55 protein-coding genes (2 of these 55 running past the window's edge) are annotated in these 57,671 nt (G+C 47.0%); 10 read left to right on the top strand and 45 right to left on the bottom strand.

Annotated elements, in window-relative coordinates; genetic code table 11:
- Together KD145_RS17730 and KD145_RS17735 are read right to left on the bottom strand one after the other, a co-directional pair.
- Window positions 1-45: the beginning of a methylmalonyl-CoA mutase family protein gene (locus tag KD145_RS17730; protein ID WP_212000380.1), read on the bottom strand. 3,357 nt of this gene lie to the left of the window's left edge; 45 of the gene's 3,402 nt are visible here — the first part of the coding sequence; the start codon lies at window positions 43-45; its stop codon lies beyond the left edge, outside the window.
- Between the two features lie 661 nt (window positions 46-706).
- Window positions 707-1,426: an NUDIX domain-containing protein gene (locus KD145_RS17735; protein ID WP_212000382.1), complete on the bottom strand. Its 720-nt coding sequence runs from the start codon at window positions 1,424-1,426 to the stop codon at window positions 707-709.
- Window positions 1,427-1,594: 168 nt separating this feature from the next.
- Here KD145_RS17735 and ligA point away from each other — a divergent pair, with 168 nt between their 5' ends.
- From ligA to KD145_RS17750, 3 genes are read left to right on the top strand one after another with little or no spacing between them, the layout of a single operon-like run.
- Window positions 1,595-3,700 (top strand): NAD-dependent DNA ligase LigA, encoded by a 2,106-nt coding sequence (ligA, locus tag KD145_RS17740; protein WP_212000384.1) that lies wholly within the window; start codon window positions 1,595-1,597, stop codon window positions 3,698-3,700.
- Window positions 3,701-3,704: 4 nt separating this feature from the next.
- Entirely contained in the window at window positions 3,705-4,145 is a 441-nt protein-coding gene (locus KD145_RS17745) for a nucleoside deaminase (RefSeq protein WP_113616369.1), read from the top strand.
- Between the two features lie 38 nt (window positions 4,146-4,183).
- Window positions 4,184-4,855 carry an acetyltransferase gene (locus KD145_RS17750; RefSeq protein ID WP_212000387.1) on the top strand — a complete coding sequence of 224 codons (672 nt, stop codon included), beginning with the start codon at window positions 4,184-4,186 and terminating at the stop codon, window positions 4,853-4,855.
- Window positions 4,856-4,923: 68 nt separating this feature from the next.
- Here KD145_RS17750 and KD145_RS17755 read toward each other — a convergent pair whose 3' ends face one another.
- From KD145_RS17755 to KD145_RS17765, 3 genes are all read right to left on the bottom strand, one after another.
- Window positions 4,924-5,856 (bottom strand): SPFH domain-containing protein, encoded by a 933-nt coding sequence (locus tag KD145_RS17755; protein WP_113616367.1) that lies wholly within the window; start codon window positions 5,854-5,856, stop codon window positions 4,924-4,926.
- A gap of 191 nt (window positions 5,857-6,047) precedes the next feature.
- Window positions 6,048-6,257, bottom strand: a complete 210-nt coding sequence (locus tag KD145_RS17760; RefSeq protein WP_168871163.1) for a hypothetical protein — start codon at window positions 6,255-6,257, stop codon at window positions 6,048-6,050.
- Between the two features lie 294 nt (window positions 6,258-6,551).
- A complete protein-coding gene (locus KD145_RS17765) occupies window positions 6,552-7,256 on the bottom strand; it encodes a LuxR C-terminal-related transcriptional regulator (RefSeq protein ID WP_212000389.1) in 705 nt (234 codons plus the stop codon).
- Window positions 7,257-7,493: 237 nt separating this feature from the next.
- Between KD145_RS17765 and KD145_RS17770 the strand changes: the two genes are divergently transcribed.
- Entirely contained in the window at window positions 7,494-8,102 is a 609-nt protein-coding gene (locus tag KD145_RS17770) for a superoxide dismutase (RefSeq protein ID WP_212000390.1), read from the top strand.
- Between the two features lie 75 nt (window positions 8,103-8,177).
- Here the strand turns inward: KD145_RS17770 and KD145_RS17775 are convergent, their stop codons facing one another.
- From KD145_RS17775 to KD145_RS17885, 23 genes are all read right to left on the bottom strand, one after another.
- A complete protein-coding gene (locus tag KD145_RS17775) occupies window positions 8,178-8,972 on the bottom strand; it encodes a DUF1080 domain-containing protein (RefSeq protein WP_212000391.1) in 795 nt (264 codons plus the stop codon).
- Window positions 8,973-8,992: 20 nt separating this feature from the next.
- Entirely contained in the window at window positions 8,993-10,375 is a 1,383-nt protein-coding gene (locus tag KD145_RS17780; RefSeq protein ID WP_212000393.1) for a Gfo/Idh/MocA family protein, read from the bottom strand.
- Window positions 10,376-10,532: 157 nt separating this feature from the next.
- Window positions 10,533-12,209, bottom strand: coding sequence for a S41 family peptidase (locus KD145_RS17785; RefSeq protein WP_212000395.1), 1,677 nt, complete (start codon window positions 12,207-12,209; stop codon window positions 10,533-10,535).
- Window positions 12,210-12,259: 50 nt separating this feature from the next.
- The gene (gene yidD / locus KD145_RS17790) at window positions 12,260-12,484 is read right to left on the bottom strand and encodes a membrane protein insertion efficiency factor YidD (RefSeq protein WP_256441220.1); all 225 of its coding nucleotides are present in this window, start codon (window positions 12,482-12,484) and stop codon (window positions 12,260-12,262) included.
- A 93-nt stretch (window positions 12,485-12,577) separates the two neighbouring features.
- Entirely contained in the window at window positions 12,578-12,976 is a 399-nt protein-coding gene (locus KD145_RS17795; RefSeq protein ID WP_308219048.1) for a ribonuclease P protein component, read from the bottom strand.
- A gap of 12 nt (window positions 12,977-12,988) precedes the next feature.
- The gene (gene rpmH / locus KD145_RS17800; protein WP_012788729.1) at window positions 12,989-13,144 is read right to left on the bottom strand and encodes a 50S ribosomal protein L34; all 156 of its coding nucleotides are present in this window, start codon (window positions 13,142-13,144) and stop codon (window positions 12,989-12,991) included.
- Between the two features lie 188 nt (window positions 13,145-13,332).
- A complete protein-coding gene (locus KD145_RS17805) occupies window positions 13,333-13,842 on the bottom strand; it encodes an OmpH family outer membrane protein (RefSeq protein ID WP_212000397.1) in 510 nt (169 codons plus the stop codon).
- A 56-nt stretch (window positions 13,843-13,898) separates the two neighbouring features.
- Window positions 13,899-14,414, bottom strand: a complete 516-nt coding sequence (locus tag KD145_RS17810) for an OmpH family outer membrane protein (protein WP_212000398.1) — start codon at window positions 14,412-14,414, stop codon at window positions 13,899-13,901.
- A gap of 68 nt (window positions 14,415-14,482) precedes the next feature.
- Window positions 14,483-17,242, bottom strand: coding sequence for an outer membrane protein assembly factor (locus tag KD145_RS17815; protein ID WP_212000401.1), 2,760 nt, complete (start codon window positions 17,240-17,242; stop codon window positions 14,483-14,485).
- Window positions 17,223-17,984: an isoprenyl transferase gene (locus KD145_RS17820; protein ID WP_113616356.1), complete on the bottom strand. Its 762-nt coding sequence runs from the start codon at window positions 17,982-17,984 to the stop codon at window positions 17,223-17,225. Before KD145_RS17820 ends, KD145_RS17815 begins: the two co-directional genes overlap by 20 nt.
- Before the next feature lie 224 nt (window positions 17,985-18,208).
- Complete coding sequence (locus tag KD145_RS17825; protein ID WP_212000402.1) at window positions 18,209-19,075, bottom strand: DUF6089 family protein; 867 nt, start codon at window positions 19,073-19,075, stop codon at window positions 18,209-18,211.
- 167 nt (window positions 19,076-19,242) lie between these two features.
- Window positions 19,243-20,133 carry an NAD kinase gene (locus KD145_RS17830; protein WP_212000404.1) on the bottom strand — a complete coding sequence of 297 codons (891 nt, stop codon included), beginning with the start codon at window positions 20,131-20,133 and terminating at the stop codon, window positions 19,243-19,245.
- Between the two features lie 57 nt (window positions 20,134-20,190).
- A complete protein-coding gene (locus tag KD145_RS17835) occupies window positions 20,191-21,624 on the bottom strand; it encodes a POTRA domain-containing protein (RefSeq protein WP_212000406.1) in 1,434 nt (477 codons plus the stop codon).
- Between the two features lie 103 nt (window positions 21,625-21,727).
- A complete protein-coding gene (locus KD145_RS17840) occupies window positions 21,728-22,387 on the bottom strand; it encodes a CBS domain-containing protein (RefSeq protein WP_212000408.1) in 660 nt (219 codons plus the stop codon).
- Window positions 22,388-22,503: 116 nt separating this feature from the next.
- Window positions 22,504-23,280, bottom strand: coding sequence for an alpha/beta fold hydrolase (locus KD145_RS17845; protein WP_212000409.1), 777 nt, complete (start codon window positions 23,278-23,280; stop codon window positions 22,504-22,506).
- A 60-nt stretch (window positions 23,281-23,340) separates the two neighbouring features.
- Window positions 23,341-23,883 carry a CvpA family protein gene (locus KD145_RS17850; protein WP_212000410.1) on the bottom strand — a complete coding sequence of 181 codons (543 nt, stop codon included), beginning with the start codon at window positions 23,881-23,883 and terminating at the stop codon, window positions 23,341-23,343.
- 114 nt (window positions 23,884-23,997) lie between these two features.
- Window positions 23,998-24,447, bottom strand: coding sequence for a GatB/YqeY domain-containing protein (locus KD145_RS17855; RefSeq protein ID WP_212000411.1), 450 nt, complete (start codon window positions 24,445-24,447; stop codon window positions 23,998-24,000).
- Window positions 24,448-24,467: 20 nt separating this feature from the next.
- Window positions 24,468-24,809, bottom strand: a complete 342-nt coding sequence (gene gldC, locus KD145_RS17860; RefSeq protein ID WP_212000412.1) for a gliding motility protein GldC — start codon at window positions 24,807-24,809, stop codon at window positions 24,468-24,470.
- A gap of 81 nt (window positions 24,810-24,890) precedes the next feature.
- Window positions 24,891-25,991, bottom strand: coding sequence for a glycosyltransferase family 1 protein (locus KD145_RS17865; protein WP_212000413.1), 1,101 nt, complete (start codon window positions 25,989-25,991; stop codon window positions 24,891-24,893).
- 69 nt (window positions 25,992-26,060) lie between these two features.
- The gene (locus tag KD145_RS17870) at window positions 26,061-26,495 is read right to left on the bottom strand and encodes a hypothetical protein (RefSeq protein WP_212000414.1); all 435 of its coding nucleotides are present in this window, start codon (window positions 26,493-26,495) and stop codon (window positions 26,061-26,063) included.
- Window positions 26,496-26,539: 44 nt separating this feature from the next.
- Entirely contained in the window at window positions 26,540-27,670 is a 1,131-nt protein-coding gene (locus tag KD145_RS17875; protein WP_249219423.1) for an ABC transporter permease, read from the bottom strand.
- Between the two features lie 15 nt (window positions 27,671-27,685).
- Window positions 27,686-28,828 carry a glycosyltransferase gene (locus KD145_RS17880; RefSeq protein ID WP_212000415.1) on the bottom strand — a complete coding sequence of 381 codons (1,143 nt, stop codon included), beginning with the start codon at window positions 28,826-28,828 and terminating at the stop codon, window positions 27,686-27,688.
- A 5-nt stretch (window positions 28,829-28,833) separates the two neighbouring features.
- The gene (locus KD145_RS17885) at window positions 28,834-29,631 is read right to left on the bottom strand and encodes an alpha/beta hydrolase (RefSeq protein ID WP_212000418.1); all 798 of its coding nucleotides are present in this window, start codon (window positions 29,629-29,631) and stop codon (window positions 28,834-28,836) included.
- A gap of 230 nt (window positions 29,632-29,861) precedes the next feature.
- Here KD145_RS17885 and KD145_RS17890 point away from each other — a divergent pair, with 230 nt between their 5' ends.
- Together KD145_RS17890 and KD145_RS17895 are read left to right on the top strand one after the other, a co-directional pair.
- A complete protein-coding gene (locus tag KD145_RS17890; RefSeq protein WP_212000420.1) occupies window positions 29,862-31,655 on the top strand; it encodes an acyl-CoA dehydrogenase family protein in 1,794 nt (597 codons plus the stop codon).
- A gap of 136 nt (window positions 31,656-31,791) precedes the next feature.
- Window positions 31,792-33,528 (top strand): N-acetylmuramoyl-L-alanine amidase, encoded by a 1,737-nt coding sequence (locus tag KD145_RS17895; protein WP_212000423.1) that lies wholly within the window; start codon window positions 31,792-31,794, stop codon window positions 33,526-33,528.
- 68 nt (window positions 33,529-33,596) lie between these two features.
- On the opposite strand, the gene KD145_RS17900 is transcribed toward KD145_RS17895, so the two are convergent.
- Window positions 33,597-35,807 (bottom strand): transferrin receptor-like dimerization domain-containing protein, encoded by a 2,211-nt coding sequence (locus tag KD145_RS17900; protein ID WP_212000424.1) that lies wholly within the window; start codon window positions 35,805-35,807, stop codon window positions 33,597-33,599.
- A 240-nt stretch (window positions 35,808-36,047) separates the two neighbouring features.
- Between KD145_RS17900 and KD145_RS17905 the strand changes: the two genes are divergently transcribed.
- Window positions 36,048-36,392, top strand: coding sequence for a carboxymuconolactone decarboxylase family protein (locus KD145_RS17905; RefSeq protein ID WP_212000425.1), 345 nt, complete (start codon window positions 36,048-36,050; stop codon window positions 36,390-36,392).
- A gap of 49 nt (window positions 36,393-36,441) precedes the next feature.
- Window positions 36,442-37,479: a 2-oxoacid:ferredoxin oxidoreductase subunit beta gene (locus KD145_RS17910; protein WP_212000426.1), complete on the top strand. Its 1,038-nt coding sequence runs from the start codon at window positions 36,442-36,444 to the stop codon at window positions 37,477-37,479.
- 172 nt (window positions 37,480-37,651) lie between these two features.
- Here the strand turns inward: KD145_RS17910 and KD145_RS17915 are convergent, their stop codons facing one another.
- Both KD145_RS17915 and KD145_RS17920 read right to left on the bottom strand, forming a co-directional pair.
- Entirely contained in the window at window positions 37,652-38,290 is a 639-nt protein-coding gene (locus KD145_RS17915) for a LysE family translocator (RefSeq protein WP_212000428.1), read from the bottom strand.
- Window positions 38,291-38,306: 16 nt separating this feature from the next.
- The gene (locus KD145_RS17920; protein WP_212000430.1) at window positions 38,307-39,857 is read right to left on the bottom strand and encodes a GH3 auxin-responsive promoter family protein; all 1,551 of its coding nucleotides are present in this window, start codon (window positions 39,855-39,857) and stop codon (window positions 38,307-38,309) included.
- Between the two features lie 166 nt (window positions 39,858-40,023).
- On the opposite strand from KD145_RS17920, the gene KD145_RS17925 reads away from it, so the two are divergent.
- Window positions 40,024-40,794, top strand: coding sequence for an inositol monophosphatase family protein (locus KD145_RS17925; RefSeq protein ID WP_212000432.1), 771 nt, complete (start codon window positions 40,024-40,026; stop codon window positions 40,792-40,794).
- 1 nt (window position 40,795) lies between these two features.
- Window positions 40,796-41,833 (top strand): thiamine-phosphate kinase, encoded by a 1,038-nt coding sequence (gene thiL / locus KD145_RS17930; protein ID WP_212000434.1) that lies wholly within the window; start codon window positions 40,796-40,798, stop codon window positions 41,831-41,833.
- A gap of 77 nt (window positions 41,834-41,910) precedes the next feature.
- Here thiL and KD145_RS17935 read toward each other — a convergent pair whose 3' ends face one another.
- The 14 genes from KD145_RS17935 to murA all read right to left on the bottom strand — a co-directional run.
- Window positions 41,911-43,593 (bottom strand): glycosyltransferase family 39 protein, encoded by a 1,683-nt coding sequence (locus tag KD145_RS17935; protein WP_212000436.1) that lies wholly within the window; start codon window positions 43,591-43,593, stop codon window positions 41,911-41,913.
- 42 nt (window positions 43,594-43,635) lie between these two features.
- Window positions 43,636-44,730 carry an N-acetylglucosamine-6-phosphate deacetylase gene (gene nagA, locus KD145_RS17940; RefSeq protein ID WP_212000440.1) on the bottom strand — a complete coding sequence of 365 codons (1,095 nt, stop codon included), beginning with the start codon at window positions 44,728-44,730 and terminating at the stop codon, window positions 43,636-43,638.
- Window positions 44,731-44,743: 13 nt separating this feature from the next.
- Window positions 44,744-45,133 carry a VOC family protein gene (locus KD145_RS17945; RefSeq protein ID WP_212000442.1) on the bottom strand — a complete coding sequence of 130 codons (390 nt, stop codon included), beginning with the start codon at window positions 45,131-45,133 and terminating at the stop codon, window positions 44,744-44,746.
- A 10-nt stretch (window positions 45,134-45,143) separates the two neighbouring features.
- Window positions 45,144-45,950: an amidohydrolase gene (locus KD145_RS17950; RefSeq protein ID WP_212000444.1), complete on the bottom strand. Its 807-nt coding sequence runs from the start codon at window positions 45,948-45,950 to the stop codon at window positions 45,144-45,146.
- A 65-nt stretch (window positions 45,951-46,015) separates the two neighbouring features.
- Window positions 46,016-46,474 carry a regulatory protein RecX gene (locus KD145_RS17955; RefSeq protein ID WP_212000445.1) on the bottom strand — a complete coding sequence of 153 codons (459 nt, stop codon included), beginning with the start codon at window positions 46,472-46,474 and terminating at the stop codon, window positions 46,016-46,018.
- 4 nt (window positions 46,475-46,478) lie between these two features.
- Window positions 46,479-48,827 (bottom strand): ATP-dependent helicase, encoded by a 2,349-nt coding sequence (locus tag KD145_RS17960; protein WP_212000446.1) that lies wholly within the window; start codon window positions 48,825-48,827, stop codon window positions 46,479-46,481.
- Between the two features lie 451 nt (window positions 48,828-49,278).
- On the bottom strand, window positions 49,279-49,779 hold the full coding sequence (locus KD145_RS17965; protein WP_078669945.1) for an RNA polymerase sigma factor: 501 nt from the start codon (window positions 49,777-49,779) through the stop codon (window positions 49,279-49,281).
- Window positions 49,780-50,080: 301 nt separating this feature from the next.
- Window positions 50,081-50,611, bottom strand: a complete 531-nt coding sequence (locus KD145_RS17970; protein WP_212000447.1) for an HdeD family acid-resistance protein — start codon at window positions 50,609-50,611, stop codon at window positions 50,081-50,083.
- 770 nt (window positions 50,612-51,381) lie between these two features.
- Window positions 51,382-52,890 (bottom strand): M28 family peptidase, encoded by a 1,509-nt coding sequence (locus KD145_RS17975; RefSeq protein WP_212000449.1) that lies wholly within the window; start codon window positions 52,888-52,890, stop codon window positions 51,382-51,384.
- A 124-nt stretch (window positions 52,891-53,014) separates the two neighbouring features.
- Window positions 53,015-53,473: a ribose 5-phosphate isomerase B gene (gene rpiB, locus KD145_RS17980; RefSeq protein ID WP_212000451.1), complete on the bottom strand. Its 459-nt coding sequence runs from the start codon at window positions 53,471-53,473 to the stop codon at window positions 53,015-53,017.
- A gap of 30 nt (window positions 53,474-53,503) precedes the next feature.
- Window positions 53,504-54,361, bottom strand: a complete 858-nt coding sequence (gene tatC / locus KD145_RS17985) for a twin-arginine translocase subunit TatC (protein WP_212000452.1) — start codon at window positions 54,359-54,361, stop codon at window positions 53,504-53,506.
- Window positions 54,362-54,945: 584 nt separating this feature from the next.
- On the bottom strand, window positions 54,946-56,211 hold the full coding sequence (locus tag KD145_RS17990) for a hemolysin family protein (protein ID WP_212000453.1): 1,266 nt from the start codon (window positions 56,209-56,211) through the stop codon (window positions 54,946-54,948).
- Between the two features lie 42 nt (window positions 56,212-56,253).
- Window positions 56,254-56,823, bottom strand: a complete 570-nt coding sequence (gmk, locus tag KD145_RS17995; protein ID WP_212000454.1) for a guanylate kinase — start codon at window positions 56,821-56,823, stop codon at window positions 56,254-56,256.
- Window positions 56,824-56,929: 106 nt separating this feature from the next.
- Window positions 56,930-57,671 carry the 3' portion of a UDP-N-acetylglucosamine 1-carboxyvinyltransferase gene (gene murA / locus KD145_RS18000; protein ID WP_212000463.1) on the bottom strand. The gene runs 572 nt beyond the window's last position, so 742 of the gene's 1,314 nt are visible here — the last part of the coding sequence; the start codon falls outside the window, past its right edge; it ends in the stop codon at window positions 56,930-56,932.

Below are 57,671 nucleotides of genomic sequence, written 5' to 3' on the forward strand. Positions count from 1 at the left end.
TGCTGCAGTTACAATGCGAACCTTATGTTGTGGTGTATATGACATATGATCTTTTTTTCTCTCACAATGGGACCAGGGGAGCAAAGGGGCAGCAAACCGCTGTCACTTTTCCAGAGACCTTTGCAAGCAATGCAAGTTACGGAAAAAGCGGCTCAACTACAGGCCTACCATGGGTTTAGAAGAGATTAAACAGGAAAACAGTCTTATTGCAAATTATTTAACCATTCCTGAAAAGGGTTAGTTTTTCCCTAAAACGACTTTCCCCTGTACCATCAACCGGCACAAGGGAAAGTGAACGAATAAGACACCATGCAAAAGTGCTTAGCAGCCTTCTTGTTTCATAACGTGGAATTATAAAATCAAACTATTGATAAAATATTTATTGATTTCTTTTTGGCATACTTGATAAAAGGAAAATTTCTAATACCGCTTCGTTGGCAATACGTACTACGCTGATTTAAATTCTGGTTTTCATCTACCCCTGAAAAACCGTTTTTTCAGGATGTGTATATTTTACACAATCTTACTTAATTTTTTGTTAAAAACAAACTTTTTTTTCATTTTCTGGAGAAATAAATCAAAAAATGGTTTGTACCGGGCACAAGGGATCTAACCCTTCCTGGCAAAGGGTTTGAATACGATTAATATTAACGGGAAAACGAGTGGGAAACGAAGTAGCAGCTAAAAAAATATCATACGTTCTTATCTAGAAGCCTATGCCCAGATAACGCTTTTTACGCTGGTCGTATTTCTCAAAATTAAACTTGTAGAGTTTGGCAGGTCGGTGCGGTACATCTTCTTCTTCTTCATTCAGGTCCAGCAAAAGGTCCATTGAAAGAAACTTCTTGCGGAAATTACGGCGGTCCAGCTCTACATCCAGGATGGCTTCGTACAGGTTTTGCAGCTCGCGCAAGGAGAATTTTTTCGGCAACAGGTTGAAGCCCACAGGCTGTACCATCACCTGTTGTTTGAGCCGTTCGTGGCAGGTATCCAGAATCTGTTTATGGTCGAACGCCATATTCTGTAAGTCTTTCACAGAATGCCAGTGCAGATCGTTATTATTTTTTTTCAGTTCTACATGTTCAATATTCACGAGCGAATAATAGGCTACTGTAATTACACGGCCCGCAGGGTGACGGTTGATAGCACCGAAGGTCTGCACCTGCTCCATATACACATTATCCAGACCTGTCCGTGCTTTGAGCACTCTGTAGGCTGCCTCGTCCAGCTCTTCATCCGGCCGTACAACATCTCCCAGTAATGACCATTTGCCTTTATATTCTTTCAGATCGGATTCAATCAACAACACTTTCAGCTCATCGTTATTAAATCCAAAAATGACACAGTCCACCGAAATGGCGACTTTGAAATAGCTCTTTATCTCAACAAGGTGAGTATTGATGTTTTTGGTGTACATAGACATCATAAAATACGTGGAATTTCTGTTATGATTCTAAATCTTGCTGAAAGGTATTCATTATCCGAATGAAAGCAAAAATTAGCCTGTTAAAAGCAGAAAAAAAGCGGATTTTTTTGCCTGTTTATAAGGAAGCAGAAAGATAAGTTTATTTTTACAGCTCAGTATTCGATAATTATGTACACAAAGGAAATAGAAATAACCCTGACACAGCTGGCCAAAGATCTGCTCAGCCACCTGCAGCAACAAACACTGTTGCAATCCATTGATGAAACCCTGGAAGCATTACGTCGGGTAATCACATACAACGACTGGCGCTACTATGTGCAAAGTGATCCGGTACTCAGCGACTACGAATATGATCAGCTCTTTGCCTGGCTCAAAAAACTGGAACAGGAACGTCCGGACCTCATCAGTCCCGACTCTCCCACCCAGCGCGTCGCCAAAGGGCTCACCAAGGAGTTTGTCACCGTACAGCACCTGGTGCCTATGCTCAGTCTCGAAAACTCCTACAATGCCGACGATCTGATCGACTGGGACCGCAAAGCCCGCGAAGGCGCCGGGCTGCCGGAGATAGAGTATTGTATTGAACCGAAGTTTGATGGTGCCAGCATCTCACTCATTTATGAGAACGACCGCCTTACCCGCGGTGCCACCCGTGGTGACGGTATTGCAGGAGAAGACATTACCACCAATATCCGGCAAATACGTTCTATTCCACTGTCTGCCAGCTTCTCCAAATATGGTATCCATCAGATAGAAATACGCGGCGAAGTACTGATCAACAAAAACACCTTCAAAGCATTCAACGATAAACGCATTGCCGAGAACCTGCCACCACTGGCCAATCCACGCAACGCCGCCTCCGGCTCGCTGCGCATGGTAGACCCTAATGAAGTGGCCAAACGCGGACTGGAAGCTTTTCTCTACCATATGAGTTATCATACCATGGAAGACGAACAGCAGGAACCCGATGCCATCAAAACACATAGCGGTACACTCGACCTCCTGTCCACACTCGGTTTCCGTAGCCCTGCCAAAGAGAAAAAAGTAGTAACAGGCATCCAGGCTGTCATCGATTACTGCCTGCAGTTTGAAGCAGAACGCGACAACCTGCCTTATGAGATTGATGGCATGGTGATCAAGGTAAATGATTATGCCCTGCAGGATAAACTGGGGATGACCACCCACCATCCACGCTGGGCCATCGCCTATAAATTCAAAGCACGCCAGGCTACCAGCAGACTGCGTGCTGTAGAATTCCAGGTAGGCCGTACCGGCTCTATCACCCCGGTAGCTAAAATAGATCCGGTACATATCGGTGGCGTAACCGTTTCTTCTATCTCCCTGTTCAACGAAGACGTGATCCGGGAAAAAGATCTCAAACTGGGCGACATGGTACTGGTAGAAAGAGCCGGCGATGTAATCCCTTATATCGTGAAGTCGGTTGCCGACCTGCGCACCGGCGAAGAACAGGATATCATATTCCCTACCAGCTGCCCCGTTTGCAGCGACAAACTGGTAAAACCGGAAGAAGAAAGTGTATGGCGCTGCACCAATATCAATTGTGAAGCTCAGGTGGTAGAACGTATGATCCACTTTGTCAGCAAAGATGCCATGGACATCAAAAGCTTCGGAGAAAGCAACGTGCGCAAGTTCTACACCCAGGGCCTGATGAAAGACATCCCTGGCATCTATCAGCTGGACTTCGATAAGATCGGCGCCATGGAAGGCTTTGGTAAAAAATCGCTCAGCAATCTGCAAACAGCCATAGAGCAGTCCAAAGCCCAGCCGCTGCATCGCCTGATATTCGGCCTGGGCATCCGCTATGTAGGTGAAACTACCGCCAAAACACTGGCCAATGCCGTCACCAATATCATGGACCTGAAAGACTGGACAGAAGAGCAGATACTTGCCCTGGAAGACATCGGTCCAAAAGTAGCCGGTGCCATCCGTCAGTTCTTCGCCAATGAAGATAATATCCATATGCTCGAAAAACTGGCTTCGCTGGGCATCAACATGACCAACACCAAAAGCCAGCTGCATACTTCCGGTACCCTCAGCGAACAAACCTTCCTCTTTACCGGTACCCTCCACAAGCTGAAACGCAGTGAAGCAGAAGAAATGGTAGAACAACAGGGCGGTAAAATCATGAGCGGCGTAAGCAGTAAACTCAACTACCTCGTAGTAGGAGATGATGCCGGCAGTAAACTGGAAAAAGCAAAAAAAATCAACACCATCCGGATCATCACAGAAGATGAGTTCCTGGAGATGATCAAATAGTACTATGATTGATGATACTTTTTATATGAAGCAGGCGCTGAAAGAAGCGCATAAAGCTTTTGAAGATGGCGAAGTGCCTATTGGCGCCGTGGTGGTACTCAACAACCAGATCATCGGCCGTGGACACAATCAGGTAGAGCGATTAAACGATTGTACCGCACATGCGGAAATGATCGCGCTCACCGCAGCCTTTAATACACTGGGCAGCAAATACCTGATGGAAGCCACCCTGTACGTGACTGTAGAGCCTTGCCTGATGTGTGCCGGCGCCTTGTACTGGAGCAAGATAGGAAAAATCGTATATGCGGCGGCGGATGATAAAAACAGCTATCGCCGCGCCACCGGCGACCGCTCTCCTTTTCATCCCAAAACCAAACTGGAGGCCGGTCCCTGCCGGGAAGAAAGCCTCCAGCTGATGAAAACTTTTTTTGAGCAAAAACGCTAACCATATTCTTAATCAAAAATTGTTGAAAGACCGGAATTATGCATCAGAAAAACATCGTTATCATTGGTTCTTCAGGCCATGGTAAGGTAGTGGCAGACATCCTTTCCCTGATGCCGCAATATAAGGTGGCAGGCTTCATTGATGCCTTCAGGGAAAAGGGGACCGTTTGTACCGGAGGACTGACTGTTTTGGGAGCAGAGCAGGACCTCCCGGCTATCATGCAAAACCTGAACGTGTGTGGAGGTATTGTGGCCATTGGCGACAATTGGGTCCGCAGCCAGGTAGTAGCTAAAATACAGGCTATCGCTCCCGGCTTCGAATTTATCAATGCGGTACACCCTTCCGCAGTGATATCTGCCAGCGCCACCATCGGTACAGGCAATATGATTTCTGCCAATGCTGTCATCAATGCCCATAGCAACATCGGCCACCATTGTATCATCAATTCGGCAGCCTGTATAGAACACGACAACCAGATGGATGATTACTCCAGCGTAGCACCACGGGTGGTGACAGGCGGAAACGTTGCCATCGGAACATTTACAGCAGTCAGTATAGGCGCCATCGTTAAACATGGTATCAGGATCGGAGAACACAGCCTGATCGGCGCCGGCGCTCTGGTACTCAAAAACGTGGATGCTTTCAGCACCTGGTATGGCGTGCCCGCCAGGAAAATGGCTGAACGCAAAGCCGGTGAAAAATATCTGTAGAAATATTCCATAAAAAGAAAAGACGCAAAGGACATCCCTTGCGTCTTTTCTCATTTTATGAAAGAAGATTACTTCATGCTTTTGTTCTCCATCAGTTTGTTGAGGGCCATCATCTGTTTCATGGTCTGGTCCATTCCTTCAGAAGAACCATCCAGGAAGATCACATTGCCTTTGGAGTTTTCTGCAAAGTTTTTGATGGCTTCGGTCCACATGGAGAAAAGGATCACAGAGGTATCGAGGTTAGCCTGTTGCATTTCTTTGGCGGCGGTGGTCATACCTTTGGCCACTTCCTCGCGGAACAGGGCTACACCCATACCACGCAGCTGTGCTGCCTGACGTTCAGCTTCCGCAGCGATTTTGATCGCATTACCATCTGCTTCCGCTGCTTTGGTTTTAGTGATCAGCAATGCCTGACCTTCGTTTTCTGCGGCGGCTTTCAGGTTGTTGGAAGATACTACCTGTGCCATGGATTTCATGATCACTTCATCGAAGGTGATATCATTCATCTGCAGGTCTAACAGGTGAAAACCCCACTCTTCCAGGGTTTTATCGATCTGCTCTTTTACGTGTTCTGTAATGTCTTTACGCAGACCGAGTACTTCTGCCTGTCTTTTGGTGGCTACAAATCCACGGATGGAGCCTTCGATGGTGCGTACCAGCGCCTGCATGAAACTTCTTTCATCCATGAATTTAAAAGCTACGTTTTTCAGTGTTTCTTCTTCCTGGTTCCATACGGAATAAAGCAACATAGCTTTGAAGTATACATTGGCCTGATCAATGGTGATGGCCTGGAACTCCAGCTCCACAGACCTGTTCTGAACAGAGATCTTTTTAAATACTTTTTCGACCAGGGGTATTTTCCAGTTCAGGCCAGGAAAGAGGATGCGGTTGTATTTACCGAAAATGGTGGTAATAGCAACATTGCCCTGCTGTACAGTAACGAAGGAAGACAGGGCTACAATAAGGCCCAGGAATGCCACGATCATCAGGAATACATTCATAATGCGTATTTTTTGTTAGGTAGGGTTTGAACGCCTAAATATAATCAAATAAACCGCAATATCAGAGATGGGCATATGCTTCCGCAAGCTGGATGCAGGTTAGATTTTGAGGGTGTTTGTGTGAAGACAAACAATGGATGAAAAACTGAGCTTAAAAAGACAATGAATGAATATTAAAAAAAGCTTAGTAATTAAATCCTTTGTTTTCTTCTGAAATATATGAATACATCATCCAGTTCAATTTGTTTCAATTGGTAAGCCAACCGTGTTCTCAGGTCCTCAGTCTCGTCTTTGATCTTTCGATACTGATCTTTCAGATTTTCATAACGTTCCACAATTTCCTCCGCAGTGGCAGTTTGATCCAGTTGTAAGATATAAAATGCTCTTTCCTCGGTTATCATAGTGATAGGGGGTATTTCAGCCAATAATCATGTCCGGATGTTTAAAAAACATGCTTCATTTTAATTCACTAAATTAGTGGAGATTCAAAAGCAAGCAAATACCCAACCTTGGGTATTTTTAGAAAAATTTAGCAAAGTTTAGCAATTTTCTCTCCGCATTTTTTCACTCCACAAACATTGATAATCAGCAAAATACAATTTAGCAATATACTTTTCATTCCGGGACATTCATTTTGAGGGTATATAAAAAACGGTGACAGAATGCGAAAAACTGATACTATTTTAACAAAGAAATCATTGATAACCGATCTTCCGGGCGATGGCTACCAGCTCTGTAGTATTGCGGACTTTTAGTTTCAACCGGATATTTTTACGGTGTGTTTCCACGGTATAGCGGCTCAGGTTCAGGGAATGGGCTATCTCTTTATTGTTCAGTCCTTGTACTGCGAGGCCCAACACGTCTTTTTCCCTTGCGGTGAGTTTATTCAACAGATTTTCGTTCTGCCGGCGCAGTATTTCACTGAGGGCCACAGAAATTTGTGCATTGGTATCGATAGCATGGGTAAGGTCCAGAAAGGCGCAGATGATCTCCTGTACACGCCCGTTGGCATCCCAGGTGAAGGGCACTTCCAGCCCCAGCAACCAGCGGTATTCTTCCTCTCCTTTTTTACGAATACGGGCTACTCCTCCAAAATGGCTTTTGTTGTCAATGAAAGATTGCTGGGCCACCACAGCCAGCGCGAAATCATCCGGATGCATAATATGCTGGAAAAATTCCATTCCCATGCCAGTCAACTCTGTGACAGTAAATCCAAATGTCTCCGCCAGACCGGTATTGCACCAGGTAATGGACTTGTTGTTATTATCATAACTGTAAAGCATTGCAGGTACACTGTTCAGAATGCTCTCTAACAACTGATTACGATCTCTTAATTGCTCATTTTCCTTTCGCAAAGCGGTGAGGGAAAGGTTTTGCCCAAAGTCCGAGCCTGTATGCATACTATACGTTTTAAACAAACAATAGGTAAACAACTGTCAGGCACATACGAAAAAACATGTCTGATGTTACGTCCTGTAAACCGAGTACATGTAAATATAAAATAATTTTCCATATGACCCAGCATTTGGCTGGTGCTAATTTAGTAATTGAAAAATGAAATTGATATTTAACGGATTGGCAGTAAATTTGGCGACTATCAAGAAATAATATTTTCAAACCCAATAAAAACAGAAGTTATGGCATTTACACTCCCGAGCTTACCCTACGCTACTGATGCGTTAGAGCCTCATTTTGATAAATTGACAATGGAAATTCACCACGGTAAGCACCATCAGGCATATGTTGACAATCTGAACAAAGCGATTGCCGGCACTGAGAATGAGAATAAATCCCTGGAAGAACTGGTGGCAAATGCTGGTAAAATAAGCCCTGCTGTAAGAAACAACGGCGGTGGTCACTGGAATCACAGCTTCTTCTGGACCAGCCTCGCTCCTAACGCAGGTGGCAAACCTTCCGGTAAACTGGCAGAAGCAATCGACAGCACCTTCGGTTCTTTCGATGCCTTCAAGGAAAAATTCAACACTGCCGGCGCTACCCGCTTCGGTTCCGGTTGGGCATGGCTGCTCCTGAAAGACGGTAAACTGGAAGTTTCTTCCACTCCTAACCAGGACAACCCACTGATGGACGTTGCTGAAGTAAAAGGTACCCCTATCCTGGGCGTTGACGTATGGGAACACGCATACTACCTGAAATATCAAAACCGTCGTCCGGAATACCTGAATGCTTTCTGGAACGTAATCGACTGGAACGCTATCAGCAAAAGATATGAAGCTGCCGCTCAATAAGGCTTGTAGCTGATATATAAAAAAACAAACCCCGCCAGAAAATGGCGGGGTTTGTTTTTTTACAAGGTCTGTATATTACAGCTCTTTGATTTTAATATTCTTGAGCCAGATCTCACTACCATGGTCCTGCAACGCAATGTGGCCTTTTTTAGACATTCCGTAGCCTTTGGCGTCTTTCCATTTTCCTTCTTCCTTGTGTTTCTTCCACTCATCTGTCCACAGATCATACCCGGCTGTTTTTTGTCCGTTCAGCCAGTGTTCCACATGGCCTTTGTTGACAACAATGCGGGTAGTATTCCATTGTCCGATAGGATTGGAAGCCGCTACCAGCGGAGGATTCATCGCATAGTTAGCACCAGTCTTCTGCCAGTCTTCCAGCTTATCCGGGAAGTTGTTATCATCAATGATCTGATATTCCGGACCACTCAGATAAGGAGCATCAAATGCTTCGGTCACCATATACAGAATGCCGCTATTGCCCTGTGCTGCCAGTTTCCAGTCTGCTGTCAGTTCAAAGTTCTCAAATTCCTTATCGGTGATCAGGTCGCCGCGTTTATCGCTTTTATCGGTGGCACTGCCCAGGCAATGTAAGATGCCGTTTTCTGCTATCCAGGTATCTGTAGGCTTGTTTTTAAAACCACGCCAGCCATCTTTGCTGGTACCATTGAACAGCAGCTGCCAGCCTGCTGCCTTGTCAGCTTCGCTGAGGGCAGTGATAGCGGAAGTATCTACTACTGCTGCAGATGCATGTGCAGCGGTAGTATCAGCATGTACGGCTGTTGTATCTTTGGTTTCCTTTGTAGCGCCTCCGCCACATGACATCACGGTAACGGCCATTGCAGACAGGGCTGGTACTAATAACTTTTTCATATGGTTCACTATTTTGTGGATTAAATAACTTTCAGGTTCTGTGGATCCCACTGAATGATCTTGTTGTTGAAATAACTTTCATTGCACAACAAGGCAGGTGCTGCTGCACGGAAGCCGAACAGCGGATCTTCTGCTACTTTACCACCGGTACGCATAGCATTGAAGAGATTGTAGAAGTGGTCAAAATGCGCACCTTTATAACCTTTCTCTGCTTCATACACCATTTTATCCTGCGGCAGGATGTCTGCACGGTGATAGGTAAACGATTTTTTAGCTTCAGCAGCCGCGTTGGCAGCAGCCAGCGGATCATTTTCATCCACGGCTACATTGTTACGGTACAAGGTTACACGGTCCCACTCTACTGTCATAGAACCTTCGCTGCCCACCATACGCAGGTAGTTGGTACCACCGGTGCCATCTACGAAGTTGACACGCAATGAGAGGTTAAATGCCGGATGGACTGCTGTTTCCGGATAATCAAACATACCCAGCATAACGTCTGGTACTTCCCTACCATCGTTCCAGTAACGCAGACCACCTGTAGCCATCACTTTATTAGGACCGATGGAACCGGTCACCAGGTGCAGACTGGAGAACAGATGTACAAACAGATCACCGGAAACACCGGTACCATAATCTTTGTAATTACGCCAGCGGAAGAAACGCAGCGGGTCAAATGCACGCTTGGGCGCGTTTTTGAGGTAGGCGTCCCAGTCTACTGTTTTAGGAGAGGCATCGGCCGGGATAGGATACTGCCAGGCGCCGGTAGGCGACATACGTGCCCAGAACCCTTCTGCATAGTTGAGTTTACCGATAGCACCATCTTTCAGCAGCTGGCGGGCCTTTTCGTTACCCAGTGAACTCATACCCTGGCTACCTACCTGGTACACCACTTTGCCATTTCTTTTCTGTGCTTCCACTACAGCAGGACCTTCGCTCACATCATGAACCATAGGCTTCTCGCAATACACCGATTTGCCTTTGTTCATGGCTGCCACAGAGATTTCTTTGTGCCAGAAGTCGGGCACCGCAATGATCACAGCATCGATGTCCTTACGATCCAGGATCTCATTATAGTTGCGGGTAGTGAATATATCATTGCCCCATTTCTTTTTTGCATCCGCCAAACGGCCGTCATACAAATCGCAGGCTGCTACCAGCTTCACACCTGGTACGGTGATCGCGGTGTTGGCATCTGCTGTGCCCATACCACCGGCACCAATCAGGGCTACCTGAATATGATCATTGGCAGTATACTTTTCGTTTAGGCGTGATAGTGATTCAACATTCCGTGTTCTATCAGCAGCGGTAATAATGCTGGGCAGCAGAGAAGCCCCTACTACTCCTTTGGCAAACTTGCTGATAAAATGCCGGCGTGAGTTTTCGTTGGAATTTACTGGCATATTATCTTTTTACTTTAGTTGGAGAAAAGATGATTGTTAATATTCAATGAGTTTGTTAAAATAAAAACAATAAATGGGAAATCATAATTTTTAAAACGCGAAAGCCTGCTCCGGTAAGGGAAGCAGGCTTTGCAGTTATATTGTCCGGCTAATGTGGTTATTTCCGGTCGGCCGATAACAGTTGTTTATACTTCACAGGGTCACGCAGCATACTGATGGCGGCATTTACATCCCTGTCCCAGCTCAGCGACCTGGCAATCCTTCCATGCTGGGAATAATAGCGGTTGGTGATTTCTTCTTCCAGCAGCTGCCTGATCTCTGTTTTGTTCTTCAGCAGGTCCTGTTTCTTATCATGTTTCATTTTCTGCTCCAGCTGTTCCAGCTCTTTGGATACGGCATCGTAGTATTTCTCCTTCTTCGCGGTGTTCTTGAAATTCTCCAGCGCGTCTTCACTCCGTGTTTTATAGCTGTAGTCTTTATTGTCGAGGTAACGCTCAAAATCGGCGAATGCTTCGTCTGTCAGCGTAAAGCTTGCTGCCGGCGCGATTTTAGGATGGCTGTAGTAGTAAGAGGTAGCATAATCAAAGATATACTGTTTACGCAGCAGGCTTACGGCTACCTGGCTGATATAGGTAGGTGCCACGCTGGTATCCGGTTCTATGCCGCCGCCGTCTTTTACCGTACGGCCGTTCTGGGTAGTAAATTTTTTCTTCAGGGAATCGGGCACATAGTCTACACTACCGTCTTCGTTGCGGTGGGAGTAGTCGATAGCCTGTATGCAGCGGCCGCTGGGCGTATAGTACTTAGCGGTAGTCACCTTCAGTTTGGTATTATAAGGCAGCTGGCGGGTGGTTTGCACCAGCCCCTTCCCGTAGGAGCGCTGTCCTATAACGAGGCCCCTGTCGAGGTCCTGAATGGCCCCTGCCACGATTTCTGAAGCGGAAGCGGAAGAGTGGTTGGTGAGGACAGCCAGCGGGATATGTGTATCCAGCGGAAGATCGGCAGTTTCGTAATTACGGTCCCAGTTCTTCACTTTGCCTTTGGTGCTGACGATCAATTTGTTTTTATCCACGAAGATATTGGCCACTACCACAGCCTCATCCAGCAAACCGCCGGGGTTGCCGCGCAGGTCCAGGATAACGCCTTTCATGGCGGGGTTGTTCTGTTTCAGCTGCTGGAAGGCGCTGCGGACCATGGCGCCACTGTTTTCAGTGAACTGCGCCATACGGATATAACCGATCTCTTTGCTGGCCATGCCGGAATAACTAACCGGTTTTACATTGATTTCCTCCCGGATGATTCTTTTGGAGGTTTCCGCGCTGGTAACCGGGTTACGGAACAGGATATCGAGGTGGGTCCCGGGAGCACCTTTCAGCAGTTTGCTGATTTCTTCCTGGGGGGTATCCTTTACAGATTTGCCATCCATGGTAACGATGATGTCGCCGGGTTTTACACCGGCTTTATCCATGGGGCTGCCCTCGTAAACGTCGGTGATGGCCGTCCATTCTCCGTTTTTATTGATGGAGGCACCTACCCCACCGTATTTGCCGGTGGCCATAAATTTCAGGTCGTCCAGGTTTTCTTCCGTCACAAAATCGGTGAAGGGATCTGTTTCCTCAAGAATAGCTTCTATGCCCTTATGCATCACTTTTTCCGGGGGCAGGTCATCTACGTAGTAGGTATTCAGTTCCCGGTAAAAAGCGGCGAAAATATCCAGGTTTTTGGCAATCTGGAAGTAGCGGTCGCTTTCGTTGTAAGCAAAGAGTCCGCCAGCGATGATCAGTAACAGCAGTGCTGCTGCCAGTTTTTTTCTTTTATTAAAAAAAGCACGCATGCAAGAGTGTATAAGATGAATGATGGTTATCGTTGGTCCACAGGATACTATCAGGGTACGGGATCATAACCGTGCCCACCCCAGGGATGGCAAGACAAGATACGTTTTATCGTGAGATAGCCTCCTTTAAAGACACCATATTTTTTAAATGCTTCCAGCCCGTATTGGGAACAGGAGGGCGTATAGCGGCATTTGGCGCCCAGCAGGGGAGATATCAACCACTGATAGATTTTTATCAGGAAGATAAACGGGTAACTTAACCAGCGCTTCATCATGGCATTGCTTTTAGTGGTGAGCGTACAGCCATTAAGGTGTCGGCTTTTAGTAAACAATCTTTCTCAGCATTCCCTAAAAGCTAACAGCAGCGGCTAGTAGCTAGTCTTCAATTTCTCTAAAATTACCGAAATTTTGTGGTGCAGGGTAGAAAAATCCGCTATTTTTTTGTCGGTGTATACGAGGAAGACGGCGAGCCGGCGGGATTCGGCATGCAGATGGTCATAAAGCCCTTGCTTTTGCAGGCGCCAGGCTTCGCGGGAGAGGCGTTTGATACGGTTACGATCAACCGCGTGGGGGAAACGGCGGGTAGAGGCGCTAAAACCTACCTGCACCGGGAATTTGTTCACCGGCAGCTCCTTAACGGGCAGGTAAATTACACGGAACGGGAAAACAGAAAACGCTTTTCCTTCACGAAAAAGCGTTTCAATAAGTTTTCTGCTCTTTAACCTCTCTTCTTTTGTAAAAGAATAAGTTTTTATGGCAAATAGTATTTAGCTACCGGATTATTTCAGCTTACGTTCGTCAGAAACAGTCAGCTTCTTACGACCTTTTGCTCTGCGGGAAGCCAGTACCTTACGGCCGTTGGCAGTTTCCATTCTCTTTCTGAAGCCGTGAACGCTCTTTCTGCGTCTGTTATGCGGTTGAAAAGTACGTTTCATTTCTTTTTTATGTTTTTACCTGTACTATACTAAAAGCCCCTATACGGGGATACAATTTTAAAACGGAAGGCAAAGGTAGCAGAAATAATTCAAAAAGTAAAATAAATCCCCAAAATATCGCCTTCCATAAAATATAAAAATGGAATACGGCTCACACCGCATTCCATTTTAAATATTAAAAACGTTAATTATTTAATACCCAGTTTGGCTTTTACAGCTGGCAGCAGGTCGTCAGCAGTAGGAGAAACCAGCAGCAGGCCAGCAGAGCTGTCGATTACATAACCGTAACCTTTTTCTTTAGCTACGTCTTCGATCGCTTTGCGAGCTTTATCGTAGATAGGTTTCAGCAGCTCCTGTTGTTTCTGCTGTACTTTCTGTTCTGCCTGATCGCGGTAGTCCTGGATACGTTTCTGTGTGTCCTGGATTTCACGACCTTTGATTTCTTTCATATTTTCGGTCATGCTGGCCGCTTTCTCGTCGAATTCCTTTACTTTTTTAGTGTACTCGTCCACCATTGTTTTACCTTCTGCTTCCAGGCCTTGTGCAAATGTCTGGAGGTCAGTTTCTGCTTTTTTAGCTTCCGGCATACTTCCCACGAGCGCCTGCGCATTGATATGAGCTACTTTGGACTGGGCCATTGCATTCACGCTGAACAAACCGGTAACTGCCACAAAAGCAATAATTACGTACTTCTTCATGATGTTGTCTGTGTTTAAAAAAATTTAAATACTTATAGTTAAAAAATAGGTACAGATTACTTCTTTACGCCCAATGCTCTTAATATCTCCTCGCTCTTATCCAGTTTGGGATCTGAAAAGATCACAGTGGTACCGCCGGACTTATCCAGTACAAAATCATACATTCTGCTGGCAGATAACTTCTGTATAGCATTGTAGATCTTGTCCTGTATCGGCTTTACCAGCTCTTCTCTCTTTTTGAACAGATCACCTTCATATCCGAAACGTTTTTTCTGCAGGTCTTTGGCTTCTTTTTCCTTTGCCACAATTTCATCTTCCCGCTTGCGTTTCAGCTCTTCTGTGAGCATCACCTGCTCCGCCTGGTAAGACTTATACATTTTATCTACGTCCTGGAACTTGACATCAATTTCTTTCTGCCATTGTTCCGCCACTGCATCCAGCTTTTTCTGGGAGTCCTTGTATTCAGGAATGCTCTCCAGGATATATTTGGTATCTATCACACAATAGCGTTGTGCATTGGCTGCACCTGCCATGGCCACCATAAAGGCCGCTGTAATAAATAATTTCTTCATGCTACATGTATTTTTTTGCCATCTCCGGAATCCCGGTTGATTTTGCAATATATAAATTTATTTGGCAATTATTCTGGTTCGAAGCCGAGCATAAAGGTAAACTTAGCCGCATCCTTCAGACCTCCACCAGGCTGGATACGGTCAAATCCTATACCATAATCAAATCCAAGCAATCCAAACATCGGCAGATAAAAGCGCATACCGATACCAGCAGAGCGACGCAGCTGGAAAGGATTGTACTCTTTCATATCACGGTAACCGTTGGCTGCCTCTACGAACGCCAGACCAAAGATGGTGGAACTGGGGTTCAGGCTGAACGGATAACGCAGCTCCATCACATATTTGTTGAAAACGGTGAAACCACGGTAATCTGCCGGCTGGCCACTTTCCGGGTTTACACTCGGATTGGAAGTATAATATACCGGATAACCTCTCTGGGAGATGATATCACGGTCATAGATCGCAAAGTTACTCAGACCATCACCACCCAACTCAAAGCGACCGAACGGCGACAGTGTGGTACGGTTGTTATAACTGGTGATATAACCGAATTTGGCGGCCACTTTCAACACAAAAGTCTTGTTGTCGCTGCCCATCGGACGGCTCAGCGGCACATACCATTCTGCGTTGAAGCGGTATTTCTGGTACTCGATAAACTTGAACTGCGTAGTAATTGGCTCCTTGGTATAATCTTTCTGTGGATTGAACAGAGAGTAAGGAGGCGTATACTGTGCAGACAGCATGAAGTTGGAACCACTGCGCGGGAAGATCTGCTGGTCTACGGAAGAACGGGCCAGCGTGAACTTCAGGTTCAGGTTGTTGGAAGTACCGTTATCAAAGCCCGCGATACCGAAGTAGTTATAGTTCTTCAGTTTATACTGCTGATAGTTCACGGAATAGATCAGTGTAAAGAAGTCATCCGGCCATTTCAGCTGCTTACCCAGCGACACGGAGGCACCCAGTACTTTAAAGTGACCGTCAGTGGTGGTAGTATTCTGGTTATAAATGTTCTGGTAATAGTTGCTGTAGGCGTAAGGGTTCTGATAGCTGCTGTAGAAGCTAACGGAGAACTGGTTCCTTTTCTTTCCGCCCAGCCATGGCTCGGTGAAGGAGAAGTTGTAGGAACGATAAGCCTTACCGTTGGAGGACACACGTACAGAGAGCTTCTGGCCATCGCCGCTGGGCAGCGGATCCCAGGTCTCTTTGCGGAAGATGTTACGCAGGGAGAAGTTGTTGAACGTTACACCTAGTGTACCGGTCAGACCGATATAACCACCCCATCCTGCAGACAGTTCCAGCTGGTCGTTGGCTTTTTCTTCCACGGTATAGTCAATGTCTACAGTACCATCGGCCACGTTAGGCACGGGGTTCATACCAATTTTTTCCGGGTTGAAGAAGCCGAGGTTGGCAATCTCACGGTTGGAACGGATCAGGTCTGCACGGCTGAATTTTTCGCCGGGGATGGTACGGAGTTCACGACGGATAACGTGTTCGTTGGTTTTTTCGTTGCCCGCAATACGTACTTCCTTGATGGTAGCCTGCGGACCTTCACGCAAACGGATCTCGTAGTCGATGGTATCGCCACGGATGCCAATTTCCACCGGGTCTATCTGGAAGAAGAGGTAACCATAGTCCATGTAGTAGCCGGTGATGTCACCACCTTCCTGGGACATTTGTTTACCCAGTCTTTTTTCCAGCAGTTCCAGGTTATACACGTCTCCTTTTTTGATACCCAGGATACGGGTCAGTATGGAGTCACTGTAGCGGGTATTACCTTTCCAGGTAATGTCGCCGAAGTAGTATTTTTTACCTTCAGAGATAGCCAGATCGATATTGAGGTTCTGGGAAGGGGATTTATAGGTGGTGTCCTTCAGGATGAGGGCGTCCCTATAACCTTTGGAGTTGTAGTAGCTCACAATTTTTCCTTTGTCCTCTATATATTTTCCTTCGTTGAATTTGGCGGAGCTGAAGAGTTTAAAGCGGAAGTAGGGGTCCAGTTTTTCAAGTGCGCGGGTGGGCTGCAGATAACCATAGGTTTGCCAGAAGTCATCCGGTTTGGCCAGGGAGTCTACGTATACCCTTTGAGTATTGGGATACAGGGTGATACGGGTACGCTCCTTGGTGCCCTTCATTTTCTTTTTGAGTCTGGAGTCCGCGATATTGTAGTTGCCTACGAAGTTGATGTCTTCGATACGGACTTTTTGGCCTTTATCCACAAAAAACACCAGGCCCATGGAGTTTACCTGGCCGGTATCTTTTCTTTCTTCGATTTTTACGGTAGCATTACCAAAACCTTTGTCTGCGTAATATTTATGTACTACACCGATCACGTTTTGTTTGATGCTGGGGGTCACCACGGTACCTTTACGCAGGCCGGATTTGGTGGTGATATCATCAGCTTCTGATTTTTTGATGCCTTTGAAGGAGAAGCTACTGATACGGGGCATTTCGATAAGACCGATTTCAAGCCAGATCTTACCGTCTTCGATTTTGGTAACGTAGATAGTTACATCAGCAAACAGGCGCTGAGACCAGAGGCTTTGGATAGCCTTGGTGAACTGGTCACCGCCCGGATATACAACCTTATCACCTACACTGAGGCCGGAGAGCGACAGCAGCAATGATTTATCCAGGTATTGGGTACCAGCAACGGTGATATCGGCAATTTCGTACTGTTGCGGAGCGCCCATGCTAAGCGGGGAAACTACCGGCGGATTAGCGGGAGGCTGTACAGGGGGGACGGTATCTTTCTGTTGAGCGGATACACGTATGCCAGCACTGCAACATAATGCTATAGCCAGAAGGCCCTTAGGAAATAATTTCTTCATTCTGCTGAATTTGTTCGCTTGTTTTGCCAAAGCGCCGTTCTCTGGTTTGAAAATTTAAGATGGCTTGGTAAAGATGTTCATTGCGGAAGTCCGGCCAACGGGTATCTGTAAAGTACAGTTCCGCGTAAGCCAGCTGATATAGTAAGAAATTACTGATCCGGCATTCTCCACTGGTACGGATCATTAATTCCGGGTCGGGCAGTCCTGCAGTACAGAGATATTTTTCCCATACCTCCGGCGTAACAGTCGCCGGGTCCAGGGTCCCTTTTTTCACATCCAGCGCTATTTTCTGGGCAGCATTCACGATTTCCCACCGGGCACTATAGCTGAGGGCCATGACAAGATTAAGGCCGGTATTATGGCTGGTAAGCGCTATCGCTTCTTCCATTTCCTGCCGGCATTGGGGTGGCAACATTTCCATATCGCCAATAACACTCAACCTGATATTGTTTTTGGATAGGGTGCCTACCTCTTTCCGGATGGTGTTAACCAGCAGTTCCATAATGCCATTTACTTCATATACCGGACGGTCCCAGTTTTCGGTAGAAAAGGCATACAGGGTAAGGTAACCTATTCCAAGTTCTGCACAGGTTTCAACGATATTGCGCACACTTTCTACGCCTTCGTGATGCCCATACAGCCTGTCTTGTCCTCGCTCCTTAGCCCAACGGCCGTTACCGTCCATGATAATGGCGATGTGGCGGGGTAACCGTTGTAAGTCTAATTTATCCTTCAAGCTCATTTGTGTCAGGCGTATTATATCAGATTATTACAGATTTACTAATAAAAGTGTGCAAAGATACAAAAATAGAGTAATGACTTTTTTAGCAAAGCTCAGCCCTCTGTTTTAACGTAGTTTTAACAGCGAAATCAATACCAGTGGGGATTCTAAGGATTTTCGGAGGTATAACCCGGTCATCCGGAGTCAAGAAACGGCTACCCGCAGAAAAGTAAGTTAACCGTAATTTAAAATTTACAATTATACGAAGTAAACAGGATACTTATCGTGAATTCGATGGTCAGGTACTGGTCTTTATCACGGCTGTTGCCACGCTGCCGACCGGCTACCCCAATAGGCGTACCGGTTACATAAGAACGGTCCTGCAATAATGAAGCTACAGAAGGCTTTCCGTCTCCCAATGCCGGGAAAACCATTGGCCCGGCGTAAGTGCCGCTGACATCATCCAGATAATCTGTCTGGGTAAAACGATATAGGGCTTCCAGGCCCACATTCACTTTTTTTGAAATATTATACTTAAAACCGCCTCCAATCAGGAAAGCGTAAGATACCAGGCTGTATGGCTTACGTTCCGGATACAGAGCAGATCCCTGTCCCTCCGTCCGTAACGGCTGCAGGAAGTATTTTTTCCCGTCCAGGTAAGCGTAAGGATTGAAGTGGAAAATACTGACACCACCCGTCAGATAAGGAGAAAAACGGTGGTCCAGCGTGCCCGGCTCAAACTTAAAAAAGTTAAAATCCCCCTGCAACGCCAGCTCAAACAAATTGGTATTAAAGCTCAGGTTTCTGCGATGTTGAAATTCATTTTTATTATATACGTCGGAGTAGCCCAACTGCATAAAACGTGCATGAGCGCGCACCCCCACATATTCGTTGAGGTATTTCCGGTAGTATACGCCCACGGCTGGCTTCATTGCGTTTAAAGCCCCTCTGGTATTGAGGTCCCCGAAATAATGCGCCCCTCCTATCGACAAACCCAGCTCCCCTACATATTCCAGCTCATTTTGCGCCGCCACCCTATTGGTCAGCAGACAAGCAGCTGCCAACAGTAACGATAACACGAAGTTTTTTGGATATAAAAAAGATTTCAGCATAAATCAGTTACTTAAACGCAATAATGCCGGATTTATTTAATGTATGACTGATCATTATGCTAACAGCTTCATTATCAAGCGGTTTCCACAAAGGCATAATAACATTTGCAATCAGCAGGCAATATATTTGTAAATGTAGCAATATATTTTACAAATAATATGTCCCGTCACACTTTAATCCTGTTCCGGGCATCAATACCCCAGAGCAGCTTATTACGCAGGGTATGCAGGAAATTACTTTCATCCAGTCGCAACAGGCTGAGAGAAAACCGTTCTTTTTTAATAGCCAGCTGCACAGTGCTGTCAATGGTTTCCATACGGCTGTCGAGTGTACACAGAAACTGATCGCTGCGGCCCTCCACTTCAAAGGATATCACACTTTCATTAGGCACAATAATCGGACGTACATTGAGGTTATGCGGCGCCACCGGCGTGATCACAAAGTTGTTGGCATCCGGGAATACGATCGGGCCTCCACAGCTGAGCGAATAACCGGTAGAACCGGTTGGAGTGGAAACGATCAGCCCATCAGCCCAGTAAGTATTGAGAAACTCTCCGTTCAGATAAGTATGGATCTTTACCATCGCGGAAGTATCCTTTTTATGGATGGTAAATTCATTCAGTGCATAAGGGATATCTCCGAACAACGGCACATTGGCATCCAGGTGAATCAATGAACGCTGATCTACCACATAGGTACGGTCCAGCAGGGCCTTTACCAGGGAATGGATCTCGTCTTTGCCAATGCTGGCCAGAAAACCCAGCCGGCCAAAATTAATTCCCACCACCGGAATATTGGTATCCCGCACATAACACACGGTATCCAACAGAGTACCATCACCACCCAGGCTCATCAGAAACTCAATATTCCCCGGCAGATCTTCTGCCCGGGAGAACAAGGGAGGTTCCTCCTTAAAAGAAATATATTCTTTCAGCGTATGGTAAAAAGGTTCGTAAAGGGTAGCGGAGATCTCCGCACGCTGCAATTCATCCAGCAACAAGCGGATATTTGCAATATCTTCTGTAATAAATCCCCGGCTATAGAGAGCAACCTGCATTTGTGCATTTCTTTAAGTAATCCAACAAACCGTGTACGCTGTAGTTCACTGTTCCTGCTACATATCTACACTTGTGTGTAAAAATAGTCCTTTTTGCCCTAACTGGTTAACGCTGTACTCTATACGCAAACAGGTATCATAAAAAGAAACAATATCAAGGCCGATGCCGCCAGTATATAGGAAACGGTTGTTGAGGAAACTGTTTCCAGGGAACTTGTTGTACGCATATCCCCCATCGGCAAAGGCTTTGGCGAATATGCGGAAAGGTACGGTATTGAATTTTTTGGGGACGATGGGCAGCTTCAGTTTGAAGGCCAGTATCTCCTGACGCAGGGTGGACTTCAGGATAGCAAAACTGGTACCGTCAACCACGTAATATTCGAGGCCCCGCAGGTAATCTTCCGCATACCCCAGCGCCTGCTGGTTCATATAGGGCTGTTCGTCCGAAAACTTCACCTGTCCCCGCATGCCCAGCGCCAGAAAAGTCCTGGGCCGCAGTTGCCAGAACCGGGCTGCATTCAGCCGGAACCGGATATCGTCAATATCACTTAGTGGGCCGATACCACGCTTGGCCGCCTCTCCCATTATACTGACACCCTTGAGCGGGTACACCCAACTATCTGCCCGGATATAGGTAACGCGGTAGACCAGGTCTAAAAACCGTACGCTGGTACGGCCTTTTCCCAGGTAATTGGGGTTGATGATGGCCACCGAATCGGCTACTTTCTCATAGTTGTAGTAGAGAAATACCTGGTGTCTGGTATTGATGGCTTTACGGTAGCTGTAACGGATGCCAATCGTATATACCTGGCGCAGGAATTCATCCTTGCGGAAAAACTGCTGTTTATTGTTGCTGGTACTATCGTTAACCTCACGGTTACGGCTATATGAAAATAAAACTCCCAGGCCATGACGGAAGCCCTTATCGATATAAGGCAGGTTATATTGCAGGCTTATCTTCTGGGTATATCCGAACTGCAGGGTGGCATCCAGGCCATCATTACGTCCGGTGAGGTTTTCCTGTGTTCCTTTTACACCCAGATTGACACGATTAAAATTATGTCCTTTCTCCACCCACCATTGGTTGAAGTTTCTGTCGGCGAGTTTGAAAATAGGAAATGCAAAGGTGTACCAGCGCTCCCATACTTCAAATACCAGGTCAGCGCTATTGCCGTCCCAGTTTTTGACATTGGCGGTGGCATTGAGGAACAGGGAGGTATTCAGGATCTGTTTCCTGCGTTCTTCCAGCGTTTCCGCCAGATTGTTGAGGTAGATGGTATCTCCCGGAACCGTGCTTATTTCACGTTGTATGATGGAGGTACGGGTTTTCTTATTACCGATAATGATAATATTGCGAACGACCAGGTAGCCGGAATCCTGTGCCAGCGCTGCAGCCCTTCCCCCTTCTTCCATCCGGCTTTTCGCCGCGCCAGGTAATACTATGCCGAGCAGGCATAAGTATCCCAGCAAGTAATAACAGCATCTCAGCATGTAGGCTATCTCTGATTTAGATTGCTAAAGTTACATTAAATGTGTGTCGTTATCATGGAAGATAAACAACCCTAACAACATAAAAAAATTAACCGGGGAGGAGTTACATGCTGATATAATTCATCAACAAATCGTAGTTCTTTTTGACCAGGTCTTCTTCCTGTTCTTCGGAGTAGATGTATTTGATAGTATAATTAAAGCGCTCGTAAGTGGCCACCAGTGAGTGGAGTTCCTGGCGGTTGGTTTTGAGCAGCACTTCCAGCTTACCGGAAGGATCGGTAATCGTATTTACGCTGAGCAGGATCACGTCGTTGGACTCCGCAATGCGGGCTATTTCGCTGAGACTATAGTCGCGGGGATCCATTTCCAGGGCCAGGATGCCACCGGCTTCCTTTGCTCCGTTGAATTGGGCCAGGGCAGCCAGCAGGTTATCTTTGGTGATAATGCCCAGGTATTCGTTCTCCTTGGTCACGACCGGCAGGGCACACAGTTTGAATTCATGGAACAGCTTCAGCGCTTCAAAAAGGTGGGCACCTTCCTGAATGGCAGTACGGCTGGCTCCGTTGTACTGCAGGGATTCCAGCAGCAGTTCCGGCTCTTCCAGGTCCATAATCTGATCTTCCTCTACCAGTGCCACATACTTATTATCCACTACCATAGGCAGTTGCGTAAGATGATATTCATTCATCAGACGCAATGCTTTAGTTCCTGCATCCGAAGGTTGCAGGATTGGCACGGTGGATATGAGTTCTCTGGCAGTCATTTTCGTGTATTCTTACACAATAATAACAAAGAATCTTCCAACAGAAAAAGAAATTACATGTACTGTTATCCTGCCGCACCTGCAGAGGGCGGTCTATACGCAATACCAGAAACGGTTCAGGTGTTTGGCTGCGTCTTCAGTTTCTCCAGAAAAGCGTGCAGGATCTTGTTAAACTCGTCGGGAACTTCCATCATGGGCGCATGGCCGCATTTATCAATGAATTCCAGTTCAGAATTAGGTATAAGCTTTTGAAATTCTTCGCCCACCATAGGAGGTGTAACGGTATCATTTTTACCCCAGATCAGCAGTGTAGGTTGTTTGATGTCTTTCAGTTCATCTCCCAGGTTATGTCGGATAGCAGATTTAGCCAGGGTGATGATTTTGATCACTTTCAGACGATTGTTGACAATCTCAAACATTTCGTCCACCAGTTCTTTGGTAGCGATCTTCGGATCATAAAAAGTAAGCTCAGCTTTCTTACGGATATATTCGTAGTCTCCTCTTTTAGGATAGGTTTCACCCATACCATTTTCAAACAGACCGGAACTACCAGTGAGTATCAGCGACTTAATAGGCGCTTCCGGGTGTTTGAGCAGATATACCAGCGCCACATGGCCACCCAGGGAATTACCCAGCAGGTGCACATTCTGGTAGCCTCTGGCTTCAACAAACTTGTGCACAAACTTAGCCAGGCCGCCAACAGACGTTTCCAGGATGTTTAAATCATACAGGGGCAACATGGGTATCACAACCTTGTTATACTGCCGGAAATACTCGATCATGTGCGAGAAATTGCTCAAAGCACCAAAAAGTCCATGCAATAATACCAGTGGTTCTCCTTCTCCTTCTTCTATATAACTAAACTTACCCTGTGTTTTGATTTCGTAATCCATTGCCAAATCTTGAAAGTCAATTTTACGCTAAAATAATTCTTTTTATTAATCTAAATACTGTCAGGCTGATTGTAAGTGTCCGGCAGCTTTATCAAAAAACGCCTGCAGCTGGGAGAATATGTCTTTAAAGACCGGTATCCACTCTCCCATATGATCCAATACCCAGGGGCCTATGTGCTCAATATAGGGATATACCACTGAATGCAGTTTGGTTTCCGGGCTCAGCAGATAGATCTGGTTGGCAATCCACAATACCACACTATAAACAATCGTGAATATCATACTGTACAACAGAATGCCACCCAGCCTGTTCAGCCATCCCATCATGGCCATTTCTATCAGCTTCTGCAGTGCGCTGGCACCCAGTCTTACCAGTAATGCCACTCCCACAAAAAGGCAAACGAAACAAAGCATCGGCACCCAACGGGAATGTATATCCCATCGTTGCTGCACCAGTGTAGCGGTAACTGCAGAAAGTTTAAGGGCAACTGCCAGTCCCAGTGTTACGGCAACCAGCGAAAAAACGGCCACTATCAATCCACGTGTATACCCTTTATAAAGGGCTATTACCATGATAATGGCAAAAACGATATCTATTGACAAAGTAATAATTTTCGATTTTTCTGATTCCTGATTTTTTGATTTTGGAATGGAAGAAGGTCTCAAATTCCAAAATCAAAAAATCAAAAATTAAAAAATCTTTAAATATTTAAATATTTATTTAAGGAGTTCTTTTACCATAGCGGAAATAGCCTTTCCGTCTGCTTTACCAGCCAGTTGTTTGGTGGCTACGCCCATTACCTTACCCATATCAGCAGGAGATGCAGCACCTACTGAAGCAATAATTTCAGCCACAGCAGCTTTTAACTCATCTTCGCTCATTTGTTTGGGCAGGAAACGTTCAATCACGGCCAGCTCTTCTTCTTCTTTCACAGCCAGGTCTTCCCTGTTCTGCTGACGGAAAATTTCCAGGGAGTCTCTCCTTTGTTTGGCCAGTTTCTGCAGCAGCTTTAATTCATCAGCTTCAGTCAATTCTCCGCTGCCACCTTCCGCTGTTTTAACCAGCAGAATAGCGGCTTTGATAGCGCGCAACGCACGCAAGTCAGCTTCTTTTTTGCCCAGCATCGCCGTTTTGATCTCGGCGTTGATATTTGTTTCTAAAGACATATGTGGTTACGTTTAATGGATTAGGATTCAGCCTGCTGTTTTTCCTGGAATTTCTTAAAGAACTCTTTAGCAAAAGCCCTTAATTCATCCGCCTGGTCGCGGTATTGGGTAGCCCTGGCATAAGTATCAGCCATGGTCATCATAGTCTGAAAAAAGAAGTCGGCCATTTCATCCACCATCATATCTTTGGTCCAGAGGTCAATCCGTAAAGCAGCCTTTTCAGCCGGGTCCCAGAAAGATATCATCATGGCTTTGGCCTTGATCAGGCGGTCTTCCTTGTTATCAGTGGCACTCCACTCAATCGATTCCGGCACTTTATTCTCGTCCAGACCCACCTGGATCTGTATGTTTTTCTTGTTCATGTTTTTTCATTAAAGCGCAAAAATAACTATCATTTAGGGATTTTGATATTTGGTTATTTGGATATTTGACCCGAATAACGATTAAATCCCCCAATTCCCTGCATCCCAGCCAGTTGCCGGGGCTACCGGCGGTTCCTTGGCCAGCAGCCTGCTTCTCAGCTGTTCATCCTTATACAGCAGGCTCATTTTCTCCGCCAGATCATCCACATTGGCAGGGTCTGTATACAATGCTGTATCACCGGCAGCTTCCCGGGCAGCCTCACTTTCCAGCGCTATCACCGGCACCTTGCATTGTTGTGCCATATAGATGGGCAGCGGCAGTCCATCAAAACGAGCGGGATACACCAGTGCATAGGCGGCACCTGTTACCTCCGCCAGCTGTGCCATCGTCAGATCCTGCAGCCACACTACATCATGCCTGAACTTAAAACTTTCCAGTGCCTGCGCGATCTCAGCCCCGGCAGCCGTCAGATTACCGGCCAATACCAGTTTCAGATTGGTACGCTGCCGTTTTTTTAGCGCCGAAAACGCTTTAAAAACCGGCATTATATTATTCCTCGGATGAATGCTTCCAGTTACCAAAAAATACTCCACCCCGCCAGACCAGGCCTTTTTAGCCGCCTCCCGATCTTCCCATTCCAGTGGCCGGAACAGGCTACTGTCAATGGCTGCACTCAGCTGTAATACTTTATTGCGGGCTCCTGGCGCGTAACGCAGCAGCTCCGCTTTGGTGGTATCAGAAAGTACTACGATCTGCTGTGCCCGGTCGAGATAACGGGTAATCTTTTTTTTCAGGGAAGCCTGTTCCTGCGCAGATTGCAGACCGGCATTCTTCAAAAAAGATAGGTCCCGGAGCAGGATAGTAGCCGGCACCTTGCTTCTCAGAGGCAAAGTACTGTCCAGCCCTATGTAATGGTCTGCCTTTATTGTCTTCATTGCATGTGGCAGCTGCCATTCCAGCCACCAGTAACGATGCCAGGCCTTGTTGCCTTTGAGTGGCAGCACTACAGTAGTAACATTGGCTGGAAAGTTAAGATGGGCAGGAACCTCCCCGTCAAAATAAAAGGTAAACCGGTGCTCCGGCTGTTGCCGGCATAATGCAGATATGATCTCAGTAGCCACCTGGCCGGTATCGGCGGGTAAATCCCTTCTCAGGCAAGTAGCATTAACAGCAATTTGCATAGATATTTCACTTGATGTGACAGCCTGCAAACCTACGCTATTTTGACATGCCGCAACAGTGATAATTTATCAGCCGGCCGACTTGTTGGTGATAAGGAATTCCACTGGCGTGGTAATGTTGGCCGTATTGCCCAATGATGCCAGGGTAAGTGTTACTTTATAAGTCTTTACCTCCTTGAGATGCCGGAGTGTAATATTGATCGTACCGGTGGTGGCATCTGGTATGGCATCCTGTGCCAGGGGAATGCCCGCAGGGTCTGTCACTACGTTCATGGTTACCCGTACCCCTTTTTCCGGCATTTTGGAAGTGATCTTCACCTGAAAGGTAAAGGTGCTGTCCATTGCCACGTTGGCCTTGCCTGCCACCACTCCGGATAACTCCAGCTTCAGGGCTTCTTCCTGAGTAGACGGAGCCGGATCTTCACCACCCTTCTTTTTTTTACAGGCAGTCAGTGCCAACAAGGCACCTATGAGAAACAAGGATAGATATTTTTTCAGTGGCATAACAAGGGTATATAAGATGAAATTACAATTTTATCATATGTAAATCAAATTTTACTTCTCACATCCAGGGCATCCCGCAAGCCATTACCTAACAGGTTGAAAGCCAGCACCAGCATCATAATAGCCACACCCGGCGCCAGCGCCAGCAGCGGGTTGTGTGTAATAATGAAATTGTAATTCTCTTTGATCATGAGACCCCAGGAAGGCTGTGGCGGTTGTACGCCCACCCCCAGAAAGCTAAGTCCCGCCTCCACCACAATAGCCGTAGCAAAGTTGCCAGCCGCTACTACCATTACAGGCCCCAGGATATTGGGCAGGATATGTTTTACGATAATACGGGTATGTCCGTATCCCAATGCCCGGGCGGCTTCTACAAATTCCAGTTCCCGCAGGGCCAGTATCTGACCACGGATAATACGGGCCACCCCTACCCACAACGTCAGCCCCACGGCTATAAATACCTGCCAGAAGCCCTTACCCAGCGCGAGTGTCAGTGCAAATACCAGCAGCAGCGAAGGCATAGACCACACCACATTTACCAGCCACATCACCATATCATCAGCCGTGCCTTTGAAATAACCGGCTACAGCACCCATAAACACGCCTATAGTAAGGGAAATGATCACTGCAATACATCCTACGCCCAGGCTCACCCGGGTGCCTACCAGCAGCCGGCTCAGGATATCCCGGCCAAACTTGTCGGTACCCAGCCAGTAGGTAACCGGAAAGATGCGGTGGCGGACAATGTTTTCCTGCAATTGAGGTACAGAGAGTCCCGCTTCCTGCTGGCTGCCATACCAAACATCGCGGAGGTTATATTTTTCTTCCCGTGAGGTAGTCTCGTCTACATAACGCTGCACCAGCAGGGTGCTGTCTTTAAATTCCCAGGAACGGACAGGTGTCCATGTCATATCCGACTCCTGGCCGAATAATAATCGCTGAAAAAAAGAAACCCTGACCACCGGCTGCGCTTTTTTGACTGCCAGCATATGAATACGGAAACCCGGATGCTGTCCTCCTACTTCGAGGACCATCCTGTTGGCATCGGGAGTGTTATCTGGAGCAATGATATAAGCGAAAAAACTGACTACTACCGCCGCTGCAATGACGATCAGGCCTGCCAGTGCACCTTTGTTTTTTCGCAGCCTTTTCCAGGCAGATTGAATATCGGACAACTGTAAAATAATTTTTTAGTTCACCTGCCGGCCCTTCCATTGGTAACTTCCAAACTTGCCCAGCCATCCGGCGAGAACAATATAAGGAATATGAAACAACTGTCCGGGGATAAACCATATCAATAAAGCTGTTTTACGGAAAAAGCCTGCTACCGGTACCAGGAAATAAAGCTCCAGTGTTACCTTCAGCAGCAGGAGAATCAGGAACGCAGGCCACCAATGTGGTACAAACAAAGCGATTGCCCCCAATACCAGCATACTTACATTAAAAAGATATACCAGTAACAACACCCAGGTAAGGCGTTTATCTTCATACTTGTCGGCTTTCGATGACCAGCGTATGCGCTGGTTCATAAATCCCTTCAGTGTATCTACCGGTAAAGTACGCACGATAGCCTCTTCACTTTTAAGATACCTGACTCCATCAGGATAAGCGCTGTAGATCTTGTACATCAGCAGCATATCATCGCCGGAGGCGATATTATCGATCCCTGTAAAACCACCTACCGCATGAAAAGCTGCTTTTTCATAAGCCAGGTTGGCCCCATTACACATAGTGCCCGATTTGAGCCAGGCCGCGGCACCCGTGATGCCTTGCATGGTGATGAAATCGAGCGACTGAAGTTTCATGAAGAAATTACGCTCCTTATAAAAGCTCACCGGCGCCGCGATAAATTTGGGCCGGTACGTTTCATAAAACTGTACAATGGTTTCTATCCACCGGGGGCCCATCACACAGTCTGCGTCTGTAGTAACGATAAGGTCACCTTTAGCCCGGGCGATAGCCATGGCAATTGCTTTTTTCTTGTAGGAATTAAGCCGTTCATCTTTACTAAGCAGGTCCTGCATACGGAGCAGGTGAATGTTGGTAGCCGGAAAGCGGGTGATAATTCCGGCGGTATCGTCTGTGGAAAAATCATCTACAATGATCACTTCCAGCAGATCTGCCGGATAGGTTTGTTGTTGCAGTGATTTCAGCAGCGCCGGTACATTTTCAGCTTCATCGCGTGCGGGGATAATAACGGTCACGCGGGTATTACCACCCGGTGACTGTGCAGGTACAAATTCCGGCAGTTTTCTCCAGCCAAGGCTGTACCACAACATCAGTACGCCGTATCCAAGTGCCAGTCCGGTAACTATAATCAGGAAAAAATACATCCAGGTTAAATATTTGTTTTGATAATGGAGCCCAGCTCCTTTGAAATCAGCTGATGCCCTTTTTCCAGCACCAGCATTTTACAGGTAAATGAACCGTCCATAAAGCGTGTACCCAGTACCGGTGGTATTACCCGGTCGTATTTCCCGAATATCAGGAGTGTTAAAACGTTGTAGCGGGACAGTAATTGTTTGCACTTCTTTTTATCCGGCATCATATGTCGCATGGTTGTCCATACGTTGTATACCTGCAGTCTTTTTTCTGTTTTGTCCATCCGGTGCAGTGCGAATTTGTAAACGCTTTGATTAAGCAGTCCCAGTTTCCGCCATCCTTTCAGCAGCGTAAAAAATAATTGGGGATGATCAGTATTGTACTTGAAAAGTTTATTACCTATGCTGGTTTGAGTAACAAACATATGCCATGGATTGTTTCTGAGGCCATCTGCTGCCAGCATGATCAGGTGATCTATGCGACTGGTCATGGTTTCCACCAGGCAGAGTGCCAGTCGTCCGCCCATGCTGTAGCCCAGCAGTGAAAAACGTTCTTTGCCCTGCTGTTCCAGTACCAGCAGTATAATGGCTTCCAGATCGGCCTTTTCAAAAGGGCGTTCTTCATTCCATTTGGTTTCTCCATGTAAGGGCATGTCCAGTGCCACGACGGTGAATATATCTCCCAAACCGGCTGCCAGCGGGGCGAAGTGTGCGGCACTTTCACCAAATCCGTGCAAACAGATCAGCAGTTGCGGACCTGTTCCGCTGCTGATTCCATGAAACTGGCTTTTAGCATATGGCAAATAGAAATCCATAAGGGGGAACAATGATAGGGAAAAAACTTTGTCTTACCCAGCTTTGGGCGCAGGTTTTCCGGATACTGTTTCGGTTTTGTTAAAATATTCCCACTCCGGTAGGTAGCTATCCTGTCAAGTGCCCGCAGTGATGGCAACCAGTGGGGCAAGCGTTATAATAATGCAGGGAGGGCATGGTTTTATTTCAGCTTAATTCGGTAAATTACGGAAGTACCAAAAATCAGATAAACATGGACGCAACAGTAGAAAATAAGCAGGCGCTGAAAGGCGCAGAGTTCCTGGTAAAGGAAAGTGTTCCGGAAGATGTGTTTACCCCCGAAGATTTTTCGGAGGAACAGCTGATGATCAAAGATATGGCCGACCAGTTCATCAGTAAAGAAATAACGCCGATCGTTGAGCGTATTGATAAACTGGAAGAGGGTCTGATGCCTTCTCTCCTGGAGAAAGCAGGTGAGCAGGGACTACTGGGTGCTTCTTTCCCTGAAGAATATGGAGGCCTGGGCAAAGACTTCGTAACCGCCACTATCATCAATGAAGGGCTGGGTGCCGGCCACTCGTTCTCTGTAGCTATGGCCGCCCATACGGGTATCGGCTCGCTCCCTATCCTGTATTTTGGTACAGAAGCCCAGAAACAAAAATATATTCCAAAACTGGCTACCGGCGAAATGAAAGGCGCCTACGCCCTCACAGAACCGGATTCCGGCTCTGACGCCCTGGGAGCCAGAACTACCGCCAAACTCACCGAAGATGGTAAATACTATGTACTGAACGGACAGAAAAGCTGGATCACCAACTCCGGTTTCGCTGATGTATTTACCGTATTCGCTAAAATCGATGGCGATAAATTCACTGCCTTTATTGTGGATAAAGGTACTCCCGGATTTACCCTGGGTGCCGAAGAACACAAAATGGGCATCAAAGGCTCTTCTACCCGCCAGATCTATTTCCAGGACGCCAAAGTACCTGTTGAAAACGTACTGGGCGTAATTGGCAAAGGACACCTGATCGCTTTCAATATCCTGAACATAGGCAGGCTGAAACTCTGTGCGGCCGCACTCGGCGCAGCCAAGAAGTGTATCACCACTTCCGTACAGTATGCCAATACCCGCCACCAGTTTAAACAGCCGATCTCCAATTTCGGCGCCATCAAACATAAACTGGCGGAAATGGCCATCCGTACCTGGACTTCAGAGTCTTCCCTGTTCCGCACCGCACAGCTCATCGACGAAAAAGAAAAAGAACTGCTGGCTTCCGGCAAACCTTTCAACGAAGCCCTGCTGGGTGCCGCGGAAGAATATGCCGTAGAATGCGCCATCCTGAAAGTTAATGGTTCTGAAGTACTGGATTATGTAGTGGATGAAGGTGTACAGATACACGGTGGCAACGGCTTCAGCGATGAATACATCATCTCCAAAGCTTACCGTGACTCCCGCATCAACCGCATCTTCGAAGGTACCAACGAAATCAACCGACTGCTCACTCTCGACATGACGCTAAAACGGGCCATGAAAGGCAAACTGGACCTGATGACCCCTGCCATGAACGTGATGAAGGAACTGATGAGCATACCTGATTTTGGCAGCGACGATGAAAGCGCTTTCAGCAAGGAAAGAAAGATGATCACCAATTTTAAAAAGGCCATCCTTATGACCGCTGGCGCCGCCGCCCAGAAGCTCATGATGAAGCTGGAAACAGAACAGGAAGTGCTGATGGACATCGCTGATATGGCCATCGAAACATTCGTGGCCGAAAGCGCCCTCCTGCGCCTCCAGAAACTTGTTCAGCATAAAGGAGAAGCCGCCGCCGAACTGCAGACAGACATCGTGCGTACCTACATCTACGATGCCGCTGACCGTATCAACAAATCCGGTAAAGACGCCATCAACGCCTTCGCCGAAGGTGATGAACAACGGATGATGCTGCTGGGCCTCAAACGCTTCACCAAAGCAGAACCTTTCAACGCAAAAGATGCCCGCAGAAGAATTGCGGACAAACTGATTGCTGAAAATAAATACATCTTCTAAGATTGGATGATGGACTGTTTGATGATGAGATGATGGTTTCTTCCCACTCCATCATCCCATCATCAAACATCTAAATCATTAAATACCAATCGCGCTCTCCTATTTCCCTCTTATCTTTACATGATTACGCAGGGATATGAAGCAAGCATTGAAACTATTACTACAGACTGTTATTGCCATTGTAGTTCCCCTTTGGGCCAGCAGCCAGGCTTTTCTCCGGCTCAGCCAACCTTCCCGGGAACAAACCAATGTGAACACCGCCCGGCAGTTTATTGCCGGCAGGACGTGTACCGATTGCAAGGTCACCATCAACAATGAACCGGTTTACGTATACAGCACCGGCACCTTCGCCGTTAAAAAAGAGCTGAAGGAAGGTAGAAACTCATTCACCATCACAGCAGAAGACACTACTAACGGCAAAACATACACGAAAAATATTACCTGGTATTATGCTCCGGTTCCTCCTCCCAGAGTTACCAGCAGCTTCCGGATAGATTTTGTGGAAATCTCTCCCAAAGGGAACCTGCAACTGTCTGTAGGAGATACCCTGCATGTAAAGATGAAAGGTTATCCCGGCGGGCATGCCAGCTGGTTCAACAATTCGCCCCTGCGCGAATTACCAGCCGCTCAAACAGGAGGTGTACCCGGCTATTATGTTGGCAGCTACGCGTTGCAGCCAGCAGACTCCCTGCTGAACGGAAAAATACAGGTCAGGCTCTACAATGGCAGTGAAACAGCCATCTTAAACAGCACCTACCATTACAGCATGATGCGCCATGAGATACCGCTCACCGGCCGCACCATCGACAACATGACCTACCTTACTTCCGCTGCTGAAGGCGACCGCCTCGGCCCGGATAAAATAGGTTATCTCGATAAAGACGTACTGCTCCACATCATAGGCAGGCAGGGCGATTACTATAAAGTACGCCTCTCCTCCCAGCGGACAGCGTTTATCCCCGAACCACTGGTGGATACAGACATCCCGCAGGAACCCATGCCTGTCAGCATCGTCTCCGATGCCAAAGTATGGGGCGACGAAAAAGCAGACTATGTATCGGTAGCACTGTCAGATAAACTGCCCTATACATCCACCCAGATGGTGTCTCCGGGTAAAATCATCGTTGACATTCACGGTGCCTACGCCGAAAACGGCATCAGCACGCAGCTCCAGGGTACCCGTGAAATCACCGGCCTACAATGGCAACAACCTACCCATGACGTGCTCCGCATGGTGATTTCCCTCAAACACGCTCCCTGGGGATACCAGATTTATTATGAAAACAACCGTATAACGGTGAAGGTTAAACGCGTTCCGGCCAACCTGTCTCTACGCAATCTGGTGATCGGTATAGACGCAGGTCACGGCGGCAGCAATATGGGCTCTGTAGGCCTCACCGGCGTGTACGAAAAAACACTTACCCTCAACCTCGCCCTGCAGCTGGAGGCTGCCCTGAAAAGAGAAGGCGCTACTATCATCATGTCGCGTACCACAGAAAGACTGGTGCCCAACGAAGAACGCCTCTCCCTCTTCCGCCGCGCCGACCCCGACCTGCTGCTCAGTATACATCTCAATTCTTCCGGTAATCCCGTGGATGTTACAGGTACCGCCACCTATTACAAACACCCGTTCTGCGAGCCGCTGAATGCCGCCATCCACAAGCGATTACTTGAAACAGGACTGAATGATTTCAAAAACAACGGCGACTTCAACTTCATCCTCAATAACCCAACGGAGTTCCCGGACGCACTAATAGAAACCCTCTTCATCAGCAATCCCGGTGATGAGGAAAAAATACTTGAACCGCAGTTCCAGCAGGAAATCATCAACAAGATTGTGCAGGGCCTGAAAGACTATCTCAAAACCATGTAATATATCAGCGAATAGAAAAGGGCTGACCAGCATAAACTGGTCAGCCCTTTTTAGTGATATGTGCTGTATCAGCGGCCGCTCAGCGGCTGCAAATACTTTGTCAATCTGTCGATAGCGGCAGCTACTACCCCGATCTGTTCTGCTGCTTCTGACCAGCGACGTTGTTCAATAGCTTCCCGCACGCCCGGAACGGTTTTCACACCATAGCCGGTATAAAAGCCTGGCGCGTATAATGTATGTTTATACCAGGCGCGGGATGGCAGCCCTTTTTCGTTCAACAGCTGCTGTTCGGCCTGATAGAGTATTTTGTTCAGCGCAGGATTACCTGCCAGCTGTTTATTGCTACTGATAGCCTGGGTAATGGAGTCCAGCCCCGCCAGTGCGTTCTGCAGCGGAGAGAAGTCGATATAGGGCACCGGTACTTTAGCAACAGGAGGCAGCAGGTGTTTAGCCGTATCCGTAGCCAGCTGGTATTTGTTTTCCTTTACGAGCTGATTTTCCAGGGCGGTTGTTTCACGCATGTCTGTAGCCAGTTCTGTAAGCTCGCTGACATATCCGTTTACTGTTTCATACAGTTTGCGGAAGTCGAATGGCAGAACAACAGCATTGGCTATACGAAGAACAGTATGACCGGCTGTCTTTGACAACGCTACTCCGTAGCTGAAGGTGGGATCTTTAAACCTTACATAGTCATCGTAAGAGTCGTAGATAGAGTGGTATTCCCCGCCGGCATCTTCACCGGAGAAGCCGAAGTCCAGAGAAGGTACGCCCAGGTGCTGCAGAAAGGAGGAATAATCTGATCCGGAGCCCATTGCGTTGATATTGATACCCTGGCGGGAAAGTTTCTCTTTTTTCTGCCTGGTAGTGGCGGCCCTGAGCACATCAGCAGCCTGGCGGCGGGCCAGGATACTGACATTGGTTTGTGGATCGGTGATATCGCGGGCCACCTGGTTGACCAGTGTTTCCAGGGCATGAGAGCCGCTGGCGCCGAGGAAACCACGGCCGTTGCCATCAGAATTGATGTATACCACTGCTTTCTCCTGTAATTCAGCAGCATGGTCTTCTGCCCATTCGGTAGAACCCAGCAGTCCGGGCTCTTCACCGTCCCAGGCGCAGTATACCAGGGTACGGCGTGGTTTGAAGCCTTCCCTGCTCAGCTGCCCGATAGCCTTAGCCTCTTCCAGCAGGGCAGCGAGGCCACTGATAGGGTCGGAAGCGCCGTTTACCCAGGCATCATGGTGGTTACCACGCACCACCCACTGATCGGGCTCTTCAGCACCTTTTAATTTGGCTATCACGTTGTGACAGGGACGTATTTGCCAGTCGAAGGATAGTTTCAAATGTACTTTGGCTTTTCCCGGACCGATATGATAGGTGAAGGGCAGCGCGCCACGCCAGGCTTCAGGTGCTACGGGTCCATCCAGTGCCTTGAGGAGTGGGGCCGCATCATGATAACTGATAGGCAACACTGGTATCTTCAGCAGGTTAGGAGCCTGAAGGCGGTCCAGTCTTTTGGCGTTGGCAGTAGCTCCAATATTGGGCGTGAGCGGATCTCCGGGATAAATGACCATATCCATCACAGAGCCGCGCTGTACACCGTATTCATTTTTAAAGGCTCCCTGCGGGTATACGTCTCCGTTAAAATAGCCGTCGTCTTTGGGATCGGAGTAGATGATACAGCCGATGGCGCCGTGTTCCTGGGCTACTTTGGGTTTGATACCCCGCCAGGAGCGGCCGTATTTGGCGATCACTATTTTACCCCGTACGTCTATACCGGCACGTTCCAGGTATTCATAATCTTCAGGCAGGCCGTAGTTGACAAATACCAGCGGAGCACTTACATCACCGTCAGCACTCCAGGCGTTGTAGGTAGGCAGCTGGCCTTCCTGGCCGGAAGTGGCATCTTCTTTCAGGGCCGGCTCTTTCAGAAGAGCCTTGTAAGTAGTGGGGGAAGTCATTTCCAGCACCCGCTCTTTAGGCTTGGGAAACAACACCTGGTAAGTCACAATTTCCGCATCCCAGCCATAACTTTTAAAACGCTGCAGGATGTCTTCAGCCACCGCTTTGCCTCCGGCTGAGCTGATATGATGTGGCCTGGAAGACAGGGTTTTGATGGTTTCTCCGATGTGGCTGCTGCTGAGCTGCTGATCAAAACGGGCTTCCAGCTGCTGCTGGCGGGCTACTTCATTATCGGTATATCCCAGCATTTTTTTGTCTTGCGCCTGGGCTGTAGCACCCGCGCATAAACATAACGCCAGTAAAAAATGAGTTCTCATCATAAGACGTTTAGATGTGTTGGTTGAAAAGAAAAGTTGGTATATCCAACAATATACAAATAGTCCACCATACCAATAGGCTTTTTTTGAGCAAAAATCATCAACATAACTTTTAGTTATCCTTCATAATCATACGTTATAGGTCAAACAGTCCACTCAACCAGTAGATTAATGTATATTTGTAAACACTTTCATAGCTTTATCCCTGTGAAATAATATAGCTAACATTTAAAGCGGAACAATATGTCAAATACGATACAGGAGTTTAACGACTACCGTGGGAAAATGAATGAAGTAATACTGGGGAAGCAGAATAAGGTGATCAACCGGTTATTTAACCTCGATACCAACACTTATGCCGAGGGAGCGCTGAGTACAAAAACCAAGGAAATGCTGGGGCTGGTAGCGTCGATGGTACTGCGCTGCGACGATTGTATCAAATATCATCTGGGCAAATGTTATGAACAGGGCATCACCACCGACGAAATGTATGAAATCTTTGCGGTGGCCAATATTGTAGGTGGAACGATTGTTATTCCGCACACCCGCCGGGCAGCCGAATATTGGGAAGAACTGAATAATCAGTAACTTTACAGGATTACATATTCATACTCATATATATATTTAATTCATACAAATGTCAACAGCAACTATAGCTCCGCAAGCCTTAACTGCAAAAGATTTTGCAACGGACCAGGAAGTGCGCTGGTGCCCTGGATGCGGCGACTACTCTATACTTAAGCAGGTACAGACTATCATGCCCGGGCTGGGTATCCCCCGCGAAAATATTGTGATTGTTTCTGGTATCGGCTGTTCATCGCGTTTCCCATACTATATGAACACCTATGGTATGCACTCAATCCACGGGCGTGCTACTGCTATTGCCTCCGGCCTGAAAGCTACCCGCCCAGAGCTGAGCGTATGGATTGTGACGGGTGACGGTGATGGTCTCTCGATTGGTGGTAACCACACCATCCATCTGCTGCGTCGTAATTTTGATGTGAATATCATGTTGTTCAACAACCAGATTTATGGTCTGACTAAAGGACAATACTCCCCTACTTCCGAAGAAAACAAGGTGACCAAGTCTACCCCCTTCGGTAGTATCGACCACCCTTTCAACCCGCTGGCACTGGCACTGGGCGCAGATGCAACCTTCATTGCCCGCAGTATGGACCGCGATCCAAAACACCTGCAGGAAATGCTGAAACGCAGCCATGCCCACAAAGGAGCCTCTTTCCTGGAAATATATCAGAACTGCAACATCTTCAATGATGGCGCTTTTGAAATATTCACCGAAAAATCCACTAAAGCGGAAGAAACCCTCTTCGTAGAGCAAGGCCAGCCGATGATCTTCGGCGCCCAGAAAAATAAAGGCCTCCGCCTCGACGGCCTGAAGCCTGTAGTAGTGGAATTAGGTAGCGAATACAGCGCCGGCGACCTGTGGATTCACGACGAAAACGATTTCTACAAAGCCCAGCTGCTTACCCGCCTGTTCGATGACGTCCGCATAGAAGGCCATATGCCTCGTCCTTTCGGCGTATTCTACCAGGCCCACCGCCATACCTACGAAGAAGTAATGGCAGCCCAACTGGCAGAAACTATCAGCAGAAAAGGTGAAGGCGATCTGGATAAATTACTGGCAGGAAATGAAACATGGGTCATCAACCACTGATGCATGTGATGAGCCTGATTCTCCTGATAGGCGAAGATAAAAGCGAAAATAAAAGCGAAGAGCCCATTGATCTTATGTCAATGGGCTCTTCGCTTTTATAATATTTTCTACGTAATCTCCGCTCAAATCTTCGCCTATCAGGAGAATCAGCGATATCACATAAATCACAGTTTCAGTGGCCTAATGTACCCACCTCAAACAACACCTTATACACCAATACTACGCCGAAAAGGATCATACTGGCACCGGCTATGCGGTTCAGCCATTCTACGTTGGTGAGGGTGAGTTTATGCCGGATTTTATCGGAGATAAACACTTTCATGATATCTGCGGAAAGCACCAGTGAAAGGCATACGCCATACATCACAAAACGATGTCCTATAGAGGTAGCGCTGTTGGCGACACATACGCCCAGCCAGAAAATGATCACGCCAGGATTCAGGGTATTCATCAGGAAACCGGCCAGCCATATCTTGAGATAGTCGTGGGTACGGAACATCTCCGGTTTTTCATCGCCGGTGCTGATCTTCACCTTCTTGAAGAACAGTCCGTAAACACCCATGCCTATCAGCAAAATTCCACCTACCACTCCGATAGAGCGTTTGTATTCTTCCAAACCGCTAATAAAAGAGGTGGTCAGGTTGCCTGCCAGCACAAACATGATATCGCTGAAAGACACGCCCAGCGCAAAGCTGATACCTGCCTTAAAGCCATTGTTAATGCTGTATTTGATAATGGCGAAAATTACCGGCCCCACCGATAACGACAGAAACAAACCCAGTCCTAGTCCTGCTACAATTGATGCTATCATGCGTTTAAATTCGGGGTCACGGATTATGCCTGTGGCTTACAGCTTTTCCTGCCAGAAATTTCTCCCAGTCTTTCAGTTTCTCTCCCTTCATTACCCTGGGGAACTTATTCATCGCTCCCTCCTTGCCTTTGCAACGGAGATAGTCGATAAATACATCGTTGGGTAATACTTCCACAAAAACTTCTTTCAGTGCAGAGGTTCTTTCCACTGCATAGTCATCGTTCACTTCTGCCAGAGTCTGATCAATGATTTCCCTTATTTTCTCCACATCAGCCACTGGCTGGTCTGTACCAATATACCAACGGTGTGCAAAGAGATTTTCGTATGGGAAGCCAGCTACTGTAAACTCACGGATGGTAATGCCCATCTTCTTCTGAACCGTATCGATGGCTTTGTTCATGTTATCAACACTCATGTGCTCCCCGGCAAGGCTGAGGAACTGTTTGGTACGGCCTACGATCACGATTTCATGTTCCTTGACGGAAGTGAATTTCACCACGTCACCAATGAGGTAGCGCCAGGCACCTGCACAGGTAGACAACATCACAGCGTATTCCACATCTTCCACTACCTCGTTGATCATATACGATTTAGGGTTGGGTTTCACCTCCCCTTCCGCATCAAAGTTTTCTTCATTGAATGGAATAAATTCAAAGAAGATACCGGCATTCAGCACCAGTTTGATACCTCTGACGTTGGGACGGGCCTGGAAGCCGAAAGAGCCTTCAGACGCCATATATGTTTCGATGAAGTTGATCGGTTTACCGAGCAGTTTCTGGAAGCTCTCACGGTAAGGCTCAAAAGATACGCCTCCATGAATGTAGATAGCCAGGTTAGGCCATATTTCATGGATATTTTTAACGCCGTGGTATTTGATGATTTCTTCAAACACAATCTGTACCCAGGCCGGCACACCGCATACGGTGCCTACGTCCCAGGTAGGGGCTTTCCGTACAATCAGCTTGATACGCTGCTCCCAGTTAGGCCGGCGGGAAATGCTGCCGCCCGGCTTATAAAAACGGCGGAACCAACGGGGAATATTTTTGGCCTGGATGCCGCTCATATCTCCCTCATAATAGTCGCCTTTTTCAAACAATGAAGTGGTACCTCCCAGCATCAGAATCCCTTTGGTAAAGGATTTGGGCGGGATGTTAAAGTTAACCATGGAATACAGCTGCTTCACACCTACCTTCTTCACTGTTTTCAGCATGGCTTTGGTAACAGGAATATGTTTGCTTGCCGACTCCGAAGTACCCGAACTCAGTGCGAAATATTTAACCTTCTCCGGCCAGCTGACGTTGGCTTCACCTTCCAGGCAACGGTACCACCATTCCTGGTGCATCTTGCTATAGTTGTGTACAGGTATTTTGTCCCGGTATTGACCGATAAAATTAGGACTGTCCAATATGTCCTGGAAGTCGTAGTGTCGCCCGAATTCAGTATCCTTGGCCTTTTCCAACAAACGGTGCAGCACCTGCAGCTGGTATTGGCGAGGTGTCCCTAACTTAAACGTGAACTTCTTCCTGATACGTAGTGACCTGGAAATCAGATTACCTATGATGGCCATTAACTTTCCCTCTCTTTAATTGAACTGCAAAAATAAGTTGAATATTGAATATAAACGCGAATTACAACTTAGGACTTGCAATTTAAGGAATAACACATGTATTTTTTACTAATAAAGTCCTAAAATTGGCAAACGGCAATTGGCAATTCATAATTACCTTTGCGGGATGCTAAAATCTACTTTACTCAAAGCTACTGAAGCCAGCGGAAAAATACTCCAACAATATTTCAACGGGCATTTCGAGGTGAGCAGTAAGAGCACAGTCAACGACCTGGTGACCGAAGCCGACAAAAAATCTGAAGCGGTTATTATCGAGGTAATCCGCTCAGCTTATCCAGATCACTTTATTCTTAGTGAAGAAGTCGGTGAGATAAAGACAGATTCTGCCATTAAGTGGATTATTGACCCTATAGACGGTACGGTTAACTTCGCCAACGGCATTCCCATCTGTTGTGTATCCATTGGAGTGGAGAAAGAAGGAGAAATGATACTGGGCGCCGTATATAACCCATTCATGAACGAACTGTTTGTGGCAGAGAAAGGCAAGGGAGCTACGCTCAACGACAAGCCCATACATGTTTCTACTAAAACAAATGTGGCCACATCCTGTCTGGTAACGGGTTTCCCTTATAAATGGGAAGAAAGTGAAAACGATCCGTTAAATGTACTGAGCAACGTAATCAAACAAGGCATCCCCGTACGCCGTCTCGGCTCTGCAGCCATAGACCTGTGCTGGGTAGCCTCTGGCCGGTTCGATGGCTTCTGGGAACATCACCTCCAGCCCTGGGATTCTGCCGCCGGATACCTGCTGGTAGAAGAAGCCGGAGGAAAAGTAACTGACTTCTCCGGCAATAAATATTCACCCTATCAAAAACAAATACTGGCCACCAACGGCCATATCCATAGTGAATTGAAAGACCTCATTAACGGTAAATAAGATGGAAGAAAGAACTGAAATAAGCGACCTGGGAGAATTCGGGCTCATCGATTACCTCACCAGAAACATAGAAATACAGAATGCCAGCACCGTACTCGGTGTAGGCGACGACGCCGCTGTAATTGACCATTTCGGCAAACAAACCGTTATCAGCACAGACATGCTGGTGGAAGGCATACACTTCGACCTGATGTATACACCGCTGAAACACCTCGGCTATAAGTCAGTAGTAGTAAACCTCTCTGATATCTACGCCATGAATGCCACTCCCACTCAGATCACCATGAGTGTGGCCTTCTCCAATAAAGTATCCCTGGAAGCACTGAACGAGTTCTATGAGGGCGTTTATGCTGCCTGTGAAAAATACGGCGTAGACCTCATTGGTGGCGATACCAGCAACTCCCAGAAAGGATTCATCATCAGCGTAACAGCTATCGGTGAAGTAACCCCTGACCAGTTCGTCAGAAGATCTACTGCCCAGAAAGGCGATCTGCTCTGCGTTACCGGCGACCTGGGAGCTGCCTACCTCGGCCTCACCCTGCTGGAAAGAGAAAAAAAGATATTCCTGGAAAATCCGGGCGTAAAACCAGACCTGGAAGACCAGACCTATATCATCGGCAGACAACTCAAACCGGAAGCCCGTAAAGACATCATCGAGTTCCTCCAGGAACAGGAAATCATCCCTACCGCTATGATGGACGTAAGCGACGGCCTGAGCTCCGAAATACTGCATATCGCCAAACAAAGCAACCTGGGCGTTGTGCTCTATGAAGAGAAGATCCCGATTGCACAGGAAAGCAAGGAGGTAGCCCTGAAATTCAGCCTCGATCCTACTGCCTGCGCACTCAGCGGTGGCGAAGATTATGAACTGCTGTTCACCATGAAACAACAGGACTACGATAAAATCGTACTCAACGAACAAATCAGTGTCATCGGTTACATGACCGATATTACCGAAGGTGCTCATATCCACACCAAAGGAGGCAATAAATTCAAACTGGTGGCCCAGGGCTGGAATGCCTTCAATCAGGAAGTCTAGCTCCTGCAAACCGCCTGTAAATAACAAAGACGCAAAGGATCATCCCTTGCGTCTTTGTTGTTTTATGACTTGTCTGATTATTTCCCGGATACTGTCACCTTGATGGCTTGACTGTTATGCGTAGGCGGTAAGTCCCCTGCAAAAACGCAGAACTTCAGCAGGTATTCTCCCGGTTTATCAGGCATCACCACCTGCATATCGATCACACGCCTTAACATAGCCCGCTCCAGTGGTATAGTGGATTTCACCGCTGCCAGGGCGACCTCTTTCGTAGAGAAACCGTATCCCAGTACCGGCGGGTTGTCTCTGTCTATGGGTATCGGCTGGCGGTAGCCATTAACTGGCTGGAGAAACACTTTCACAGTTTCGTTCGGATGGGCTTTAATGGTCGTCAGTGCCGGCTTCAGTTCTACCAGGGAATAGGAGTAATATTTGGGCTGTATATAGATATCCCAGGTACCTTTGACGGTCTTCAGGCTGTCAGTCACCGGCATATCAGTACCTGGTTCAAATACTACCATTACCGGCTTGCCCCACAGTTGTTTTTCTGTATCCCAGAAGTTGTACTGGCTGCGCCGGGAATAGCGGCTGTTGAGGCTGTAAGACACCTGTCCGGTATAGAACATGTATTTGGAGGGCAGCTGATAGCTGTTTAAGAACACTACCGGACGCCCTTGTGCACGGGCAGCTACCTGTGATGCCCATTCCTTATTGTGGTGAATTTCAGGCCTTATTTCCACTCCTGGCAGGAAATCCCATACCATGTATACCCGGGTCACGAGTACCAGCAAAAGGGTCACTGGCAAGGTATACAACAGTATTTTCCGCGACCATCCCCTGCGTACTATCGCTTGATGCGCCAGTATCACAACAGGTGTGAATACCATCACGGTCCAGTTGGCTTCTACCCTGCCTTTGAAGGTACTGATCAGGAAAAACACCAATACACCTATCAGACTGAATTTCAGCGCCCGTTCAAACGTATTCTGTATAGGACAACGGAAAGCATAGTATAATATCAACCAACCAACCAGCGGGCCAAACAGCAACAGCTGTCCTCCCAGATAGTCCAGCGTAAAAGTGATATCATAGGCCGACGCATTCCGCTCTACCAGATGATACTGGAGAGAAGGGAAACCGTGGGTATACTGCCAGTAGATATGCGGGAAAAAGAGGATAGTGGTGATGATACAGGCTATCCAAAACTTAAATACCCTCAGCAGGTTCATATTGGACAGGACAGTAAAGAACACCAGCAATACCCCGTGATATTTACTATAAAACATCAGTGCCATGGTAATACCCAGCAGCAGGGTATTGCGCCAGCTCTGTTTTGCCACAAAATAGCGGTAGGCCCAGAAATAAATGGCTGCAAAAAATATCAGGGGCAGGTCAGGAACTGCCAGCATTCCCCCTATCTGCATGGCGCCCATCGCGCCAATGATCAGGTAAAAAAGTATGTTGTCCTTGGAAGCGATCAGCCTGGCGGTCACCCACAGGGTAATGGTATTCAGCAGCACAATGAAGAGACGTACGCCCAGCTCATTGTGAAAAATACTGTACCCCATTTTTATCAGGAGGGCAATCATGGGTGGATGATCGAAATACCCCCAGTCAAGATGGCGGGAATATACCCAGTAATAGGCCTCGTCATCCCACAGCTCGGAGAAGCAGGCTTGCAGGAGGGCCAGCACCAACCATGTCAGCAGGAACAGATTTTTGTACTGGCGTCTCGTAAAAAAGTGGATTATGGCATCCATGCAGTCAGTTATGATTGATTTAATCCTGCGAAGATAGTAGTATTAACAGTAAACTGCCACGTCCCAGTGATCGCGCAGCACGATAAATGCTGCCTCATAACCTATTTCAATGCGTCCCAGCCGGCCATCCAGGCGCAAAGCCCTTGCCGGGTAAAGGGAAGCCATCTTCAGGGCAGTGTGCAACGGGATACCAGCCTTCTCTGCACAGTTATGTACCGCCTTCAACATGGTCAGGCGGGAGCCGGACAACACGCCGGCGGCATTTACATATCGGTTTTTCTCCTGTATATAGATATAATCACCTTCCTGGCTTTCTGCCGCTGCGTCGGAGATCAGAAACAGCCTGCCTTCCATGATACGCTGGCTGATGCTGATAGCAGCAAAATCCACATGTACCCCGTCGGCTACAATACTGGCAAATATCCGGGGATGGTTATATACTGCGCCCACCAGCCCCGGCGCCCGGCTTTCGAGCGGTGACATGGCATTAAACAGATGGGTAACATGATGTATCCCTGCCTCAAATGCAGCAGAGGCCTCTTCATAGGTAGCGTTACTATGGCCTGCGAAGATAGTGATACCGGCGTCCTGCAACTGCTTTACCAGTGCGGGATCACAGCATTCCGGTGCCAGCGTGATGATCTTCACCACCTCTCTCCCCTTGTCCAGTATCCAGTTGATATCTTCCTGAGTAGGCTTGCGGATATATTTTTCCAGGTGTGCTCCCTTTTTAGCCGGGTTGATGAATGGTCCTTCGAGATGCAGGCCCATTACTCCTTTCCCTCCGGCCTGCCAGTAATCTCTGACGGCCTGTATAGCCTGCAACATCTTTGCCGGAGAGGTAGTAGGTATGGTAGGCATGATATGGGCTGTGCCCCCGGCCTTACTGCCCTCATAGGTGGCTGTCAGGGTTTTCACGGAAGGATGTTGAAAAAACAGGGCTCCATTGCCACCATACACCTGCAGATCAATAAAGGCGGGTGCCATAAACCCTCCCTGCAGATCTATCACATCAGTGGTACTGATGTCTGCGGCCGGCAGGATGGCCGTTATCATTCCCTTGTCCGTTACTACTGCATGGTCATTGATGATCCTGTCGCCAGTGAATATCAGGGCGTTAACATATGTAACAGACATATTGGAAATTTTTTTAGGGTTGAATTTCGTACAACTCTAAAGGTAGCCCATCAGGGTCAGTAAAAAAAGTGAAGCGTTTGCCGGTATAGGGGTCTATCCGGATCGTTTCGGTAACAACTCCCCTGCTGTGAAGGGTTTCCACAGCAGCTATAATGTCGTTCACCGCAAAGGCGAGATGCCGCAACCCGCAGGCTTCAGGGTGACTGGGCCTTGGCAGCGGATCAGGGAAAGAAAAAAGCTCAATTACGTACTGGTCACCCAATGCCAGGTCCAGCTTCCAGGAGTCCCGTTCTTCCCGGTATACTTCCCGAATGATCTGCAGGCCCAGCACCTCAGTATAAAAGGTCTTACTACGTTCGTAGTCGACACAAATGATAGCGATATGGTGTACGGCCTGCAGCATGTATTCAGTTTTAAACGAGTTCGTTACTTAAAATAGTGAAGTGATCAGCATCTTTCAGGAAAGGAATATTTTTCCTGACATTATCCAGATGCTCACGTTGAAGGGTATACGTAAAAATATCCTCATCATGTGATTTCCGGTAGATGATTTCTCCCATAGGATCTATCAGACTTGTTTCACCACTATGGTAGATATTGTTGCCGTCGTTGCCTACCCGGTTTACACCGATAGCGTAACATTGGTTTTCGATAGCACGGGCCTGCAGCAGGGTTTGCCAGGCGGTAGTACGGCGTTCGGGCCAGTTGGCCACATACACCAGCACATCGTAGGCAGGGCTGCCGTCGGGCTGTATGCTATTGCGTGCCCATACCGGGAAACGCAGATCATAACAGATATTGAGATTGATCTTCCAGCCTTTTACCTGTGCGATCAGGCGTTTGTTGCCGGGCTGATAATGCTCATGTTCGCCGGCATAACCAAACAGGTGGCGCTTGTCGTAGGTGCCATAGGTACCGTTGGGCAGCATCCAGATCAGCCGGTTCAAGTACTGACCGTTTTCTTCAATAATAAGGCTACCGGTGAGGATAATATTTTTCTCTGCCGCCTTTTTCTTCATCCACTGAACAGCGCTTCCATCCATGGTCTCAGCCAGTTTTTCAGGTTGCATGCTGAAGCCGGTGCTGAACATTTCGGGCAAAAACACTACTTCTGTCCGCTCTCCGATGTTGTTGATTTTTTCATCAAACATCTGAAGATTCGCCGCAATATCTTCCCAATAAAGCTGGGATTGTATCAATGTGACTTTTAAATCTGCCATTATCGATTATTGTAACTACAAAAGTAGTGTCTGACGGATTAGAAACTTTTTAAATTATGCCCTGTTCAGGCATCATTATTTGCAATTTGTTCAAGTGCCTCATTGATGAGGGAGCTTTCAAAGCCGCGCTGCAACAGGTGTTGCATGGTTTTATACCGCTGTTTCATAGCAGTCTCCCTGTTGAGGGACTGGTATTTTTTATCTGCCAGTTTCAGCAGGGCTGCGTAATAGTCTTCTTCATCTATTTCAGCCAGCCCTTTACGAATGCAGTAATCAGACACTTGTTTTTGTTTCAGTTCTGCCTTTATCTTGTTGCGGCCCCACTGTTTTATCCTGAATTTGCCACCGGCAAATGCTTTCGCAAATCGTTCCTCATTAAGGAAATTTTCTGCGATCAGCATAGCAATGGCTTCTTCCACTTCCTCACCCCGGAGGCCCAGCTCCAGGCATTTGTATTTTACTTCCTGGTGGCAGCGCTCCTGATAAGCACAGTAGCGGCGCAGGGTTTCAAGGTCTTTCTCCATTCAGTTATCTTACGATCCTCAACTTGGCGTAGTTGAGCATAATTTTTTTCTCACCGCCGCCTTTGGGGAATACCACTGTGGCGATACGGTTATTGGGAGCACCTTCCATGCCCGTGATGGTCCCGAAGCCAAATTTCTGGTGTTCTACCTGCATACCGGGCTCCATTCCTGCCGGATCATCCGGGGTAAAGCCAGGAGTAGGCACGTGGGTAGTAGCCGCAGATGTTGGTCTGGGGGCTGGTTTAGGAGAAGAAGGCTGTGACACCTGTTGTTGTGCCGGCGTCTTTTTCTGCATGCGGTCAAACATGTTACCGGTGTTGCCACCATTACCCCATCCGGCTGTAGTACCGCCGCCAAAGGCGTTGCGCATACCACCGCCACCGGCATAACTGCGGTCGATATATTTATCCGGCATTTCTTCCAGGAAGCGGCTCGGCTCATTTTGTACCAGGTTACCGAAACGATAGCGGCTGTTGGCGTGTGTCAGCCACAGCCTGGCTTTAGCACGGGTAATGGCCACATAAAAGAGGCGTCTTTCCTCTTCCAGCTCTTCACGGGTGTTGATAGACATACCGCTGGGGAACAGGGTTTCTTCCAATCCCACAGTAAACACCACCGGAAACTCCAGTCCTTTTGCAGCGTGAATGGTCATCAGTTTTACCACGTTGCTGTCTTCGTCAGTGCCCTGGTCTGCATCAGTGAGCAGGGTGATCTGTTGCAGATAGGTGCCCATGGTTTTATTATCCAGCAGTTCGCCTTCTTCATCCGGAGTTTCAGTAAATTCCTTGATGGAGTTGAGGAGCTCCTGCACGTTTTCGTAGCGGGCCAGTCCTTCTGTGGTTTTATCGTTAAACAGTTCTTTTACGATATTGGTGGATTTACCAACCGTCACGGCCACATCATAGGCGTTATGGGTGGTGAGTAGCGCCTGGAAGCTTTTGATCATGGTCACAAAGGCTTCTATTGCTTCAAGGGTGCCACTTCTGAATCCGAATTCACGCGCTCTTTCCAACACTTCCCACATGGTGATGTTGTGTTCGTTGGCGAGCACGATGGTTTTTTCCATGGTTGTTTTACCGATACCTCTTACCGGGTAGTTGATGATCCTTTTCAGGCTTTCTTCATCACGGGTATTCATGGTAATACGGAGGTAAGCCACGAAGTCCTTGATTTCCTTACGCTGATAGAAAGACAGGCCCCCGAAGATACGGTAGGGAATGGCTTTACGGCGCAGGCTTTCCTCGAAAGAACGGCTCTGTGCGTTGGTACGGTAAAGGATCACGAAGTCGCGGTTATCGTAGTGGTTGCGCAGCTTTTGTTCTGCGATGGTATCAGCCACAAACTTACCTTCTTCGTTGTCGGTCATGGTACGCACCAGTTTGATAGTATCCCCTTCTGTATTGTCGGTCCAGAGATTTTTTTCAATCTGTCCTTTGTTGTGGGCGATTACTTCGTTGGCCACATTGAGGATGGATTTGGTACTGCGGTAGTTTTGTTCGAGTTTCACCACTTTCACGTCATCATAGTCTTTTTCGAACTGGAGGATGTTTTGTATGGTGGCGCCGCGGAAGGAGTAGATACTTTGGGCATCATCACCTACCACGCAGATATTTTCGTTTACGGCTCCCAGCAGTTTAATGATCTCATACTGAGCAGGGTTGGTATCCTGATACTCATCGATCATGATATATTTAAACTTGTGCTGATATTTATGTAATACTTCAGGGAAGCTTTTGAGCAGCACGTACATTTTAAACAGGAGGTCATCAAAGTCCATGGCGCCGTTTTTAAAGCAGCGTTTGGCGTACATATCGTAGATCTTTCCGATGAGGGGTCTGTTGGCCCTCATGTCTTCCTGTTGTACGAGATGGTCGAGCTGGTATTCTTCGGGGCCCATCAGGCTGTTTTTGGCAGCGGAGATGCGGTTATAGACGAAGTTGGGTTTATAATGTTTATCGTCGAGGTTAAGCTCGTTAACGATGGTTTTCACCACACTTTTGGCGTCGTCGGAATCGTAGATGGTAAAATCGTTGGGATATCCCAGCCGGTGAGCTTCTGCACGGAGGAGGCGTGCAAATACGGAGTGGAAGGTACCGATGTAGAGGTTGCGGGCTTCGCTGCCTCCCAGGATTTTTTCCACACGTTCTTTCATTTCGCGTGCTGCCTTGTTGGTAAAAGTCAGCGACAGAATATTAAACGCATCCACCCCATTTCTCATCAGGTGTGCAATACGTGTGGTCAGTACTTTTGTTTTTCCCGAACCGGCGCCTGCAACGATCATCAGGGGTCCATTGATATGAGATACTGCTTCCCGCTGTCTTTCGTTAAGCTCGTCTAAATAATTTGCCTTCATCACGACTTTTTTGTAGGGTGTAAAAGTACGAAATGAAACTGTGATTCTTTTGATTTTGCTGATGCACCTGATGGCTGAAGCATGACTTTGCTTGCCCAGACCGGGAATCATTTTTTTGATGGTAGCAAAATGATTTTACTTCACAGGCCGGGGCCGGTGTTTAAATATTTTATCTGATTTGATGGATACGGGGTAACGGTAAAGGGAACGGGGCGGATACGTTTTTCCGAGGGGTCGGCCGAAACCGAAGCCCGCAAACATAAGTACAGCAGATACTTACTGCCTGACCAGCAATGGTGATGCAGATAAAAACAGCATAGTATCCTAACACATCTCAGCGCTCTATCGGGTATTCATAAGATAATAGCGGCTTCCGGTATTTGTCCTGGTTTGCCGGGCTTCTGGTTTTACAAAAGCCTTAACAACTGGTAAATATCTTCAAAAAATAATTTCAGTGCCTGGTGATCCTGGTTTTCAACATTTTGCGGGCGAAATGGATGCGGCTTTTTACGGTTCCCAGCGGTTCATTCAGAATAGCAGCGATCTCATAGTATTTATACCCTTCAAAATAGAGCAGGAATGGTTGTTTGAAGATAACAGGCAAATTATAGACAGCCATCTGTACATCTTTCACCCGGAGATCTGATTCTGCAAAATTGCCAATAGCGGAAGGCTGGTGGCTCAGCAGATAATCTCCTACAGCGTTGTCCAGCAATTTATACTGGCGATTTCCCCGGCGGTAGTTGTTGATAAAAATATTCCGCATAATGGTGTACAGCCATGCACGGATATTGGTACCGGCGAGGTATTTATCGCGGTTGGACAAAGCTCTGAACAGCGTTTCCTGGTAGAGGTCTTTTGCTGACTCGGAGTCTTTGGTAAGCGTAACTGCATACGGCCGCAGGAAATCGGCATTTCCTAGTAACAAATTGTTGAATTCGGTGGATGACATAACGGTTAACTTTAAATTTTCGAAATGGACTACAGCAAGCAACCCTTTTGAGGGCAGGGAGTGAGTGCTTTTTGGGGCAGTAATGGTAGCCACCGGTACTCCGTCCGGTGTACTGCCCGGCACCTGCAGCGTCTGGTGTGGGGTGGTATCAACACCCGTAAGCCGACTGAGAACAGGTGCCCTAACCAGGTGTCTTGATTCTCATCGTATATTCGTTTTAGTTAGAGAATAAGATTGCATTTGGGGATAATTTGTTGAACAAAAACAGGGTCTTATGATTCTTAATTTATTTTCCTTCGAATTATTTTCTTTTTAACCGGAGAGATAGCGATATCAGCATGATGCCCGATATCACCGCATAAAATCCAAACAGCCACGTCAGGGTAAGTGCAGCCGCTTCGGGGTTAGATAATAGCAGGATACCAAAGAGAATAGAAATGGTCCCGCCTGCGATATACCAACCTTCACCCGTTATCAACGCCCGTAACCTGATCGCAATAATGATTTCAAAAATACCGGCCAGCATGGCCCAGAAACCTACCAGGAAGACCAGCGCCGCCCCGGTAGCAAAAGGATTGTATAATGTAAGGAAACCTAATATAACACCTATCAAACCCGACAACAGAAATATGCCCCAGTTCTCTGTTGTTTTCCGTGCAGCTATTGCTCCAATCAAAGCGAACAGCCCAGCTACAAAAAGGTAGCCCCCCAGGAAAACAATCAGCGTGGTGAAAGTGGCACCTGGCCATATAATAGCCAATACCCCCAAAATCAAGGCAAAAATCCCTCTAAGCAAAAAAATCCACCAATAGGCACTATAAAAATTACGCATGCATCTCTCGTTTTATAATTCACAATAAGTGGCTAAATGACAGGATAAATCGCGTTTAAACAATCAGGTATATGCTTGAGTTTCCCAGGATAATATTATAAAACGATAAATGTCAACTACCTTCCTTAGGTAATACTGTGATAACATCGTACTCTGCCGCGGACTAATGCATACATCCTGATAGAGCAATGGTTTATCATAAGAAAGGTGGCAGGTGTTTTCATGATGGTAATTTTATAATGATACCAAAGCAGGGTCTAAGTTCTCTAACTGAATAGACTCAGGCTCTGCCTGATATTATTAAATACCGATTCGAACAACAACAGGTTAGTCTAAAATGTTTTTAAGGGTTTGCCTGACTCTCGGAAAAAAACTCGTCGATTCACACACAAATGACAATGCTTACATTCACTCATTGATTCACATAAAAAATAGGATATATATATCTATTATTATAAGCTAGGACTCCTTACACAATTTATAATTTTTTGTTAAAAAAACCAAAAGAAACTGTGATTCATTTTGATATTTTTCCTGGGTCGTTTGAATTACAGTAGTCCCCTGATTCTCCTGATAGAATAACGGTGAAGGTTATATGATTTTTTATCAATGAAAATTCAGACTGATGAGGATATCAAATAAAGAGAAGAGAGAAAGAAAAAGAAAAAACAAACCCTGTCTGCATCTACATCAGACAGGGTTCATTTCTTTAAAATATTCGTACTGATCTCCGCTCATCAGGAACATCAGCGGCATCATACAGATCACAGTTATCGTTCGTTTCTATCTACCGGCAATCGTACAGGCCTGTTGGCCAGCTCCCACGCTGTGTAAAACACAAGTTGCGCTCTTCTTGCCAACAGATTGAAGTTGATTTTATCAACGGTATCAGTGGGCTTATGATAGTCTGCGTGTGTACCGTTGAAATAAAAGATCACCGGTATTCCATGACTCGCGAAATTGTAATGATCGGAACGATAGTAAAACTGATGCGGATCGTCAGGATCATTGTATTTATAATCCAGCTGAAAACCGGTAAAGGTATTGTTGGCGTTTTCACTGATAGGACGCAGTGCAGAACTCAGCTTGTTATCCCCAATGAGGTATACATAATTGGTATCATGTTCATGTTCGGGATCAACACGGCCAATCATATCGATATTGAGGTCCACAATAGTGCTGGCCAGCGGATACACCGGATTGGCTGTATAATAGGCTGATCCCAGCAATCCCTTTTCTTCCCCGGAAACGGTCATAAATACGATGCTTCTGCGGGGCCGGTGGCCGTCTTTGGCGGCTTTCCCGAAGGCCTTCGCCATTTCAATTACGGCGGTAGTGCCGGACCCGTCATCATCCGCACCAAAATAGATCTGTCCGTCTACGATACCCAGGTGATCATAGTGTGCGGTGACAAATACGATCTCGTCTTTTTTATCGGAGCCTTCCAGATAGCCCAGTACATTGGAGGGCCACAGGGTCAGATCTTTTTTGTGGAAAACGATATGCAGCGGACTGACAGAAGTTTGCGGCAGTATTCCTTTTTCAGCCTGCAGACTGTCCCCGCCCATGATGAAGGCAGCTGTTGCCGGCGTAATGTAATAGATGCCGGCTCTGCTGCTGGTGTCGCGGTTTTTATAGATATCTGTTTTGCGGATGTATTGCTGGTCCAGTGCGCGGAACCTGTTAGCTCCCTTACTCACCACCAGCAAAGCCCTGGCACCTCTGAAAGCAGCCACAGCAGCTTTTTCTGTTGGGTTGGCCAGTTCTCTGGACATCGTGGAGGGAGCACCTTCCCTGACTATTACGATTTTATCTTTTACATCCAGTCCTTTGTAGTCATTGCGCTCGGGCGAGATAATACCGTAGCCGGCATAAACGATGTCTGCGTTGATATCGGTATCAGGTGTTTCCTGAACGCTGGCGTAAAAGTCGAGGCCAAAATGGAAAGTACGATCTCCTGAGGTGAGCGTGCCCGTTTCCAGGCTGTCGCGGTAGAGAGGATAATGCTGTTCCCATGCGCCTTTAGCACCAGGTTGCAGGCCCGCTTCCCTAAACTGCGAGATGATATAGGCAGCGGCTCTCTCCTGCCCGCGGGTACCTGTTTCCCGTCCTTCCATGGTTTCGCCGGCAATGACAGACAGCTGCTTTTTGGCAGATTCCGGAGTGATCATTGCTCCGTACCGGCTGGCGATTGTTTTGTTGGTAACTGGCTGGTAGGTCTTCTGTGCATCTGCACTGGCCAGAAAAAGAAAACATACTACCGTGACAAGAAGTCTCATGAACTACATTTTGGTGAAGCTGTAACAGCTATAAAAAGAAAGAGCCGGACTTTCATCCGGCTCTTTAATATACAAATAATATGATCATGTGTTGACCAGGCTTGTGGGGAATGGTTAAAAACCATTACAGACAGGCCATTTTGCTGACACGATTCTGATGGCGACCGCCTTCGAAAGGTGTCTCAGCGAAGATATCAACCATCTGATTAGCGACGGCTACATCCACAAAACGGGCGGGAATACACAGTACGTTGGCATTGTTGTGTGAACGTGCCAGTCTTGCCAACTCTTCTCCCCAGCAGATAGCAGCACGGATGCCCTGGTGTTTATTGGCTGTAATAGCTACTCCATTGGCGCTACCGCAGATGAGGATACCAAAGGCAGCCTGTTCTCTTTCTACGGCTGTAGCTACCGGATGTGCGTAGTCCGGATAGTCTACCGAATCTTTGGAATGTGTTCCGTAATCCTTTACCGTGAATCCTTTTGCTTCCAGATAGGAAATCACTTCTTCCTTGTATTCAAACCCTGCGTGATCAGACCCGATAGCTACAGGCAAAGCAGTGTTAAAGGTATGTTGTTGCATAGCATTACTGTTTACTGTTAGAAAGTATCCTTAGGACCATTCTTCCACTTCTTGTTTTTTCGCTGCCGCTTCTCTTTCGCGAATCGCTTTTTTGGATATAAAGATACTGATTTCGTATAGACAGTATAAAGGAGTGAACACGATCAGCTGATCTACGAGGTCTGGAGGCGTGATGATGGCTGCCAGTATCAGGATTACCACGATCGCATGTCTTCTGTAATTACGCAGGAAATCAGGAGTGAGAATACCTAGTTTGGTCAGGAAATACACCAGTATCGGCAGTTCAAACAGCACTCCCATACCCAGTACAATCTGGGACATCAAATCAAAATAGTCATCAATAAAAAACTGGTTAATAGCTTTCGTTGTCACCGTATAAGACGCGAGGAAGTTGATGGTAAAAGGCGCCATCAGGAAGTAAGCAAAACAGATGCCCAGGAAAAACTGGAAAGACACCCAGAAGATAGCTCCCTTGGCCCATCTCAGTTCCTTCTCCTTCAGTGCGGGTTTTACAAAACGCCAGAACTCCCAGAAAATATAAGGGAAGGCACATATAAAGCCGATGGTGAAAGCCAGTCTGAACTGCAACATAATCTGACCTACCATTTTGTAGTTCAGGAATTGCACTTTCACTGGTGTAATACAGAGGTTGTCACCCATACCTACCCAGTGGCTCAACTTACACAATGCGATATAGGAGGGGAAGTTTGCGTTGGTAGGCCCGAATATCACGTTGTCCAGGATCTCCTGGGTATATACAAATCCGAATATACTAAACGCTACTATTGCCAGTGCGGATCTTACGAGGTGCCAGCGGAGATCTTCGAGGTGATCAAAAAAAGACATCTCTGCCTTATCCTCGTTATTTGAAAAAAACTTTTTTAACATGTTTTATTAGGATCGAGCGGTATTGAATATATTTTCTACAGGATCACAAATATAGTTGTTGAAGTCTACAATTTACAGTGGAAGCGAGATAAAGTATGAGGTTTTAATAGTCTTTTAAGACAACAGGAGTAGCAATGGGAGCCGTAGTAGCAGTAGTGTTGGCTTGAGTAGGGATAAAAAAAAGAGCCAGCCCGAGAAGAATCAAGAGCCGGCCTTTCATCCATTGTTTGTTAACCCCAAAAAAGTTGAATTCGAGAATGTCTTTTGCTTCCAGTTCAATTTACTTACCTAATTGATGGCAAGCTTTCAGTATAAGTAAGAATCACTGGTCGCTTTTATATTGTAATACAAAAATAACAAGAATTATTTTATTATCAATGTTGGAACACTTTTTTTACAACCTTTTAACAAAAATCAAATCATTGTGTTACATCATCCACAGCAAATGTATACAATCCGTGTTAAATTCCTACTACTTTTTTAAAAAACGTTTTAGCAAATTTGTTATTATACCGTTAATACAAACATTACGATTAATTTTATATCATATAAACATCGTATAATATCTGCTAAAATACGGTACCTCAGCCCAGAATTTTCATCTTTACCATCTCGATGCGTGTGTCTGTAACATTCAGTATATCAAACTCATAGTCACCAATAATGATCCTTTCTTTTATCTTGGGAATGGTTTCATGGTGATTGATGATATATCCTGACAACGTTTCGCTTTCATCTTCCGGAAAATCCAGACTATATTTTTCATTTAAGTAATCAAGCTCCAATCTTCCTGAAAAAATATATTCTTTCTCGGCGATCTGTTTTTCTACGAACTCTTCTTCATCGTGTTCATCCTTGATCTCTCCGAAGATTTCTTCCAGTACATCTTCAATGGTCACTATACCGGCAGTTCCACCAAACTCATCCACAACCCATGCGATGCTTTTGCGCTCTTTGTTGAACTTGCTCAGCAGATCGATGGCGCTCATTGTTTCCGGCACAGCCAGTATCGGGTGAATGATGCTTTCGATGTTCTGCGGATTTTTAAACATGTCCAGTTGATGAATATAACCCAGAATATTATCGATTGTTGCATCGTAGATAATAATCTTGGACAGTTTTGTTTCCATGAACTTTTTCCGCGCGTCGATGATAGGGTTTTTGATATCGAGTGCTTCTATCTCCTTGCGGGGGATCAGACAGCCACGGATTTTAACATGAGCCAGTGACAGTGCATTTTCGAACAGTTCGGTGTTGAGCTCCTGGTTTTCACCAAAGTGCTGCTGCGACTGCCGGATGAAATGCTCCACATCTACCCGTGTAAAGGACTCGCGTGTTTCGAGTATGCGCACGTTAAAGAGGTATTTCAGCATCCATTCGGAAATAGACACCAGCACATTGCCGATCACGAACAGCGGTTTGGCCACAACAGAGATTGGCAGAGCGAAAAAGCTCAGCAGTGCTTCCGGGCGTGACCGGAAAATGGCTCTGGGTATAAAAAAGCCCAGGAACAGCATTATCAGCGATGCCAGCAATATTTCCAGGAAAATCACGAGCGGCATGGGCACGTTTTCAGGTGCTGCAGTACTGGCTTCCCAGATCGGCTGAAAAAAGCCTGCGAGCAGGATGCTGTAGATCACCACGGTGATTGTAAGACCAACGAGGCTGGTAGCCAGAAAACGGCTGGGATGCTCGTTAAAACCGGCCAGTATTTTGCCGGTAGCCCTCCCCTGCTTCTTTTTGAGCTCAATGCTGAGTTTATTCACATTGGCAAAGGCAGCTTCTATACCTGAGAAGAAGGCCGCCAGCAGTACGAGGAAAACTAGAATTATAATTGTGTATCCGTCCATCCTAACAAAAATAACGAATTAGGTACACCAACGATCACCCTGCTATTTTATATTCAAAAAATCATTTACCAGATTTTTCACTTCTTCGTAGGCCCGTTCCAGTTCGTCGTTGACAACAATCCTGTCAAACTCATGAGAGAAAGACAGTTCGTACTGTGCTTTGGCGAGACGCTCGTCCAGTGAAGCCTGTGTTTCGGTGCCCCTTTCGCTGAGACGGGTCCGCAGCGCATCGATAGAAGGTGGTTGGATAAAAATAGTGAGGGCTTTATCGTGGTAGTGTTCTTTGATAGAGAGGGCTCCTTTTACATCAATATCCACCATCGGTATCTGGCTGTTATCCCAGATGCGTTGCAGTTCGCTCTTCAGCGTACCGTAGTATTTGCCGGCATATACCATTTCATATTCTGCGAAGGCATTTTCATCAATTTTAGTGTGGAACTCCTCAGTGGTCATGAAATAATAATCCCTTCCGTTTACTTCGCCTTCACGGGCGGTACGGGTGGCAGCGGACACTGAAAAGGCCAGAACAGGCATGCTGGCCAGCATTTTTTTTACGATGGTTGTTTTACCGGCTCCGGAGGGGGCGGTGACAATGATGATCTTTTTTTCCATTATGATAATAAAAGTCGAAAATAGGCAGCTTGCCTCAAATGCAAAACCCAAAATCCAGTAAAATGTTTCCTGGAGTTTGGGTTTTGAGGAGGTATTAACAGTTTGTTTAAATACGCTTGATATCGGCACCCAGGTTTCTCAACCGTTCGTCGATGTACTGGTAACCGCGGTCAATCTGGTCGATGTTCTGGATGGTGCTTTTGCCTTCGGCGCTGAGGGCGGCGATCAGCAGGGAAACACCGGCGCGGATATCCGGAGAAGACATGGTGATGCCCCGCAGCTGGTGCTGACGGCCAAGGCCTATCACCACAGCACGGTGCGGATCGCACAGTACTATCTGTGCGCCCATATCGATCAGTTTATCCACGAAGAACAGTCTGCTCTCGAACATTTTCTGGTGGATCATCACGCTGCCTTTGGCTTGTGTGGCTACTACCAGCACAATGCTCAGCAGGTCGGGTGTAAATCCGGGCCATGGGTGGTCGGAGATGGTAAGGATGGAGCCATCGAGGAAGGTCTGTATTTCATATGATTCCTGAGAAGGAATATAGATATCATTTCCTCTGATCTCGAGTTGTATACCGAGGGAGCGGAATTTGTCGGGGATGATACCCAGACTTTCCACGCCCGCATTTTTGATGGTGAGCTCACTTTGAGTCATGGCAGCGAGACCGATGAAAGATCCGATCTCAATCATGTCAGGGAGCATGCTGTGCTGGCATCCGCCGAGGGTAGCCACCCCTTCGATCGTGAGCAGATTGGAACCTACGCCGCTGATACGGGCGCCCATGCTGTTGAGCATTTTGCAGAGCTGCTGCAGGTAAGGTTCGCAGGCAGCGTTGTAGATG

The sequence above is a fragment of the Chitinophaga sp. HK235 genome, assembly GCF_018255755.1.
In the GTDB taxonomy this organism is placed as follows: Bacteria; Bacteroidota; Bacteroidia; order Chitinophagales; family Chitinophagaceae; genus Chitinophaga.

What these genes read in the sequence shown, in the direction of transcription:
- KD145_RS17735 (WP_212000382.1), bottom strand. Translation starts at nt 1,426, where the DNA reads ATGATGTCTATGTACACCAAAAACATCAATACTCACCTTGTTGAGATA.
- ligA (WP_212000384.1), top strand. Translation starts at nt 1,595, where the DNA reads ATGTACACAAAGGAAATAGAAATAACCCTGACACAGCTGGCCAAAGAT.
- KD145_RS17745 (WP_113616369.1), top strand. Translation starts at nt 3,705, where the DNA reads ATGATTGATGATACTTTTTATATGAAGCAGGCGCTGAAAGAAGCGCAT.
- KD145_RS17750 (WP_212000387.1), top strand. Translation starts at nt 4,184, where the DNA reads ATGCATCAGAAAAACATCGTTATCATTGGTTCTTCAGGCCATGGTAAG.
- KD145_RS17755 (WP_113616367.1), bottom strand. Translation starts at nt 5,856, where the DNA reads ATGAATGTATTCCTGATGATCGTGGCATTCCTGGGCCTTATTGTAGCC.
- KD145_RS17760 (WP_168871163.1), bottom strand. Translation starts at nt 6,257, where the DNA reads ATGATAACCGAGGAAAGAGCATTTTATATCTTACAACTGGATCAAACT.
- KD145_RS17765 (WP_212000389.1), bottom strand. Translation starts at nt 7,256, where the DNA reads ATGCATACAGGCTCGGACTTTGGGCAAAACCTTTCCCTCACCGCTTTG.
- KD145_RS17770 (WP_212000390.1), top strand. Translation starts at nt 7,494, where the DNA reads ATGGCATTTACACTCCCGAGCTTACCCTACGCTACTGATGCGTTAGAG.
- KD145_RS17775 (WP_212000391.1), bottom strand. Translation starts at nt 8,972, where the DNA reads ATGAAAAAGTTATTAGTACCAGCCCTGTCTGCAATGGCCGTTACCGTG.
- KD145_RS17780 (WP_212000393.1), bottom strand. Translation starts at nt 10,375, where the DNA reads ATGCCAGTAAATTCCAACGAAAACTCACGCCGGCATTTTATCAGCAAG.
- KD145_RS17785 (WP_212000395.1), bottom strand. Translation starts at nt 12,209, where the DNA reads ATGCGTGCTTTTTTTAATAAAAGAAAAAAACTGGCAGCAGCACTGCTG.
- yidD (WP_256441220.1), bottom strand. Translation starts at nt 12,484, where the DNA reads ATGATGAAGCGCTGGTTAAGTTACCCGTTTATCTTCCTGATAAAAATC.
- rpmH (WP_012788729.1), bottom strand. Translation starts at nt 13,144, where the DNA reads ATGAAACGTACTTTTCAACCGCATAACAGACGCAGAAAGAGCGTTCAC.
- KD145_RS17805 (WP_212000397.1), bottom strand. Translation starts at nt 13,842, where the DNA reads ATGAAGAAGTACGTAATTATTGCTTTTGTGGCAGTTACCGGTTTGTTC.
- KD145_RS17810 (WP_212000398.1), bottom strand. Translation starts at nt 14,414, where the DNA reads ATGAAGAAATTATTTATTACAGCGGCCTTTATGGTGGCCATGGCAGGT.
- KD145_RS17815 (WP_212000401.1), bottom strand. Translation starts at nt 17,242, where the DNA reads ATGAAGAAATTATTTCCTAAGGGCCTTCTGGCTATAGCATTATGTTGC.
- KD145_RS17820 (WP_113616356.1), bottom strand. Translation starts at nt 17,984, where the DNA reads ATGAGCTTGAAGGATAAATTAGACTTACAACGGTTACCCCGCCACATC.
- KD145_RS17825 (WP_212000402.1), bottom strand. Translation starts at nt 19,075, where the DNA reads ATGCTGAAATCTTTTTTATATCCAAAAAACTTCGTGTTATCGTTACTG.
- KD145_RS17830 (WP_212000404.1), bottom strand. Translation starts at nt 20,133, where the DNA reads ATGCAGGTTGCTCTCTATAGCCGGGGATTTATTACAGAAGATATTGCA.
- KD145_RS17835 (WP_212000406.1), bottom strand. Translation starts at nt 21,624, where the DNA reads ATGCTGAGATGCTGTTATTACTTGCTGGGATACTTATGCCTGCTCGGC.
- KD145_RS17840 (WP_212000408.1), bottom strand. Translation starts at nt 22,387, where the DNA reads ATGACTGCCAGAGAACTCATATCCACCGTGCCAATCCTGCAACCTTCG.
- KD145_RS17845 (WP_212000409.1), bottom strand. Translation starts at nt 23,280, where the DNA reads ATGGATTACGAAATCAAAACACAGGGTAAGTTTAGTTATATAGAAGAA.
- KD145_RS17855 (WP_212000411.1), bottom strand. Translation starts at nt 24,447, where the DNA reads ATGTCTTTAGAAACAAATATCAACGCCGAGATCAAAACGGCGATGCTG.
- gldC (WP_212000412.1), bottom strand. Translation starts at nt 24,809, where the DNA reads ATGAACAAGAAAAACATACAGATCCAGGTGGGTCTGGACGAGAATAAA.
- KD145_RS17865 (WP_212000413.1), bottom strand. Translation starts at nt 25,991, where the DNA reads ATGCAAATTGCTGTTAATGCTACTTGCCTGAGAAGGGATTTACCCGCC.
- KD145_RS17870 (WP_212000414.1), bottom strand. Translation starts at nt 26,495, where the DNA reads ATGCCACTGAAAAAATATCTATCCTTGTTTCTCATAGGTGCCTTGTTG.
- KD145_RS17880 (WP_212000415.1), bottom strand. Translation starts at nt 28,828, where the DNA reads ATGTATTTTTTCCTGATTATAGTTACCGGACTGGCACTTGGATACGGC.
- KD145_RS17885 (WP_212000418.1), bottom strand. Translation starts at nt 29,631, where the DNA reads ATGGATTTCTATTTGCCATATGCTAAAAGCCAGTTTCATGGAATCAGC.
- KD145_RS17890 (WP_212000420.1), top strand. Translation starts at nt 29,862, where the DNA reads ATGGACGCAACAGTAGAAAATAAGCAGGCGCTGAAAGGCGCAGAGTTC.
- KD145_RS17895 (WP_212000423.1), top strand. Translation starts at nt 31,792, where the DNA reads ATGAAGCAAGCATTGAAACTATTACTACAGACTGTTATTGCCATTGTA.
- KD145_RS17900 (WP_212000424.1), bottom strand. Translation starts at nt 35,807, where the DNA reads ATGATGAGAACTCATTTTTTACTGGCGTTATGTTTATGCGCGGGTGCT.
- KD145_RS17905 (WP_212000425.1), top strand. Translation starts at nt 36,048, where the DNA reads ATGTCAAATACGATACAGGAGTTTAACGACTACCGTGGGAAAATGAAT.
- KD145_RS17910 (WP_212000426.1), top strand. Translation starts at nt 36,442, where the DNA reads ATGTCAACAGCAACTATAGCTCCGCAAGCCTTAACTGCAAAAGATTTT.
- KD145_RS17915 (WP_212000428.1), bottom strand. Translation starts at nt 38,290, where the DNA reads ATGATAGCATCAATTGTAGCAGGACTAGGACTGGGTTTGTTTCTGTCG.
- KD145_RS17920 (WP_212000430.1), bottom strand. Translation starts at nt 39,857, where the DNA reads ATGGCCATCATAGGTAATCTGATTTCCAGGTCACTACGTATCAGGAAG.
- KD145_RS17925 (WP_212000432.1), top strand. Translation starts at nt 40,024, where the DNA reads ATGCTAAAATCTACTTTACTCAAAGCTACTGAAGCCAGCGGAAAAATA.
- thiL (WP_212000434.1), top strand. Translation starts at nt 40,796, where the DNA reads ATGGAAGAAAGAACTGAAATAAGCGACCTGGGAGAATTCGGGCTCATC.
- KD145_RS17935 (WP_212000436.1), bottom strand. Translation starts at nt 43,593, where the DNA reads ATGGATGCCATAATCCACTTTTTTACGAGACGCCAGTACAAAAATCTG.
- nagA (WP_212000440.1), bottom strand. Translation starts at nt 44,730, where the DNA reads ATGTCTGTTACATATGTTAACGCCCTGATATTCACTGGCGACAGGATC.
- KD145_RS17945 (WP_212000442.1), bottom strand. Translation starts at nt 45,133, where the DNA reads ATGCTGCAGGCCGTACACCATATCGCTATCATTTGTGTCGACTACGAA.
- KD145_RS17950 (WP_212000444.1), bottom strand. Translation starts at nt 45,950, where the DNA reads ATGGCAGATTTAAAAGTCACATTGATACAATCCCAGCTTTATTGGGAA.
- KD145_RS17955 (WP_212000445.1), bottom strand. Translation starts at nt 46,474, where the DNA reads ATGGAGAAAGACCTTGAAACCCTGCGCCGCTACTGTGCTTATCAGGAG.
- KD145_RS17960 (WP_212000446.1), bottom strand. Translation starts at nt 48,827, where the DNA reads ATGAAGGCAAATTATTTAGACGAGCTTAACGAAAGACAGCGGGAAGCA.
- KD145_RS17965 (WP_078669945.1), bottom strand. Translation starts at nt 49,779, where the DNA reads ATGTCATCCACCGAATTCAACAATTTGTTACTAGGAAATGCCGATTTC.
- KD145_RS17970 (WP_212000447.1), bottom strand. Translation starts at nt 50,611, where the DNA reads ATGCGTAATTTTTATAGTGCCTATTGGTGGATTTTTTTGCTTAGAGGG.
- KD145_RS17975 (WP_212000449.1), bottom strand. Translation starts at nt 52,890, where the DNA reads ATGAGACTTCTTGTCACGGTAGTATGTTTTCTTTTTCTGGCCAGTGCA.
- rpiB (WP_212000451.1), bottom strand. Translation starts at nt 53,473, where the DNA reads ATGCAACAACATACCTTTAACACTGCTTTGCCTGTAGCTATCGGGTCT.
- tatC (WP_212000452.1), bottom strand. Translation starts at nt 54,361, where the DNA reads ATGTTAAAAAAGTTTTTTTCAAATAACGAGGATAAGGCAGAGATGTCT.
- KD145_RS17990 (WP_212000453.1), bottom strand. Translation starts at nt 56,211, where the DNA reads ATGGACGGATACACAATTATAATTCTAGTTTTCCTCGTACTGCTGGCG.
- gmk (WP_212000454.1), bottom strand. Translation starts at nt 56,823, where the DNA reads ATGGAAAAAAAGATCATCATTGTCACCGCCCCCTCCGGAGCCGGTAAA.